Source organism: Bacillus nakamurai (assembly GCF_001584325.1).
GTDB classification, from domain to species: Bacteria; Bacillota; Bacilli; order Bacillales; family Bacillaceae; genus Bacillus; species Bacillus nakamurai.
Genome location: NZ_LSAZ01000041.1, coordinates 114,388 through 172,058 on the forward strand (window position 1 = coordinate 114,388; position 57,671 = coordinate 172,058).

The following is a 57,671-nucleotide window of genomic DNA, read 5'->3' on the forward strand; positions in this document are numbered from 1 at the left end:
AGGGCGAATCAGATACCGAATATATGAAGCGCCAGCTGCAAATGATGAAGAGCTCTCAGGAAAACGCGGTTATTGCCGCCTATCAGAAAGCGGACAAACAGGTAAGCTACTCATTTAACGGCATTTATGCAAGCTCAGTGGTGTCAAACATGCCGGCAAAAGGAAAGATTGAGGTCGGCGATAAAATCATCAGCGCGGACGGGAAAAAGTATGAATCCGCAGAAAAGCTGATTGATTATATCAGCAGCAAAAAAGCCGGTGAAAAAGTGACATTTAAGATTGAACGGGACACAAAAGAAAAGACGGTCACTCTCGTGCTGAAATCATTCCCGGCCGAGCCGTCAAGAGCCGGGATCGGCGTGGCGTTATACACGGACCGGAACGTTAAGGTGAAGCCGGATCTCCATTTTAACATTGAAAACATCGGCGGCCCTTCCGCAGGTCTTATGATGTCATTAGAAATTTATAACCAGCTGACAAAGCCGGACGAAACAAAAGGCTACAATATCGCCGGAACGGGAACGATTGACGTTGACGGCAAGGTTGGACCGATCGGCGGAATCGACCAAAAAGTAGTCGCAGCAGACAAAGCGGGAAAAGACATTTTCTTTGCGCCGAATCAAAACGGAGCAAAAAATTCCGATTATAAAAACGCTGTGAAAACAGCAAAAGCCATCGGCACCCATATGAAGATCGTCCCGGTTGACACCATGCAGGACGCGCTTGATTATTTGGATAAGCTGAAAGTAAAGAGCACCTGACGATTGTCAGGTGCTTTTCTCATGAATTCAAAAAACGTTTTTCATCTTCATCATAGCGGATCGGAGCTTGTGAAAATTCCTGCCTGTCAAACATGGTTCTGAGCGGCTCCTTTATCGGCAGGCTGTAAATCCGGCCCGCCTTTATTTCTAATTCAAGCGCGGGATGGGAAAAAGAAGACAGCTTGCTCACCAGCGGTACGGAAAGCTCTTTTTTCTTGCCGGCCAGATAAGCCTGTCCTTTTTTTGTCATTCCGAGCAGTCTGATATAAGGGGCGGCAGAAGGTTTCAGCAGCTTGTGCATATCTTCTTTTTTGGTTCGTGTCAATATGTGCGTGTTCATGCGCTGGAGCCTCGTCCACGTATACCGTTTTGTTTTCAAAAGCTCCATCATCTCATGGTAAGATCCCGCCTGTCTGATGATCCGCAGTATTCTATGCTCAAGCCCTTCTTCCACTTCATAGATTTGGCTCAGCTCTTGTGCGGAGAGCGTGCTGAGGGTGTATTTTACATATGAAAAATAGTCTTCAGCGGTGTGCCATAATCCATAGGTTTTGTAATATGCCTTCAGCTCCTGTGCAGACGCTTCGGGGAGAAAGCCCTCGACGGCCGCCGTTCCTTTTTCTATCAGCGCCTTGCGGATGCTCGTAGCACTGGCTATCCGGCTTTTTGGGCCAGGCAGCTCGGCATCATGGTACTGTGAGGAAATTCTGGCGGTCGTGTGCGGCTTCATGGAAGAGCCGGCCGCTCGTATCGCGGATACATAGTGGAAACCGAGAATGTTGTTTGGCTTTGACAAGTCGAGCATATGATTATCTTTGAAAATGGCTGAAAATGCTTTTGAGGCTGCGGCGGGATAGCTGACGCCTTTTTTGAGCTCTTCTTTTACTATAATATTATAGTTTTTTTCCTGCCGGCCGAATGACTCGGCCGCCTCAATAAAAGGTTCAATCCGCCCGTTTTCGCTTCCGAAAAACAAGCTGCTGCAGCCTAATTGGTGTAAAAGCGAAACACTTCCCCGCGCAAATATTTCCGCTTTTTGCACGGCATACATATAGGGGAGCTCAATGACAAGGTCCACTCCGTTTTCCAGCGCCATCTTGGTTCGTGCCCATTTTGAGACGGCAGCCGGTTCCCCGCGCTGCAAAAAATGACCGCTCATCACTGCCGCAGCCACGCTGCTTCCAGTGCTGATTTTTGCTTGTTCGGCATGATAGCGGTGTCCGTTATGAAAGGGATTATATTCAACAACCAGTCCGACTGCCTTCATAAATCTTCCGCCTTTCTTGCTATGTTTTGCTTCGTGTGGTACATTTGCAAAAGAAACGCATTTTGCGTCCGTTTCGTTTAGTGTATGCATAGCCCATCCGGCTGTCAACGATTGCATAACGGCGGCATTATGCTGTAAAGAAAAAATATTGACAAAAACATTCTGAAAAGCTATAATCATGTTTGTTGCTTTCCTGAGGTGATACAAATGAAATGGACGATTTATCAGCTTCATCAAATGGCTAAAAAGAGCTTTGAGTTTGATGAAACAGTTGAGTTAAATGAGATGACACAATTGAATTCTGACATCCGCCGCATTTCCCCTGTCAGGGTGAAGGGCCGCGCGGAGATTGAATCCAAGCAGGTTTCGTTTGACTTTACAATTTCAGGCGAAATGATTTTGCCATGCTCAAGAACTTTAGTTGATGTGCCGTATCCATTTACAATCGCGACAAAAGAACTGTTTAGATTTCATAAGACGGATGATATAGAAGATGAGGACGTTCATATTGCAGAAGACGATACTGTCGACTTAACTCCGATCGTAAAAGAAGAGATTCTTTTAGAAATTCCTATGCAAATCTTTTGTGAAACTGAACAAAAAGAAGGAGCCGCTCCCCAAGTGGGGAAAGATTGGCAAGTGATTTCTGAGGAAGACAAGCAAAATCAAATCGACCCCAGACTTGCGGATCTGAAAAAGCTCTTAACACAAGATGATGAATCTTAACTCTTTAAGGAGGTGGGAATAATGGCTGTACCTTTTAGAAGAACTTCTAAAATGAAAAAAAGATTGCGCCGTACACATTTCAAACTAAATGTACCTGGTATGACAGAATGCCCGTCATGCGGAGAGATGAAATTGTCTCACCGTGTATGTAAAGCATGCGGATCATACAACGGCAAAGACATAAATGTTAAAAGCAATTAATGTATGAAGAAAAGCGCGGGAATTTGATTCCTGCGCTTTTCTTTTTTTCTCCCTCCGTTTGGCTGCGCGAAAAAATTGTGAGCGGCAATAGTCTATCTAATCTATCAGCGGCATATGTATGAGGTAAACGAGCAAATATGGAGGGGGATACGATTGACCATAACGAGACAAGATGCCTGGACACAAGATGAAGATTTGCTGCTGGCCGAAGTGGTGCTGCGGCACATTCGGGAAGGAGGGACGCAGCTTTCCGCTTTTGAGGAAGTCGGCAGAGCTTTGACGAGAACTGCTGCCGCCTGCGGGTTCAGGTGGAATTCTTATGTTAGAAAGCAATACCAGCCAGGCATAGAGCTTGCCAAAAAGCAGCGCAAAGAATTAAGAAAACAAATCGGCGTGCACTCCGCCAATCTGCCGGGCGCCGTTAAACAATCTCCGGTCCGCCGGGCGGAAGGAGAAAGAGAGTTATCCATTGATGATGTCATTGCGTTTCTTCAGCAATTTAAAGAGTCACCGGCTGCCGAGGATGTCCATCATGAAAAAGAAAAGCTCTCGGCGCAGCTGAGCGCGCTGCAAAAAGAGGTAGAGGATTTGCGCGAGGAAAATGAAACCTTGAGAAACAGGCTGGAGATGACGGAAGAGGATTATAAAGCTTTGATTGACATTATGGACAGAGCGAGGAGAATGGTGGATTCAAAAGAGGATGAAAGACATAAAAAATCGGCGCAGGGCATATAAAGTGAACCGGCCTGAGGGCAGTGTCCCGGCCGGTTTTTTATTATGCTGATTCCCCTGATGTCATTTCGCCGTCCATATCAGGATGCCAAATGTAAGGATTTTCTCCTTTGTCTCGCGCCATATCATATTTGACAGGCTCGAAATTCATTTTATCCCAGAAATCCGCCGATTTCATACGCGAATTTGTTCTGATCGGCATTCTGAATGATTTGGCGAAGTCAACGAGCGCCGTGCCGTAGCCGTTTTTTTGGTAGCCCGGAAGAACTTCAAGCTTCCAAAGCTCTAAAAAGTCCTGACGCTGGTCAAAATACGGATTCGTGCTGCCGTTTACCTGATATAAACTCATTCGCGCCACTAGTTTATCCCCGAAGTAAATCCCGTAAAATGGCGAGGTGCTGTCATTTTCAATGATGTTCTCCTGAAGCTCCTCAAGCATCGACAGCTCCTGCATCCCGTATTCCTTGAACCTTTTAAATTCTTCAAGTGTTTTAAAGTTGATGAGCAATCGCTCTATTTTCAACACAAGCTCCCCCTTTGTTGTGTTCTACCATTATTGTAAACGCTTTAATTGAAAATTCCAACTATAAGATGCTTATCATACTTGCGCTGAAACGAAATTGAAGTAATTTGCCCCGGGTTCTGCTATGATAATATGGAAAAATGCAGATATAGGGTGTGAAAGTGTGAAAATCGGAATTATCGGCGGCGGAGCGGTGGGCCTGCTGTGTGCTTATTACTTATCGTTAAGACATCATGTAACGGTCTTCACGAGGCGTCAGGAGCAGACGGACGCCATAAATGCCCGCGGCATCCGCTTGGTGAAAGACGGAAAAGAGTTCAATGCCGAGTGCGGAGCTGCGGCAGGCGTTGCTTCCGGATATGATCTTCTGATCGTAACCGTTAAACAGCATCAGCTCAGCGGCGTTTTACCGAGCCTAATGAACATAAAAGCGACAAATGTTTTGTTTTTGCAAAACGGCATGGGGCATATACACGATATAGAACATTGGCACACGGACCATTCGCTTTATGTCGGCACGGTGGAACACGGAGCTGTAAGAAAATCAGATACAGCCGTTGAACATACCGGAATCGGTGCGGTAAAATGGAGCACGTTCCGCGGCTCGCGGCCGGAAGCCCTCGAAAACATCTTTTGCGGCATGCATTCGGATTTTCCCGTTTATTATGAAACCGACTGGTATCGGCTGTTAACGGGAAAACTGATCATTAATGTATGCATCAACCCGTTAACCGCATTATTGCGCGTGAAAAATGGAGAGCTGTTATCGTGTGCTGCTTACAAAGAATATATGAGAAAGGTATTTGAAGAAGCGGAGGCGATTTTACGCCTTGACGACAGTGACGAAGCGTGGAATCGGGTATGCGGGGTTTGCAGGCAAACGAAAAATAATCACTCTTCCATGCTTGTCGATGTGATGGCGGGAAGGCAGACAGAGGCCGATGCCATTATCGGTTATCTTGTAAAAGAAGCCGGGAACCGCGGGTTGAAAGCTGTTCATTTGCCGTTTTTATACGGCAGCATAAAAGCGTTAGAAGGAAACTGAAACAAAGTCTTTTGAGGTTTCCGGGTAACATGCTATACTCATTTCGGAAACCTAACTATTTATTGGAGAAAGGAAGTTCCAGACAGATGCAGCTAACTGAACTTTCCATCAAAAGTCAAAACAAGTTTGTACAGCATTATATAGATGGAGAAAACATGTCTTCATTTTTTGATTATGATATTCATTCTGAGGGCGTATGGCAAAAGAGGCTTCAGGATCTGTCCGCACGGTCGTTTGCCAGAGAGGAATTAGCGGATTATCTATCCTCATATCACGAAAAATTTCACTCCGAAGCCATGCAGGCATCCATCGAAAAATTAAGAGATCCGTCAAGCGCCGCTGTAGTAGGCGGACAGCAGGCCGGTCTTTTAACAGGGCCTCTTTACACCATACATAAAATTATCTCCATTATCGTACTTGCCAAACAGCAGGAAGAAGCTTTGCAAGTTCCTGTCGCCCCGATTTTCTGGGTGGCGGGTGAAGATCACGATCTGGAAGAAATCAATTATGTTCATACTTCATCAGACGAAAAGGGCCCCGTTAAATGTAAGCTGCCGCAATCCTACTGGAAAAAAACGTCGGCGGCTAAAACCGTGCTCGATCAAGAAAAATGCGCGGCGTGGATCGATGACGTGTTCGCCTCGTTTGAAGAAACAGATCACACAAACGCTCTCCTTGAGCACGTGAACCGATGTTTACGCTTATCAGAGACCTTCACGGACTTTTTTGAGCTCTTAATTGCCGATCTTTTTCAAGAAGAAGGGCTTATTCTTGTCAATTCAGGAGATCCGGGCATTAAAAAGCTGGAAACGGCGATGTTTCAGCACATATTAAAGCACAATGATGAATTGGCGGACGCAGTATCAAACCAGCAGCAAATCATGCGCGGGGCTGGCTACAATCCGATTATTGAATCGGGAAAAGAACAGGCGAATCTGTTTTACGAGTACGAAGGCGAACGCTTTTTAGTTGAAAAAGAAAACGGCGTTTTTGTCATTAAAGAGCTTGACCTGAAGTGGACAAAAGATGAGCTCCATACCCATATGGAAGAGAAACCGGAATGCTTCAGCAATAATGTCGTGACAAGACCGCTCATGCAGGAGTTTCTCATCCCGACCCTCGCGTTTATCGCAGGTCCCGGTGAAGTCAATTATTGGGGCGAGCTGAAACAGGCATTTTCATTGATGGGCTTAAAGATGACTCCGGTTGTGCCGAGGCTCAATATTACGATTCTTGAACGCCATATTGAAAAGAAGCTGGAAGAACGGAATATTCCGCTTAAGGAAGCAATCGAAGGCGGGACTGATCGTTTTAAGGATACTTATTTTGAGGCGCAAATCCCGGAAGAGTTTACGGCTGTGATGGAGCAAGCCAAGGCGCAGATCGAAGCCATCCACAAGTCTGCCAGACAACAAGCGCTTAAAGTCGATTCAAGCCTGGAGCCGCTTTTAGAGAAAAATGCCGCTTTCATTCAAGATCAGCTCACGTTTTTAGAACGGACGGTGACAAAACGAATTGAAGAAAAAGAAGGATTCGTGCTGCGTGACTATGAAAGAATACAAAATAGCATCAAACCGCTGGGTGCGCCGCAGGAGCGGATTTGGAATTTGATGTATTATCTTAACCGGTACGGTCCAAAATTCTTCACAACCTTCAAGCATCTGCCATTTTCTTTTCAAAACCAACATCAAATTGTCAAACTTTGAAACAAAGTTTTAATGAACCCTGAATAGTTCAGGGTTTTTTTTTATGTGTAAACAGTGTAAAATGAGGGTGTGGAGAGAAGTGGCGGATAGTGGTGAGCTGAGGGGAGAAAGTGGGGGTCCTTATCATGTTTATGGGTGAATACCAGCATACAATCGATGCAAAGGGCCGCATGATCGTTCCCGCAAAATTCAGAGAAGGCCTGGGTGAGCAGTTTGTGCTGACCAGAGGGCTTGACCAATGCCTTTTCGGCTATCCCATGCATGAATGGAAGCTGATAGAAGAAAAACTGAAGGCTCTTCCTCTCACCAAAAAAGACGCCCGCGCATTTACCCGTTTCTTTTTTTCCGGGGCGACCGAATGCGACCTGGACAAGCAAGGAAGGATTAATATTGCGTCATCTCTTCTGAACTATGCAAAACTGGAAAAAGAATGTGTTGTCATCGGGGTTTCCAATCGAATTGAATTGTGGAGTAAGGTAATATGGGAACAATACACAGAAGAGCAAGAAGATTCATTCGCTGAAATTGCTGAAAACATGATTGGATTTGATATATAATGGATCTTCGTGCATCACACACTAACAACTGACAATTCAATTCATCCTGATAAAAGGTGGGACCGACACAAATGTTTCAGCATAAAACAGTACTTCTTCGAGAAACCGTCGACGGTTTAAATATCAAACCGGACGGAACCTATGTAGACTGCACCCTTGGAGGCGCCGGGCACAGTACATATTTATTACAGCAGTTATCGGAAAAAGGGCGGTTAGTCGCTTTTGACCAAGATGACACGGCGCTGGAGAACGCAAAGGAAACATTGTCCGATTATAAAGGACAGCTTATTCTTGTGAAAAGCAACTTTCGTTATTTAAAAGAATGTTTACATGAACACGGCATTACGAGCGTCGACGGAATTTTATTTGATTTAGGAGTTTCCTCTCCGCAGCTTGATACGCCGGAACGGGGATTCAGCTATCATCATGACGCACCGCTGGACATGAGGATGGACCAGTCGGCCGCCCTTACGGCAAAAGAGGTCGTAAACGAATGGCGGTATGAGGACCTTGTGCGGATTTTCTTTAAATACGGAGAAGAAAAGTTCAGCAAGCAAATCGCCAGAAAAATTGAAGAGGCAAGATTAAAATCGCCTATTCAAACAACCGGCCAACTGGTCGATCTAATAAAGGACGCGATACCGGCTCCGGCAAGAAGAAGCGGGGGACATCCGGCGAAACGCGTATTTCAAGCGATTCGAATCGCCGTAAACGATGAGCTTAAAGTATTTGAAGAGGCCCTCTTGCAAGCGATAGAGGTGCTGAAGCCGGGCGGAAGGGTATCTGTAATCACCTTTCACTCGCTGGAGGACAGAATGTGCAAGACGACATTTAAGGAGAAATCATCACTTCCTGAACTGCCGCCGGGCCTTCCTGTTATACCGGAAGAATTTGAGCCTGAATTAAAACTCATTACGAGAAAGCCCATTACGGCGTCAAAAGAGGAACTTAAGGAAAATAACCGCGCCCGATCAGCTAAACTCCGTATTGCTGAAAAACGGAAATAACGGGCAGCAAATGACAACATTAAAGGAGGTCATCAGCCTATGAGCAATTTAGCTTACCAGCAAGAAAAACAACAGCGGCAAGTGATAAGTCCCGAAAAAAAGGTGATTGTCAAAAAGAGGGCTTCCATTACACTCGGAGAAAAGGTGCTGCTCGTCCTGTTTGCGATTGCCGTGCTGAGCACATCAATTTTTATCGTGTCCAAAGCATACGCGGCATATCAATCAAATATTGAAGTGCAAAAACTGGAGGAGCAAATTTCTGAGCAAAAAAAGCAGATCGGTGACCTCGAAAAAACGGCAGGTGACCTAAGCAAGCCTCAGCGAATGATGGATATCGCAAAAAAACACGGCTTGAATTTGAAAGACAAAAAAGTGAAAAACATACAGGAATGATAACCCATGCCGAAAAAAAATAAGTTTATGAACAGAGGAGCAGCGATACTCAGTATTTGTTTCGCTCTCTTTTTCTTTGTCATTCTCGGAAGAATGGCGTACATTCAAATAACTGGAAAAGCGAACGGAGAGGCACTTGCGACAAAAGCGACCGAGCAGCATGAAAAGAAACGGACGATTGAAGCGAGCCGCGGCTCTATTCTCGACCGGAAAGGCAAAGTGCTGGCTGAAGATACGGCCACTTATAAGCTCATTGCCGTACTTGATAAAAAGATGAAGCCTCAGTATGTCAAGGATAAAGAGAAAACAGCGGAAGAACTGTCCACGGTCATTGACATGGACAAAAGCGAGATTCTTGATATTTTAAACAGGGATGGCGCGAAACAGGTAGAATTCGGATCAGCCGGCCGGGACATCTCGTATGCGAAAAAACAAAAGATCGAAAAAATGAATCTCCCGGGCATTTCTTTCTTGAGAGATACGAAACGCTACTACCCGAACGGCGTATTTTTGTCAAATGTTCTCGGCTATGCCGATGTCGACCAGAAAACAAACCAAATTCAAGGTTCATTAGGGCTTGAAAAAATACTTAACAACTTTTTAACGGAGCACGACGGTTCTGTCACATATGAAAGTGATAAATCCGGCTGGAGGCTTCCGAACAGCAAAGAGAAAATCACTGCACCTAAAAATGGTGACAATGTATATTTAACCATTGATCAGAAAATTCAAACCTTTTTAGAAGACAGTATGACAAAAGCGGCGGAAAAATATAAACCGAAAAAAATCATGGCTGCTGTCGTAGAACCGAAAACCGGAAAGGTGCTCGCGATGGGGCAGCGCCCGAGTTTTGATCCGAATATAAGAAATGTCACCAATTATTACAACGACCTAGTCTCTTACTCGTATGAACCGGGTTCGACGATGAAAATCTTTACGCTCGCTGCAGCGATTCAGGAAAACGTATTTAATGCAAATGAGGAATATAAATCAGGAACGTATAAGGTTGGCGGCGGTACAGTAAGAGATTGGAATAATGGGGCTGGCTGGGGCATGACAAGTTTCCATGACGGGCTCATGAGATCGTCAAATGTTGCCTTCGCCAAGCTGGCAAATGAAAAGCTCGGCTTTGACCGATTTAATGAGTATTTGCATAAGTTCGGATTCTATCAAAAAACTGGCGTTGATCTGCCGGGAGAAGGGTCAAGTAAAATTAATTTTAAATATGATTTTGACAAGGCGTCTACGGCATACGGCCAAGCATCCGCAATAACGCCGATTCAGCAGCTTCAAGCGGTGACGGCGATTGCAAATAACGGCAAAATGATGAAGCCTTACGTCATTGATCATATTGTGGACCCGGATACGAAAAAAGTTGTCAAGCAGACTAAGCCTGAACAAGTAGGTACGCCGATTTCAGCCGAGACGGCCAAAAAGGTCCGGAATCTGCTGGGGGAGGTCGTCACTTCAGATATCGGAACCGGGAAGCCTTATAAAATTGAAGGTTTTGATGTGGCAGGAAAAACCGGAACTGCGCAAATTGCCGGAACGGGCGGATACTTAAAAGGAACGAGCAATTATGTGTTTTCGTTCATGGGCATGGCCCCGAAAAAAGATCCTAAGCTTGTCATCTATGTAGCCGTGCAGCAGCCGCAATTAAAGGCGGGACAAAGCAGCTCGGATCCTGTTGCAGAGATCTTTAACCCGACGATGAAAAACAGCCTGCACTACTTGAATATCGACCCGACTGACTCGTCTGATTCGAATAAAGAAGAAACGAAAACTCAGAAGATGCCTGATCTGACAGACCAAACGCTAACAAGTGCGGAGAAGGAAGCCAAAAGCGAAAACCTTACGCCGATTGTCATCGGCAGCGATGTTGCCGTTAAAGAGCAATATCCTGAAGCCGGGGAAGACATCATCACAAAACAGAAGATCTTCTTAAAAACAGACGGAAAGATAATCATGCCGGATATGTCCGGCTGGTCGAGGCGGGAAGTGCTCCAGTTCAGTAAAATATCAGGCATTCATATTGATGTGAGCGGTGAGGGGTACGCTGTAAGCCAGAGTGTGAAAAAAGGAAAAGAATTAAAAGAAAACACCGTAATTAAGGTGAAATTCAAAAATCCTGATTAAAGAGAAAGAAAGTCCGCAGATGCTGCGGGCTTCTTTTTTGATACGCCGTTCTAAGTGACCAAGCTCAGGCATAAATTGTAAACAAGCCTAAATAAGGAGTGAACGGTCCCTTGCGCGTCTCAAATGTAACGGTTCGGAAACGTTTATTATTTGTTTTGCTTTTTGGCGTGATCATTTTTCTGATCATTGATACTAGATTAGGCTATGTCCAATTTATTATGGGAGAAAAGCTTACCTCGCTTGCTAAAGATTCCTGGAGCCGGAATTTGCCCTTTGAACCGGAGCGGGGGGAAATTCTTGACCGGAACGGCGTCAAACTGGCCACAAATAAAAGTGCGCCGACTGTATTTGTCGTGCCGCGTCAAATCCAAAATCCAATCAAAACGGGCAAGCTGCTCGCATCAGTCTTAAATATGTCGGAAGAAAAAGTCTATAAGCACATTACAAAGAAAACTTCCATTGAAAAAATTTCACCCGAAGGCCGGAAGATTTCAAATAAAAAAGCAAAAGAAATCAAAGCGCTTGATTTAAAGGGGGTCTATGTGGCAGAAGACAGTATCCGCCACTATCCGTACGGCAGCTTTTTATCACATGTTCTCGGCTTTGCCGGTATTGATAACCAGGGCCTTCTCGGGCTGGAAGCCTATTATGACGATGATTTAAAAGGCGTAAAAGGATCGGTGAAGTTTTACACAGATGCCAAAGGGAAAAAAATGCCGGACGAAGCTGATGACTATACACCGCCGAAGGATGGCCTCGATATGAAACTGACAATTGACGCCAAGGTTCAAACTATTATAGAAAGAGAGCTCGACAATGCGGCGGCGAAGTACAATCCGGACGGAATGATTGCGGTCGCCATGAACCCGAAAAACGGAGAAGTTCTCGGAATGTCAAGCAGACCTGATTTTGATCCCGCTGACTATCAATCAGTGGAACCGTCCGTGTACAACCGAAACTTGCCGGTATGGAGCACGTATGAACCGGGTTCAACCTTTAAAATTATTACATTGGCAGCCGCCCTTGAAGAGCACAAAGTGAATTTGCAAAGAGATCAGTTTTATGACAAGGGGTTTGCCGAGGTGGACGGCGCCCGCCTCAGATGCTGGAAAAAAGGCGGCCACGGCTCGCAGTCCTTTCTCGAAGTCGTCCAAAATTCCTGTAACCCGGGGTTCGTACAGCTTGGGGAGCGGCTTGGAAAGGAAAAGCTGTTTAAATATATAAAGGACTTCGGCTTTGGGAAAAAAACCGGCATTGATCTGCAAGGGGAAGGAACGGGGATTTTGTTCCCGCTTGACAGAGTCGGACCGGTCGAGCAGGCAACAACCGCCTTCGGACAGGGGGTATCCGTCACGCCGATTCAGCAGGTAGCTGCTGTATCTGCAGCGATAAACGGCGGGACGCTTTACACGCCGTTTATCGCGAAAGAATGGGTTGACCCCGTCACGAAAAAAACGGTTAAAAAACAATCACCGATTGCGAAAAGGCAAGTTATTTCCCAGGAAACGTCAAAACAGATCAGATTCGCTTTAGAAAGCGTCGTCGCCCAAGGAACGGGGCGGAATGCCTTTGTGGAAGGATATCGTGTCGGCGGCAAAACAGGTACGGCACAAAAGGTAAAAGACGGAAAATATCTTGAGAACAACCACATTGTGTCGTTTATCGGCTTTGCGCCGGCTGACGACCCGAGCCTTGTCGTTTACGTTGCAGTTGATAACCCGAAAGGCACGATTCAATTCGGCGGAACCGTCGCCGCGCCGATCGTCGGAAACATTATGAGAGACAGCCTGCCGGAGCTCGGCATTAAACCGAGAAAAAATCAAATCGAGAAAAAATATCAATGGCCCGACACAAAAACAATAGAGGTTCCGAATGTTGTAGGGATGTCTGTCTCTGATCTTGAGTCGCTGCTTGTCAATTTGAATATAGACTCCTCAGGAAAAGGAAGCAAAATTGTCAAACAATCACCTGCAGCCGGAACGAAAGTAAAAGAAGGCTCAAAGATCCGGGTTTATTTGAGTGAAGATTGAGTCTGATGAGGCAGCCGATTGTTTTCGGCTGCCTTTTATCATAAAGAGAAAAAAAGAAGATAACTTTTAAGATTAACTGGATGTATCCTTTTTTTTACGCTAAAATATGAACTGTATGTTTAAAAACCGTTCTGACTTTCATAAACGGTTATCATGATAAAAGAATGAATAGAATTTCTGAGAGGTTTGATACAATGAAACTTACAAAGCTGCTTACATATTTAATGACCGAACCTGTTCAAAATGACTTTCATGACCCTGATATAACTTCAATCGAGATGGACTCCAGGGAAGTGAGAAAAGGGAGTCTTTTTGTATGTATAAAAGGGTACACGGTAGACGGGCATGATTTTGCGCAAAAAGCTGAAGAAAACGGAGCAGCTGCCATTGTCGCTGAAAGAGAGCTTGACGTCAGTGTCCCAGTTATTATTGTCCGCCGCTCACAGCGCGCGCTCAGTGTCCTGTCAGACGCCTTTTACGGTCAGCCGACGAAACAGCTTCAGCTCATCGGCATCACGGGCACAAACGGCAAAACATCGACGACACATATGGTGGATGAGGTGTTCAAAAAAGCAGGGAGACAGACAGGCTTAATCGGCACCATGTACATTAAAATCGGCGATGAGACATTCCCGGTAAAAAACACAACGCCGGAAAGCGTCACGCTTCAAAAGACATTCAAAAAAATGAATGATGAGCATGTCGACACAGCCATTATGGAAGTATCGTCGCACGCTCTTTCATTGGGAAGGGTGCACGGCTGCGATTATGATATCGCCGTGTTTACGAATCTGACCCAAGACCATCTGGACTATCACAAAACGATGGATGAATACAGGCAGGCAAAAAGCCTTCTGTTCTCCCAGCTGGGCGGCGCCTTTAACCATGAGAAGCCGAAGCGCGCCGTTTTAAACGCTGATGATGAGGCGAGTGCATATTTTGAAAAAGCAACGGCGGCGCATATCCTTACATACGGAATTAAAAACGATGCCGATGTGATGGCGAAACATATTGAAATTTCCGCGCAAGGCACAAGCTTTGAGCTTATAACGCCAAAAGGAACGAAACATATTACGGTTTCTCTCGTCGGTCAGTTCAACGTGTATAATGTGCTGGCAGCAGCTGCGACGGCGATTGCCGCAGACCTTCCTTTTGAAACGATCACAAGCGCGCTTGAAGAATTACAAGGCGTCAGAGGGCGTTTCGAATTGGTGAATAAGGATCAGCCGTTTCCTGTTGTTGTCGATTACGCGCACACGCCTGACAGTCTTGAAAACGTTCTGAATACCTGTAAAGACATGACCGAGGGCAAGCTATTCGTCGTCGTCGGCTGCGGCGGTGACAGAGACAAAACGAAACGCCCGAAAATGGCGGAAATCGCGGTGCGTATCGCCGATGAACCGATTTTCACCTCAGATAACCCGAGAAGCGAGGACCCGCTGGCTATATTAAGAGATATGGAAAGAGGAGTCGAAGGCTGCTACTATCACAGTATCGCAAACCGAGAGCAGGCAATCTTTTTCGCCATTGCCAATGCGAAAAAGGGAGATGTCGTGCTGATCGCCGGCAAAGGGCATGAAACCTATCAGCAAATCGGCACTGAAACATTTGACTTTGATGATGCCGAAGTAGCGGGGAAAGCTATCGTGGAGCTGAATAAAAAGTAAAACAGGAAAGAGTGTTATGAATGAGGGAATTGAAAAGAATTTCACATACGGGGAAACAATGCGAATATGATAAATACGTATGTCGTTTGAACGAAACGGGAGGAGAAAAGAGCAATGCTTGAGCAAGTGATTTTATTTACAATTATAATGGGATTTTTAATCAGTGTTCTGATATCTCCGATTCTTATCCCGTTTTTAAGACGGTTAAAATTCGGCCAGAGTATTAGAGAAGAAGGGCCGAAATCACATATGAAAAAATCAGGGACGCCGACGATGGGCGGGGTCATGATCATTGTATCAATCGCCATTACGGCTATTGTTATGACGCAGAAATTTTCGGAATTAAGCCCGGAAATGTTTCTTCTGCTGTTTGTCACAATCGGCTACGGGCTTCTCGGCTTTTTAGATGACTATATTAAAGTTGTCATGAAACGGAATCTGGGATTAACGTCCAAGCAGAAACTGATCGGTCAGATCATTATCGCTATCATATTTTATGGAGTATATCATTATTGCCATTTTGCAACCGACATCCGGGTGCCGGGCACTCATCTATCAATCGATCTCGGCTGGGGATACTTTATTCTCGTACTCTTTATGCTTGTCGGAGGCTCGAATGCCGTCAACCTGACGGACGGTCTTGACGGCTTGCTGTCTGGAACTGCGGCTATCGCGTTTGGCGCTTTTGCTATTTTGGCGTGGAACCAATCACAATATGATGTTGCGATTTTCTCAGTTGCCGTTGTCGGCGCTGTTCTCGGTTTCCTTGTATTTAACGCGCATCCCGCCAAAGTATTCATGGGGGATACCGGCTCGCTTGCGCTTGGCGGAGCGATCGTGACGGTTGCCATTTTGACAAAACTTGAAATTCTGCTTGTCATTATCGGCGGAGTATTTGTGATTGAGACCTTATCTGTTATCTTACAAGTTATCAGCTTTAAAACGACAGGAAAACGAATCTTTAAAATGAGTCCGCTTCATCACCATTACGAACTGGTCGGGTGGTCTGAATGGAGAGTCGTCGTGACATTTTGGACTGCGGGACTGTTGCTTGCCGTTTTAGGAATTTACATCGAGGTGTGGTTATAAGTGGAAAAAGAACTTTTTTTGCAAAAACAAAACTTTCTAGTCCTCGGACTGGCAAAAAGCGGGTATGCGGCAGCGTCAATTCTTCAAGAAAAAGGCATTAACGTCGTCGTTAACGATCAGAAAGCCTTTGAAGAAAACGAACCCGCCCAAAAGCTTTCTGCCAGAGGGATCGAAGTCATCTGCGGAGAGCACCCGACGTCACTTTTTGATCAGCATGACATTACTATTTTGATCAAAAACCCGGGGATTCCTTATGAAAATATTATGGTGCAGGAAGCGCAAAAAAGAGGCATCCCGGTCTGGACGGAAATTGAGCTTGCATATTATATAACAAACGCAAAATTCATCGGCATCACAGGCTCGAACGGCAAAACAACAACAACAACGCTCATTTATGAAATGCTGAAGGCTGATTCTCAAAAAGCGCTGATTGCAGGCAATATCGGCACCGTCGCCAGTGAGGTGGCATATCACGCTGACGGAGATGAATGGATCGTCACGGAGCTTTCTTCCTTTCAGCTTATGGGGACGCATGCGTTCAGACCTGAAATCAGCCTGATTTTAAACATATTTGACGCCCATTTAGATTATCACCACAGCCGTGAAAATTACGAGAAGGCCAAGCAGAAGGTGTATCTTCACCAGCTTGAAAGCGATACGGCCATCGTCAATCAAAACGATGAAACAGTGGTGCGGCTTGCGGAATCGGGCAAAGCCGGCAAGGTTCCGTTTTCAGTTCATCATCCGCTCTCAAGCGGCGCATTCATAAAAGACGGAATGCTGATGTTTAACGATGAAGCGATTCTTCCTATAGATGACATCGTCCTGCCCGGCGCGCATAATTTAGAAAATATTCTGGCCGCCGTCGCCGCCGCGAAAACGGCGGGCGCATCAAATGAAGCGATTCAAAAGGTGTTGACAAGCTTTACGGGAGTGAAGCACCGTCTTCAATATGTGACAACGATTCAAGAACGTAAATTTTATAACGACAGCAAAGCGACGAATATTTTAGCAACGAGCAAAGCGCTTTCTGCGTTTAAAGGTCCGGTAATTCTGCTTGCCGGCGGACTTGACCGCGGCAACGGCTTTGATGAACTAAAACCGTATATGGAACATGTCAAAGCGATCCTTACGTTCGGACAGACAGCGCCAAAGCTTGTAAAACTGGGCACCGAGCTGGGAATACAACATGTCAAACGTGTCGATAATGTTGAACAAGCAGTATCTGCGGCGTTTGCGCTCTCAAATGAAGGTGACGTCATCCTCTTGTCACCTGCGTGTGCAAGCTGGGATCAGTTTAAAACATTTGAAGAACGCGGTGACATGTTTATAGATGCCGTGCATATGCTTAAGTAAGGGCTTGTCTAAAGAATTTCGGCAGCCCTAATGAACTTATGCTTGGGGTGTCGATTGCTTTGACTACTAAAAAAACAGCGCCTGATTTGTTATTAGTCATTATTACGTTATTGCTTTTAACAATAGGATTAATTATGGTCTACAGTGCAAGTGCGGTATGGGCGGATTATAAATTTGAAGACTCGTTTTTCTTTGCGAAACGGCAGCTGCTGTTTGCGGGGATCGGCGTCATTGCCATGTTTTTTATAATGAACGTAGATTATTGGACATGGCGGACTTGGTCGAAACTGCTTCTGATTATCTGTTTTTTTCTGCTCGTGCTCGTTTTGATTCCGGGAGTCGGAATGGTGCGGAACGGTTCAAGAAGCTGGATCGGTGTGGGAGCGTTCAGCATTCAGCCTTCGGAGTTTATGAAACTCGCGATGATTGCGTTTCTGGCTAAATTTCTTTCTGAAAAACAGAAGAACATTACGTCATTCAGGCGCGGATTCATTCCCGCCCTCGGAATCGTATTTTCTGCCTTTATTATCATTATGTGCCAGCCCGACCTCGGAACGGGGACGGTTATGGTGGGCACGTGTATCGTAATGATCTTCGTATCCGGTGCGCGCATCGCTCATTTTGCGTTTCTCGGGCTGATCGGACTAAGCGGGTTTGCGGCCCTCGTCCTGTCCGCTCCATATCGGATTAAGCGGATCACCTCTTACTTAAATCCGTGGGAGGACCCGCTTGGAAGCGGCTTTCAGATCATTCAGTCGCTGTACGCCGTAGGTCCCGGCGGGCTGTTCGGGATGGGGCTCGGCCAAAGCCGGCAAAAGTTTTTTTATCTGCCGGAGCCGCAAACCGATTTCATTTTCGCTATTTTATCAGAAGAGCTTGGCTTCATCGGCGGTACGCTCATATTGCTGCTGTTTAGTATTTTATTATGGCGGGGCGTCAGAATCGCACTCGGCGCTCCGGATTTATACGGAAGCTTCGTCGCCATCGGTATTATTTCGATGATTGCCATTCAAGTCATGATTAATATCGGTGTTGTGACGGGCCTCATTCCGGTGACAGGGATTACGCTGCCGTTTTTAAGCTACGGAGGCTCATCTTTGACACTGATGCTTATGGCCGTCGGCGTACTCTTAAATGTCAGCCGGTATTCGAGGTATTGATCTGTATCTTACCTCAAAATTCATGATATATTCGTAATATAAAAAAACAGACAACATCAATAACCCTGTCCTAAAAAACAGGGTTATCGCTATGTGATTAAGGGGGACATACGAATGCGTATTGCAGTAAGCGGAGGAGGTACGGGAGGACATATCTACCCGGCCCTGGCTTTTATTAAAGAAGTGCAGCGCCGTCATCCGGATGTGGAATTTTTGTATATCGGAACGGAGAACGGCCTTGAGAAAAAAATCGTCGAACGGGAAAACATTCCGTTTCGTTCAATTGAAATTACGGGCTTTAAACGAAAACTTTCTTTTGAAAATGTAAAAACCGTCATGCGTTTCTTAAAAGGCGTGAAGACGAGCAAATCGTATTTAAAAGAATTTAAACCGGATGCTGTCATCGGGACGGGCGGCTATGTATGCGGACCTGTCGTATACGCGGCTGCGAAAATGGGGATCCCGACGATTATTCATGAGCAAAACAGCCTTCCGGGCATCACAAATAAGTTTCTCTCGAAATATGTTAATAAGGTAGCGATTTGCTTTGAAGAAGCAAAATCGCATTTCCCTGCTGAAAAAGTTGTTTTTACGGGAAACCCCAGAGCATCTGAAGTCGTCTCAATTAAGACAGGCCGCTCATTAACCGAATTCGGACTGAAAGAAAATCAAAAAACGGTTCTGATTTTTGGCGGAAGCAGAGGCGCAGCCCCTATTAACCGCGCCGTTATTGACATGCAGGAAGAATTAAAAACGAGGCCTTATCAAGTGCTGTATATTACCGGAGAAGTGCATTATGAAAAGGTAACGGCGGAGCTGAAAGGCAAAGCCGCGGATAATATGGTGACAAAACCGTTTTTGCACCAAATGCCGGAGTACTTAAAATCAATTGATGTGATTGTGGCAAGAGCCGGTGCGACAACAATCGCCGAGATTACCGCACTCGGAATTCCGAGCGTGCTCATTCCGAGCCCGTACGTTACAGCCAATCATCAGGAGGTCAATGCGAAGGCGCTCAGCCAGCATGACGCTGCAATTGTGCTGAAAGAAACCGAGCTTAGCGGAGAAAAGCTGATTGCCGCTCTTGACCGGATCGTAATGAATGAAGAAACACTAAAGGACATGAGTGAGCGGACAAAGTCACTCGGTGTTCCAGATGCGGCAGCCAGACTGTACAGTATTATGGAAGATATTAAAAAATAAGAGAAGTGCAATTGGAATGCGGAGGTTTACGATGAAGAACGTGATACAGGAATTAAAAGACCGCGAAGTCGGCAAAGTGTTAGAACAAGAACCGCTCGCGAATCATACAACGATGAAAATTGGCGGACCGGCCGATATTTTGATTATTCCCAATCGGGTGGAAGCGGTCAAAGATATTATGGATATTGTGAAAAAATATGATTTGCCATGGACCGTCATCGGACGCGGATCAAATCTGCTCGTGCTTGATGAAGGCATCAGGGGAGTTGTCATAAAACTCGGACCCGGTCTTGACCATTTAGAGCTTGACGGTGATCAAGTAACGGTCGGAGGAGGCTATTCAGTTGTCCGCCTGGCTACATCCATGAGTAAAAAGGGGCTGTCCGGCCTTGAATTTGCGGCCGGAATTCCCGGATCAATCGGCGGAGCCGTCTATATGAACGCCGGCGCGCACGGCTCGGATATGAGTGAAATCCTTGTAAAAGCCCGTATTTTATTTGAAGACGGCTCCATCGAATGGCTCACGAATGAAGAAATGGATTTCAGCTACAGAACGTCTATTTTGCAAAAGAAACGGCCCGGCGTCTGCCTTGAGGCAGTACTTAAGCTTGAGCAAAAGGAACGTGAAGCGATTACAGCGCAAATGCAAAATAACAAAGACTACAGAAAAAATACACAGCCGTACTCAAGCCCGTGCGCGGGAAGCATATTCAGAAATCCGCTGCCGAACCATGCGGGAAGCCTCGTTGAAAAAGCGGGATTAAAAGGATATCAGATCGGCGGCGCCAAAGTGTCCGAAATGCACGGGAATTTTATCGTCAATGCCGGCGGAGCGACTGCCAAGGACGTCCTGGACTTGATTGATTACGTGAAAAAGACAATCCGTGAGCAATATGACGTGGAAATGCACACAGAAGTTGAAATCATCGGCAATCGCTAAATGGTTCTCTGATTTACACGAGCTCATGTGATATACTTTGAACAAATGGCAAACGGCATCACGGCATGCCGTTTGTTTTTCAATCAGACGAATGTAAAGCTGTTTCATTCTTAGTGAGGTGGACAGGCAGTGAACCCGAATCATGAAAGAGAAAAAATCGTAAATATTGAAGAACGGATTCCGAAAATTAAAGAGCAGCGAAAACAAAAAGCAAACCGCCGTCTCATTTCATTTATTCTGCTCTTTTTTATGATGGTGCTGATTATCGTATACTTGCAGATGCCGATCAGTAAAGTATCTTCTGTTTCCGTTTCCGGAAACGAAAACGTATCTGCAAAAGAGGTTGCCGCGCTTTCTGATATTCATAACGGCCAAACCGAATTCTGGAGTCTGAATAAGAAAAAAACAGAAGAAAAGATCGAGCAAAACAAGCTGGTGAAAAAGGCGGCGATAACAAAAGCCTTTCCTAACAAAGTCAACATCAGCATCGAAGAGTATAAGACCATCGCGTATTTACAAAAAAACGACGTGTATTATGAAGTGCTGGAAAACGGCACCGTACTGCCGAGCGAAGTCACTCCGGATGACGCCGGGCCGATTTTAGTAAACTGGACAAACGGGAAAAAACGGATCAGGATGGCGAAGGAGCTTGAAAAGCTGTCAGGTTCTTTAAAACAGTCGATTTCTGAAATTTATTACACGCCGGCAAAAATGGACAATGACCGGATCAAGCTGTATATGAACGACGGATATGTGGTTACGGCTTCTATTAAGACGTTTGCAAGCAAAATGAAAACCTATCCTTCTATTATTTCGCAGCTGGATGGAAAAAAGGGAATTATCCATTTAGAAGTCGCTACATATTTTGAAGAATTTAACAAGGGTAACGCTGATAAGAAGAAAGGGAATTGATGAAATAAGTCTAAAGACCTATTTTTGTGACCCTTCAAAACAATCTATTAAAATCAGCACAGGCAGCCGATATAACCGATAGCGGGATAATTATGACTATGTCTGTTTTTTGCTGAAGATATGGCTGATAGACAAGCGGAAAATTCTCAGTGCAATGAATACGGGTCATGAGATTAGCATTGCATTTGGAATTTTCCTCCTGTTTCTTCTTTTTTTGTATGATTCTGGCAATATCTATAGCTTTTCTGAAGGTTCATCTTAGTGTAGACTTGTATAAAGCGGGTATATTTGCATCAAGTGATTGCACAATATGACGCCATCAAAAGAAAACTTCTGATAAGGTGGGCCGTCTTCAAAAAAAATAAAAAAAATGTGATATAAAAGAGGATATACATAGAATATAACGAATAGTTTCAATAAACATAAATTGTGAGAAATCAGATTAAGAATATGTTGTTGCTGTTGTTTTTGTTACACACTTGTAAAGCCACATTCATTGTATTGTTGTTCCGCAAATAATAGAATAGAATTGATCGAAATGTGAGGAGGTGCCATAGAATGAACAACAATGAACTTTACGTCAGTCTTGACATCGGTACGTCCAATACAAAAGTGATCGTCGGAGAAATGACAGATGATTCCCTTAACATTATCGGAGTGGGAAATGTACCGTCTGAAGGGTTGAAAAAAGGCTCAATCGTTGATATAGATGAAACCGTTCATTCTATAAGAAAAGCGTTTGACCAAGCTGAAAGAATGGTAGGTTTTCCGCTGAGAAAAGCCATTGTCGGCGTTAATGGAAATTATATTAATATTCAAGATACGAACGGCGTTGTCGCTGTTTCAAGTGAAAACAAAGAGATCCACGTAGAAGACGTCCGCAGGGTGATGGAGGCGGCACAGGTCGTTTCGATCCCGCATGAGCAGCTGATCGTTGACGTCGTTCCGAAACAGTTTATCGTTGACGGAAGAGATGAAATTACAGATCCGAAAAAAATGCTTGGTGTCCGCTTGGAAGTGGAAGGTACGCTGATTACCGGCTCAAAAACGATCTTACATAACTTACTTCGCTGTGTGGAGAGAGCAGGGGTCGAAATTACGGATATCTGCCTGCAGCCGCTTGCGGCCGGTTCGGCGGCTTTATCAAAAGACGAAAAGAACCTCGGCGTCGCAATGATTGACATCGGCGGCGGCTCAACGACGGTTGCGGTTTTTGAACAGGGGCACCTTAAAGCGACCACCGTGATTCCGCTCGGGGGCGAAAACATCACAAAAGATGTGTCGATCGGTTTACGGACGTCCACCGAAGAGGCGGAAAGAGTAAAAAAACAATTCGGACATGCTTTTTATGATGAGGCTTCAGAAGATGAAGTATTTGAAGTCACCATCATAGGAACGAATCAAAAGCAATCTTTTACGCAGCAGGAAATCGCCAATATCATCGAAGCAAGAGTGGAAGAGATTCTTGAGATTGCTGCAGCCGAAATCGAACATATGGGGATTACCGACTTGCCTGGCGGCTTTGTGCTGACCGGAGGACAGGCCGCAATGCCCGGGGTTCTTTCATTGGCTCAGGACGTGCTGCGGCACAATGTAAGAGTCGCAAGCCCGAACTATATCGGCGTGAGAGACCCTCAGTATATGACGGGTGTCGGCTTGATACAATTCGCCTGCCGAAACGCAAGAATCCAAGGAAGAAAAATAGGCTTTCATATGCCGGAGGAAGCCGTGCAGGAAATTGCGGTTTCACACGAAGAACAGCATCATCAGCGGCAAGAGGCACAGCAGCGGCCTAAAGCAAAACAAAAAACACAAGCCGAACAGAACAAACCGAGCAAAATGAAAAAACTATTAAGCATGTTTTGGGAATAGATAGATAGTCATTCGGCAGATTAGGAGGATTTAGCATGTTGGATTTCGAAACAAACATAGACGGCTTAGCATCAATTAAAGTAATCGGAGTAGGAGGCGGCGGAAATAACGCGGTCAACCGAATGATTGAAAACGAAGTGCAGGGTGTAGAGTACATCGCGGTGAACACGGATGCACAAGCTCTTAACCTGTCAAAAGCGGAAGTGAAAATGCAGATCGGTGAAAAACTGACGCGGGGTCTTGGAGCTGGTGCAAACCCTGAAGTCGGCAAAAAAGCCGCTGAAGAAAGCAAAGAACAGATCGAAGAAGCGTTAAAAGGCGCTGACATGGTTTTCGTTACAGCCGGAATGGGAGGCGGAACCGGAACGGGAGCCGCGCCGGTTATTGCCCAAATCGCAAAGGATTTAGGCGCTCTGACTGTCGGAGTCGTGACAAGACCGTTTACATTTGAAGGACGGAAGCGCCAGCTGCAGGCGGCAGGCGGAATTACAGCAATGAAAGAAGCGGTGGATACGCTGATCGTTATTCCGAATGACCGTATTCTTGAAATTGTTGACAAAAACACGCCGATGCTTGAAGCATTCCGTGAAGCTGATAACGTGCTTCGCCAAGGGGTTCAAGGTATTTCAGACCTTATCGCGACACCTGGATTGATCAACCTGGATTTCGCCGATGTCAAAACCATCATGTCCAATAAAGGTTCCGCATTGATGGGAATCGGAATTGCAACCGGAGAAAGCCGTGCGGCAGAAGCTGCGAAAAAAGCCATTTCCAGCCCGTTATTAGAAGCGGCAATTGACGGAGCGCAAGGTGTTCTGATGAACATCACAGGCGGCACGAACTTGAGCCTTTACGAAGTGCAGGAAGCTGCGGATATCGTCGCATCTGCATCTGACCCTGACGTGAATATGATTTTCGGTTCAGTAATCAATGAAAACCTGAAAGATGAAATTGTCGTCACCGTCATTGCAACAGGGTTTATTGAACAGGAAAAGGACGATTCAAAACCGCAGCGCCCGACATTAAACCAGGGATTAAAATCGCAAAACCAAAATGCTGCTAAGCGTGAGCCAAAGCGTGAAGAAACGCAGCATCATCAAAATACGGCAAACCGCCATACATCACAGCCGGCGGATGATGCCTTGGATATTCCGACATTTTTAAGAAACCGCAACAAACGCGGCTGATGTAAAAGGACAAAACCACATGGTTTTGTCCTTTTTTCTTTCCTCTATCGGCAGTCTTTTTCCCCATGTCCTCCGATTCAAAAAACAAAAAAGATTCTTTATCCCTATGCATGAAACATGACCATTGAAGCGTTTTTAGTTTCATATGGCTTTCTGACAGAATACGACAATATCTGAATAGGAGATTGTCTACATTTAACGTACAACATCGAAATGACAAACGATTCCAATTTTAAAGGAGGGGCGACAAAATTTCATTCTTTTTCCAAATAAGGGGGGGATACGATTGAGGAAAAAAACGAGCAACAAGTGGACGGGCTCCGTTTTAAGCGCCATTGTCGTTAGCTCACTGCTTTTTCCGGGCGCGGCCGGAGCGAACAGCACGCAAGCAGCGGCTTCTTTAAAAAAAGAACTCTCTTCATCGAAGGCCATCCAGCATAAGATTTCTGATTCTGTAAAGAAACGTTTTGAAAAGAATGATAAAGTCACATTTCTCATTAAATTCAAAGAGCGGGCTGATACGAAAAAAGCTGCCAAGGCGGCCGAAAAGAAAGCCAAGTCACATTCGCTTTCAGCCGCGAAAACAGAATATCAAAAACGTTCGGCCGTTGTCTCTTCTTTAAAGGTGACAGCTGATGATGCGCAGCAAAACATAAAAACTTACTTGGAAAAACAAAAAAAGAATGGCAAGGCAGACCATATTCATTCTTATTATATTGTTAACGGAATGGCTGTCCGTGCTTCGAAAGAGGTAATGGAAAAAGTCGCTTCATTTCCTGAAGTAGAAAAAGTGCTCCCGAATGAAAAGCGTCAGCTGACAAAATCATCCGTACCTTTTCAAATGAAGAAAAAACAAAAAGTGATCAAAGCAAAAGACGGTATCGAATGGAATATCAGCCAAATCGATGCGCCTAAAGCCTGGGCTTTAGGCTATGACGGCACTGGTACGGTTGTTGCGTCCATTGATACCGGAGTTGAGTGGGATCATCCGGCATTAAAGGAGAAATACCGCGGCTACAACCCTAACAATCCCGCTCAGCCGAACCATGAAATGAACTGGTATGATGCCGTGTCCCAAAAAGATGCTCCCTATGACGACCTTGACCACGGCACTCATGTGACCGGAACAATGACGGGTTCTGAACCTGACGGCTCAAATCAAATCGGCGTTGCTCCCGGCGCAAAATGGATTGCGGTAAAAGCTTTCTCGGATGACGGAGGGACTGATGCCGACATTTTGGATGCCGGTGAATGGGTGTTGGCGCCAAAAGATAAAGACGGAAAGCCGCACCCTGAAATGGCGCCGGACGTTGTGAATAATTCTTGGGCCGGCGGCTCAGGAATTGACGAGTGGTACAGGGATATGGTTAAAGCGTGGAGAGCGGCTGACATTTTTCCGGAATTCTCTGCGGGAAATGAAGACCTGTTTACACCCGGAGGACCGGGATCGATTGCCAATCCCGCCAATTATCCGGAAGCATTTGCGACAGGTGCTACCGACAGCCAAAAGAAACTCGCTGATTTCTCACTTCAAGGCCCTTCACCGTATAATGAGACAAAGCCGGATATCTCGGCTCCGGGAGTCAATATCCGTTCATCAGTGCCGGGGGGAATATATGAAGGCGGCTGGAACGGAACTTCTATGGCCGGCCCGCATGTGGCGGCAACAGCGGCACTGTTGAGGCAGGCGAATGCCTCTATTACGGTCGATGAAATGGAAGACGTCTTGACGCGCACAGCAGAAAAGCTGACCGATTCCGTCTTTCCGGATTCACCGAATAACGGTTACGGCCACGGTCTGGTCAATGCATTTGACGCCGTTTCGGCTGTAACTGACGGAATCGGGAAAATAGAAGGGCAGGTGTCGACAGCAGGTGAAGATAACGAACCGCCCGTATATCAGCATGAGCCTGTTTCAGAAGCTTATCAAGGCGCGAGTCTTCCGTTAACTGTCACAGCCGAAGACAATGTGGGCGTTACAGAGGTCACACTTTCCTATCAGTTTGATGAAGGAGAGTGGAAAACGATCACCGCGGTACAAAAAAGCGGAGATCAAAAAAAGGGAACATATCAAGCGGAAATCCCGAACATAACCGCCAACTCTGTAAGCTACAAATGGACGATAAAGGACTTTGGCGGCCATTCGACGGAATCTGACACGTACCGGGTTTCCATTAAACCGAGCATTACCGCGGGGTACAAAGAGGATTTTGAATCGCAGCCCGCCGGTTGGTCAAGTTACGGAACACACGATCAATGGGAATGGGGCGTTCCGATTTCAGGTCCCGGCGCAGCAGTTTCCGGAGAAAAAGTATATGCGACGAATCTGTCAGGCCCTTACGCCGATTCAGCCAACATGAATTTGGTGATGCCTCCGATTCAAGTGCCGGATACAGGGCACCTGTTCCTGCAGTTTAAAAGCTGGCACAAGCTCGAAGAATTTTTTGATTACGGGTATGTGTTTGTGCTGCCAGAAGGGAAAACGAATTGGGAGCAGGCCGGTATTTACAATGGAGCCTCGGCAGGCTGGGCTGATGAAGAAATTGATTTATCGGCATATAAAGGCCAAAACATTAAAGTTATGTTTAATGTGCAGTCCGATGAAGTGGTAAATGAAGATGGATGGTATATCGATGATGTCAGCCTCTCAGCCAGCTCTCTCGGCAAGATGAAAAAAAATAAACTCGGTATACAAAAGCCGTCCGGCAAACTAAAGAAAAAAGCTGTTAATCCTAAACAAGCGAAACCGGCGGCAACATCAGCAGAAAAAGATGTGAAACGCGGAACAAACCTGCTTCCGCTCAGAGCGCAAGTCAGTGTTGCTGAGACGGGAAAATCCGTTTATTCAGACCCGGCAAGCGGCAAATACATCCTTTCTCATAAAGCGGGCAGCTATACGCTGAAAGCGGAGGCTTACGGGTATCAGCCAAAAACAGAAAGCGTCTCCATTCAATCAGATCAAACGGCACAGGCAGACTTTATGCTGGAAAAAATGCCATCCGGCACGTTAAAAGGCACAATCATCAATCAGTCAACGGGAGAACCGGTGAAAGGCGCCACGCTGTATGTCATCGAGGATGCTGCGATTGAACCGGCGGTTACGAATGACAAAGGGGAATATTCGCTTCAGGCGTACGAAGGCTCCTATACCATCAAAATAGCCGCGAAAGGGTATTACAACAACGAATTTTCTGTTGATGTAAAAGGGAATGTCACCCAAAACGCCGAATTGAAGCCGTATATCGGCTATGAAGGCGAAATTGCTTATGATAACGGTGTGGAAGAAGCCGCAATGTCGTACTTTGAGGCAGGCAGCAAATCTGCGGTCAAGATGACGCTCGCTGACGGAAAAGAACACGGCATGCTGACAGGTGGGCTGTTTAAATTTTGGGGTGAAGACTGGCCTGCTCCTGGCGGCACGGAATTTCAAATAGAAGTATACGACGCGTCGGAAAAAGACGGTTCGCCCGGTAAAAAAATCGCCGGTCCTTTCAAGGCTGAAGCGCTCCGAAACGGTGAATGGACAAAAGTCGATCTCAGCTCAAAAGGAGTTGCGGTCGGTAAGGATTTTTATCTCGTCTTCGTACAGACGAAACCCGATCCTTATTCACCGGGATTGTCAGCTGATGACGGAAGCACGTATTCAAACAGAAACTGGCAGTACATCGGCGGCAGCTGGTCAAAAGCGGATAAATCAGACGGAAATTATATGATCCGCGCTTTGGTAGACTATGAAGCATCTGTGCCTGAGATTACTTCTCCGCAGGACAAATCATTTACAAATAAGGAGAAACTTACGGTAAAAGGGATCGCTTCTCCGGAGACGGCTGTCCGTCTTTACAACGATGAAAAAGAAGCCGCTCAAACAAAAGCCGGAGCTGACGGCACCTTCCAGACTGATGTATTACTTCGTAAAGGGGCCAATCGACTGACGGCATCATCGTCAACCGACAGGGGATCAACTGACGCTTCCAGCCCTGTCACGGTGATACTTGATCAGGACAAACCGGATTTGACGATTGATAATCCAAAAAACGGAGATAAAACAAATAAAGAAACCGTGACCGTAAAAGGAAAAGCTGCCGACGATTACTTGAAATGGGTGAAAGTGAACGGCCAAAAAGCGGAGGTGAAAGACGGCTCATACCAAGCCCGAATTCTTCTGGAAAACGGCAGTAATGAAATCAAAGTCACGGCTGCGGATGAAGCGGGAAACAAAACGACGAAAAAGACGGTTATCGATGCAAATTTCACCGCCCCCGTTATTTCTGGGTTAGTTCCCGGAGAGGATAAAATATTAAAAGCCGGAGAATCAGTGAAAATCGCTTTCTCCAGCGGAAAGAAATTAGACGCAGCGTTTGTCATCCGTCTGCCGCTGACAAATGCGCGCGCGAGTACCCAAAACGCAACGGAGCTTCCGCTGAGAGAAATTTCTCCGGGAAGATATGAAGGATACTGGACGGCCACCTCTTCCATTAAAGCGAACGGAGCAAAAATTGACGTTATCGTAAGAGATGACTACGGGAATGAAACGAGACAAACAGCGAAAGGAAAACTTTATATTAACGAATAAAAAAGAGCGCTGCCATTAAACGGGCAGCGCTTTTTCGGATGATACACCTAGCAAAATGACCAAACCGGCATCCTCGACAAATAAAACGATTATCCCTTAAAAATTGTACTTTCCCCTCAACATTAATTGACAGACTTTCCCACAGAGCTTGCTTTATACTTATGAAACAAGAGAGAGAAACAGGTATGTAAGACAAAAGAGGAGAGGGGTCAGATGTGAAAATCTATCTGGATGTCATTTGGCTGTTGAACTTTTGTTTTGATTCTCTTTTGCTGTTATTGACGGCCTTTATTTTAAAACGCCAGGTGAAAAAAAGAAGAGTGGCGGCTGGCGGTTTCATCGGTTCAACGATTGTGCTTTTGATGTTCACCCCGGTTTCGCCGCTTGTGGAGCACCCGGCGGGGAAAATGGCATTTTCAGTTGTCATCGTGCTTACGGCTTTCGGATTTAAACGGTTTCGGTATTTTTTTCAAAATTTGTTTGCCTTTTATTTCGCAACGTTCCTCGTCGGCGGGGGAATGATCGGTGTTCATTCCTTATTGCAGACAAAATCAATCGTACAGCATGGCGTAATGGTGACAAGCCAGACCGGATTCGGTGATCCGATCAGCTGGATGTTTGTTGTTATCGGATTTCCCGCTGTGTGGTTTTTTTCGAAAAAAAGAATTGAAGAGATCGAAACAAAATCCATTCAGTATGATGAACTCGTCAGGGTGCAGGCTGAATTCGGCGGACAGACGATCCACGCGAAAGGATTGGTGGATTCGGGGAACCAGCTGTACGATCCGCTGACGAAAACGCCGGTCATGATTCTTCATATTGATAAGTTTGCCCCGCTTCTCGGGGAAAAGGAAATGGACATTATCAAAACCGCCAGTCCGCTTGAGGTGATCGAAAAGCTTGATGATTCGTTCCGGCACGCAGAAAAACTCAGGCTGATCCCGTACAGGGGCGTCGGCCAGGACCATCAATTTTTACTCTGCTTGAAGCCGGATTACGTCACGATTTTAACAAAAGATGAAATGATCGCATGTGAGAAATGCCTGATCGGAATCAGCACGAGACAATTATCAGCAGACGGTGAATTTGACGCGATCGTTCATCCGAAAATGCTGATGGGAAAAGCGGTGAAACATGTATCCTGACGTAAAAGTCTGTTACTAATCATACTCAATCCGCATGGTATTTAGAAGGGGGAGGAAGATGAAAAAACTCAAGCTGCGTTTGACATATCTTTGGTATAAATGGCTGATGAAACTCGGACTGAAAAGTGATGAAGTTTATTACATAGGAGGAAGCGAAGCACTGCCGCCGCCTCTGTCAAAAGAAGAAGAACAGGTGCTGCTTGTAAAGCTGCCGAGCGGGGATCAGGCGGCGCGCGCCATTTTAATTGAAAGGAATTTACGCCTTGTCGTGTACATCGCCCGCAAATTTGAAAATACGGGCATCAATATCGAGGATTTGATCAGCATCGGTACAATCGGTTTAATCAAGGCGGTAAACACCTTTAACCCGGAAAAGAAAATAAAGCTTGCCACCTATGCGTCACGCTGCATTGAAAACGAGATTTTAATGTACCTGCGCAGAAACAATAAAATCCGTTCAGAGGTTTCCTTTGATGAGCCGCTTAATATTGATTGGGACGGAAATGAACTGCTGCTTTCAGATGTGCTCGGAACAGATGATGATATTATTACAAAAGACATTGAAGCAAATGTTGATAAAAAGCTTCTCAAAAAAGCGCTAGAGCAATTAAACGAGAGAGAAAAGCAGATCATGGAATTGCGTTTCGGTCTTGTAGGAGAAGAAGAAAAGACACAAAAAGATGTAGCTGATATGATGGGAATCTCCCAATCCTATATTTCACGGCTTGAAAAACGAATTATAAAAAGGCTTAGAAAAGAGTTTAACAAAATGGTGTAAAAAATTTCCTTCAGCCAACCCTTACTGCTGCAAGGATTACCTTGGACAGATGTTTTTTTCTGTAAAATGAAGGTGCATATTTTTCCCACCCGAGGAGATACTTAACGTTGTACAGCAGCTCCTGTTGGGAGGGAAAAACGTGTCAAGAAATAAAGTCGAAATTTGCGGGGTGGATACCTCCAAATTACCGGTGCTCAAGAATGAAGAGATGAGAAAGCTATTTAAGCAATTGCAGGATGAAGGCGATGATTCAGCAAGAGAAAAGCTGGTAAACGGCAACCTGCGCCTTGTCTTAAGCGTCATTCAAAGGTTTAACAATAGAGGAGAGTATGTTGATGACTTATTTCAGGTCGGCTGCATCGGACTAATGAAATCCATTGATAATTTTGACCTAAGCCATAATGTTAAGTTTTCAACATACGCTGTACCGATGATCATCGGAGAAATCCGCAGATATTTGCGGGATAACAATCCGATCCGCGTCTCAAGATCGCTGCGTGATATCGCATATAAAGCGCTTCAAGTAAGAGAGCGGTTAATCAGTGAGACAAGCAAGGAGCCGACAGCAGAGGAAATCGCCAAAGTTCTTGAAGTGCCCCATGAAGAAATTGTGTTTGCCCTTGATGCCATTCAAGATCCGGTGTCGCTGTTTGAGCCGATTTATAACGACGGCGGTGATCCGATTTACGTAATGGACCAGATCAGCGATGAGCGAAACAAGGATACACAATGGATTGAGGAGCTGGCCTTAAAAGAAGGCATGAGAAGGCTGAACGAACGGGAAAAAATGATTTTGCGCAAACGCTTCTTCCAGGGAAAAACCCAAATGGAAGTGGCTGAAGAAATCGGTATATCCCAAGCTCAGGTTTCGAGGCTCGAAAAGGCAGCCATTAAACAAATGAATAAGAACATCCATCAATAACGGGAAAAGCCTTTAAAACCTTTGTTTTAAAGGCTTTTTTCATGTCTCCGGTTTACGTATGCTAAAAAGTCATGTATTCTAATCAATAAAAGTTTTAAGAAAATTGAAATAAATATACAGGGGGGACCATAATGATTTTACAGCTGGACCGCGTGTCATTAAAAAGAAACGGCAAATGGATTCTGAAAAATATAAACTGGCATGTTGAAAAAAATGAAAACTGGGTGCTGTACGGATTAAACGGTGCCGGAAAAACAGCTTTGTTAAATATGTTATGCTCATATTACTTTCCAACTTCAGGAGAGATGCAGGTGCTCGGCCATCCATTCGGAAAAACAGAGCTCGGTGATAAGCTCAGAAGAAAAATAGGCCTTGTGTCAGCCGGGCTTCAGCACAAATTATATCCTGCGGATTCCGCATTTGAAATCGCGCTCAGCGGTGCGTACGCCTCTATCGGTTTATACGAAACGCCGAGTGAACAAGTAAGGGAAAAAGCGATCGGGCTTTTGGAGGATATGGGCGCGATCGGTTACGCGGACAGGCGCTATGAGACCTTATCCCAAGGAGAAAGACAAAGGGCGCTGATTGCGAGGGCCTTAATGGCTGACCCTGAGCTTTTAATTTTGGATGAGCCGGTGACCGGTCTTGACTTTATGGCGAGGGAGAAGCTGTTAGACACAATTACATATATCGCCGGAAAAGAACATGCGCCGTCAATCCTTTATGTCACCCACCTTGCTGAAGAAATTTTACCGGTATTTGATAAAGCGCTGCTTTTAAAACAAGGCGAAGTTTTCGCCTCAGGCGGGATAAGGGACATGCTTTCTGATGAACGGCTTTCTGCCTTTTTTGATATGCCGGTCAGCGTGATGTGGAACAATGACCGGCCGTTTTTAACACGGGCGAAAGAAACGTCAACCGTGTAAAAAGTGAATACATTTCATCCTGGGGGTGCTGTTTGGCAGCTGAGAGAGGCGTGTGTCTCAACCCTTAACGGACCTGATCTGGATTATGCCAGCGGAGGGAAGCGGTGAAAAAAAGCGGAAGAAGCGGCGGTTTATACATTGCCGCGCCTCTTCGCTTTTGTAAAACCGTTTCATTCATTGAAATGGTTTTTTTCTATACAGCAAGAAGGAGAGATTTCCAATGAACCAACTTGATATGATGTTACAAAAAGCAGATGAACAGCAGGCTGATTTAATCAGCATCGCCAAAACCTTAATATCCTTTCCGACCCCCGCGCCGCCCGCAAGAAATACGAAATCCGCGCAGAAATGGGTTGCCGGGTTTTTAAAAGAAATGGGCTGTTCTGTCGATATATGGGATGTCTACCCTGAAGATCCGAACGTAGTCGGCGTGTTAAAAGGGACCGATTCCGAATATTATCAAAGCCTTATTCTAAACGGACACATTGACGTAGCCGAAGAAAACGGGGAAGACTGGGATTCTGACCCTTTTCAGCCGCTTATAAAAGATGGCATGTTAATCGGACGAGGCGCTTCTGATATGAAAGGCGGGCTCGCATGCGTGCTTTTCTGCCTGAAGCTGATTCATGAAGCCGGTTTACAACTGCCGGGCGATCTCATTGTGCAGTCCGTCATTGGCGAAGAGGTCGGTGAAGCGGGAACGCTTGAATGCTGCAAACGCGGTTATCATGCGGACTTTGCGGTTATTGCGGATACAAGCAGCCTGCATATTCAAGGCCAGGGCGGAGTGATTACCGGCTGGATAGAAATCAAAAGCGCAAAAACGTTTCACGACGGAATGAGGCGCAATATGATTCACGCGGGCGGCGGCACATTCGGGGCAAGCGCGATTGAAAAAATGGCGAAGATCATCAGCGCCCTCGGAGAGCTGGAGCGCCACTGGTCGGTAATGAAAAGCTATCCCGGCTTTGCCCCCGGCACAAATACGATCAACCCCGCTGTCATAGAAGGGGGAAGGCACGCTGCCTTTGTTGCGGATGAGTGCCGCTTATGGATTACCGTCCACTTTTATCCGAACGAAACACATGAACAAGTGGCGGCGGAAATTGAAGACTATGTGAACCGAATCAGCGACAGTGATGTGTGGCTGAGGGAAAACAGACCGGTTTTCAAATGGGGAGGCTCTTCAATGATTGAGGACAGGGGCGAAATTTTTCCGGCGCTGGAAATAGATCCTGATCATCCGGCGGTTTCTGTTTTGGCTGCTTCGCACCGCGCCGTCAAAGAAGAGGAGCCCGTTACAGATGTATCACAAACCGTAACAGACGGCGGCTGGCTTTACGATGCCGGGATTCCGAGCGTTATATACGGGCCGGGTGACCTGAAGAACGCCCATTCCGTAAACGAGGAAGTGTCCGTTGAGGAGCTTATTGACTATACGAAAATCATGCTGAGATTTATCATCACCTGGTGCAGCCGCAAAAAAGATTGCCCTGCTTGACAAGGTTCGGCCCGGCCGCTCATATAATAAGAAAAAGAACGGTAAAGGACGTGATGCGGATGATCAGCATTTCAGAATTTCAAATAAAAGATGTGGTGAACGTTTCAAACGGAAAAAAACTCGGAAGCATCGGTGACATCGACATTAATGTCACAACGGGTAAAATTCAGGCGATCATTTTAGGGGGCAGCGGAAAAGTTCTCGGTTTTTTCGGAAAAGAAGAGGAAATGGTCATTCCTTGGCGAAATATAGTTAAAATCGGAGAAGATGTCATCTTAGTGCGTGTAAACGAACCAAAGGGCTCAGCATGATCGGCCCTTTACTTGTAAAATGCCGGAAATCTCAATGTTTCCGGCACATTTATTTCATTCATTTTAAAGTCAGCCGCTAAACGAATGCTTTAAATTGTGGTAAAATGAGTGGGAAATTACGCTTTTTTAATGATTGTCGAAAGGTTGGATCTTCATGAATACATATCACCCGTTTAGTTTTACCACCCCCTCGGCACTCATGATACAAGACTGGAACCGTGCGAATCAGCATAACACAAAGGTCATCGCCGGATTTACAACGAAAAACGGCGGTGTCAGCAATCCGCCGTATGAATCGTTAAATACAGGGTTGCATGTCCGTGATGAAGCTTGTGATGTCGTTAAAAATCGTGAAATCGTCGCGTCTTTATGCGGCTCTGAGCTGGATTCCTGGGTATTTGCCGATCAGACACATGAAAACCGCATTCAAAAAGTGACAGCCGGGGACAGAGGAAAAGGAGCGAGGGACTACTCCGCTGCATTTCGCAGGACGGACGGGCTCTACACAAAAGATAAAGACGTCTTTTTGGCTCTGTGTTTTGCCGACTGTGTGCCTTTGTATTTTTATGACCCTGTGAATTCCCTTATCGGCTCTGCCCATGCCGGATGGAAGGGAACCGTCAAACAAATTGGGCGCATCATGACAGAACGCTGGACAGACGAGGAAGGCTCCCGCGTATCTGATATTCAGGCTGTCATCGGCCCGTCCATCAGCGGCGGGTGCTACACCGTAGATGACCGTGTCATAAATGAAGTCCGGGCGCTGCCTTTTTCGGCTGAATCAGCCGTATGTGAAACGGGCGCAGGCCAATATAAGCTCGACTTAAAAGAGGTCAACCGTCTACTTCTGACACATTGCGGCATTCCGGAAGAAAACATTTCTGTCAGCGGTTTATGCACGGAAACAGAGCGTGATCTTTTCTTTTCACACCGCCGCGACAAAGGAAAAACGGGACGCATGATGTCCTTTATCGGAATGAAGGAGGCATAAGTAATCTTGCGTGTTGCTGATCAATTACGACATATAAACGAAAGAATAAACGAAGCATGTAACAGATCGGGCCGAAGCCCTGAGGATGTGACCATCATCGCTGTTACAAAATATGTATCAACAGAAAGGGCTCAGGAGGCCGTTGATGCAGGAATTACAAGCCTGGGAGAAAATCGGGATGCTGAGCTTGCCCGCAAGCAGGATGTCATCACGGGGAATCCGGATTGGCATTTTATCGGCAGTCTTCAGTCAAGAAAAGTGAAGTCTGTCGTTGACCGCGTATCTTATATTCATTCCTTAGACAGACTGTCCTTGGCAAAAGAGATTGAAAAACGCGCTTCAGATAAGGTACGCTGCTTTGTGCAGGTGAATACATCGCTTGAACCGTCTAAACACGGTATGAAAACAGAAGAGGTCATCCCCTTTATCAGGGAGCTTTCAGGGTTTACAAACATCTCTGTAGAGGGCCTGATGACAATGGCTCCGCTGACAGACGATAAAGAATTGATCAGAGCCTGTTTTCGGGAATTACGGGACCTCCGCGGCCGTGTGCAGGGGCTGAACCAGGCGAACGCACCGTGCCGGGAGCTGTCAATGGGCATGTCAAATGATTATGAAATTGCTGTTGAAGAGGGCGCTACATTTATCAGAATCGGCTCCTTATTAGTCGGAAATGAAACAGGGGGTGTAAACAAGTGAGCATGAAAAATAAACTGAAAAACTTTTTCTCAATGGATGAGGAGGAGTACGAGTACGAATATATCGAAACCGAGCAGGATCATCCGGAAGAGCATGATCAGCAAAAAGAAAAACAGCCTGCCTACGCTCAAAAGACGGCCGGCAAGCAAAACGTGGTAAGCTTGCAAAGTGTTCAGAAATCCTCTAAAGTGGTGTTGAGTGAGCCGCGCGTATATGCGGAAGCGCAGGAAATCGCCGATCATTTAAAGAACAGGCGGGCAGTTGTCGTCAATCTTCAGCGCATTCAGCATGATCAGGCGAAAAGAATCGTCGACTTTTTAAGCGGGACTGTCTACGCCATCGGCGGCGACATTCAAAGAATCGGTTCAGATATCTTTCTGTGCACGCCTGATAATGTTGACGTATCCGGCACGATTTCGGAGCTCATATCTGAAGACGAACATCAGAGGTGGTAAAGCAGGATGATTCTTTATCAAATTTTTTCCGTTCTGAGCTATTTAATTTACATCTACTCGTTTGCCCTGATTATTTATATTTTTATGTCATGGGTGCCGAGTACGAGGGAAACGGCAGTCGGTCGGTTTCTCGCAGCAATTTGCGAGCCGTATTTAGAGCCGTTCAGAAGGATCATTCCGCCGATTGCCATGCTGGATATATCCCCGATTGTTGCCATCATCGTGCTTCGGTTTGCCACGACAGGACTTTGGGGCCTATACCGCATGATCGCAATGTATACGTAATGACAGTTTGATACAGGCTTGGCACCGGCCAAGCCTCTTTACATAGAAAGGAAAGAACATGAGCGATATTTACCAGCACTTCAGAAAGGACGAGCGGCCTTTTATCGATCAGGCGCTTGAATGGAAACAGATAGTCCTGGAGCAGTATCGGCTGAAACTGACTGATTTTTTAGATCCGCGGGAACAGGTGATTGTAAAAGCTGTTATCGGTGAAGCCTGCGGACTCGCGTTTTTCGGGGGATATGACCGGGCCGAGCGCAAACGGGCGATATTATACCCTGATTATATTGAGCCGGAACTGGATGATTTTGAGCTCCAGGCTTTCGAGGTTCAATACGCTGAAAAATTCGTCAGCATCGACCACCGCTCTCTTCTCGGATCTTTAATGGGGATCGGATTAAAGCGGCAGAAATTCGGCGATTTAGTATTTTCGGAAAAAGCGGTGCAGCTTATCGTCTCCGGGGAAATTGCCGATTTTGTCAGCGTCCAGCTCACCAAAGCGGGCAAAGCCCCGGTAAAGCTTGAGAAAATTGCGCTCGCCGATCTTCACATTCCCGCTTCGGATGTCGAAATAAGAGATGACACGGTTTCTTCATTGCGCCTCGACGCCGTTTGCGCCTCAATGAGCCGGCAATCCCGGCAAAAGGCGCAGGCGCTTGTGAAAAACGGACTCGTCAAGGTCAATTGGAAAGCCGTTGAGGACCCGTCCTACCAGGTTGCTGAAGGGGACATGCTTTCCATTCGGGGCTTCGGCCGATGCAGTTTGACAAAAATTGAGGGAAAAACGAAAAAAGACAAGTGGAAAGTCACTTTTGAACGGCAAAAATGAGTCGTTTTTTCAGTTTTTTTCTCCATCTGTGCCGTATTTGTTTTATAATGTGAACTAGATAATCGTACTGAAATGTAAAAATGGAGGTGGCAATATGCCATTAACGCCAAATGATATCCATAACAAAACGTTTACAAAAGGTTTTCGCGGATATGATGAAGATGAAGTCAATGAATTTTTAATGCAAGTCAGAAAAGATTATGAAATCGCACTCCGGAAAAAAGCGGAGCTTGAAGCGAAAGTGAATGAGCTTGACGAAAGAATCGGACACTTTGCCAATATTGAAGAAACACTGAATAAATCAATCCTCGTGGCGCAAGAGGCCGCAGAAGACGTCAAACGCAACTCGCAGAAAGAGGCGAAGCTGATTGTCCGTGAAGCGGAAAAAAATGCTGACCGCATCATTAACGAATCGCTGTCCAAATCAAGAAAAATCGCAATGGAAATTGAAGAGCTGAAAAAACAGTCAAAAGTGTTCAGAACCCGTTTCCAAATGCTGATTGAAGCGCAGCTCGACCTTTTGAAAAATGATGATTGGGATCATCTGCTTGAATACGAAGTCGATGCGGTATTTGAGGAAAAAGAATAATTTTCTGATTTTCTTGACATTCTCAGGGCCATTCGAATATAATACGTTCATAAATTCAGATGAAAAGACGATTGAAAGGGACCGTCATGACTCAAAAAGGCTATAAAGCGAACCGGGGAAGGTGGAAGCCCGGGATGGCCGGAATCATGTGGATCAGCCCTTTAGTTTCCTTTCTGAACTTACAGTAGGAAAGGACGTTCCATCACGTTACGATGCTCGAGAGGAAAAGGCGGGATATGCCGCTTTTTCTAAAAGGGTGGTACCGCGAGATAAGCTTTCTCGTCCCTTATGGGATGAGAGGGCTTTTTTTATTTTCTGAAAAATGTTGTGGAGGAATGAAGATGGATTACAAAGATACGCTGCTGATGCCGAAAACAGATTTTCCGATGAGAGGAAATCTGCCGAATCGTGAACCGGACATGCAAAAACAATGGGAAGAACAGGACATTTACCGCCTTGTTCAAGAACGGACGAAAGACCGCCCGAAATTTGTGCTGCATGACGGACCTCCGTATGCAAACGGAGACATCCATATGGGCCATGCCCTGAACAAAATCCTGAAAGACTTTATCGTCCGCTATAAATCAATGAGCGGCTACAATGCCCCGTACGTGCCGGGCTGGGATACACACGGGCTGCCGATTGAAACGGCGCTGACGAAAAACAAAAAAGTAAACCGGAAAGAAATGTCCGTTGCTGATTTCCGCAAGCTTTGTGAAGAATATGCATGGCAGCAGATCGAAGGACAGCGCGAACAGTTCAAGCGCCTCGGCGTCAGAGGAGACTGGGAAAACCCTTATGTCACGCTGCAGCCTGAATTTGAAGCGCAGCAAATCCGCGTTTTCGGTGAGATGGCAAAAAGAGGCTACATTTATAAAGGCCTGAAGCCTGTTAACTGGTCTCCTTCAAGTGAATCCGCTCTGGCAGAAGCGGAAATTGAATATCAGGACAAACGCTCTCCATCTATTTATGTGGCGTTTAACGTGAAAGACGGAAAAGGCGTTCTTGAAAACGGAGAACGCTTCATCATCTGGACGACAACGCCATGGACGATGCCTGCCAACCTCGGAATTTCCGTTCATCCGGAGTTAGAATACAGCGTCATCAAAGCCGGAGACAAACGTTATGTCGTCGCAACTGATTTAATCGAAAACGTGGCCCAAGCATGCGGTTTTGAGAACCCGGAAGTTATCGCCTCATACAAAGGAAGAGAATTGGAACATATTATTGCGGAACATCCGCTGTACGGCAGAGATTCACTCGTCATGCTCGGTGAGCACGTGACAACAGATGCCGGAACGGGCTGTGTCCATACTGCTCCGGGCCACGGGGAAGATGACTTTATCGTCGGCCAAAAATACGGCTTAGAGGTTCTTTGCCCTGTTGATGAAAAAGGGAACATGACTGACGAAGCACCTGGTTTTGAAGGCATGTTTTATGATAAAGCAAACAAGCCGATCACTGAGAAGCTTGAAGAAAATGGCGCGCTGTTGAAGCTCGAATTCATTACGCACTCCTATCCGCACGACTGGAGAACAAAAAAACCGACCATTTTCAGAGCGACTGCCCAATGGTTCGCGTCTATTAAAGATTTCAGATCTGACCTGCTTGATGCCATCAAAAAAACAAAATGGGTGCCTGAGTGGGGCGAACAGCGTCTTTACAACATGGTGCGCGACCGCGGCGACTGGTGTATTTCAAGACAGCGTGTCTGGGGTGTGCCGATTCCGGTATTTTATGCTGAAAATGGCGAGCCTGTTATCACTGACGAAACAATTGAACACGTTTCAGAGCTGTTCAAAAAACATGGCTCAAACATCTGGTTTGAAAAAGAAGCAAAAGACTTGCTGCCGGAAGGATTTACACATCCGGGAAGCCCGAACGGCATCTTCACGAAAGAACAAGACATCATGGATGTATGGTTTGATTCCGGTTCTTCGCATCAGGCTGTGCTTGAAGAACGCGATGATCTCGTCCGTCCGGCTGATTTATACCTTGAAGGGTCAGACCAATACCGCGGCTGGTTTAACTCATCCCTTTCTACCGCAGTTGCCGTCACAGGCCATGCACCTTATAAAGGTGTCTTAAGCCACGGCTTCACACTTGATGCAAACGGCAGAAAAATGAGTAAATCACTCGGCAACACCATTGATCCGACAAAGATCGCTAGACAGCTTGGAGCGGAGATTTTACGCTTATGGGTATCATCAGTAAACTATCAGGCCGATCACCCGGTTTCTGAGGATATTTTGAAACAAGTCGCAGAAGTATACCGTAAAATCCGCAACACGTTCCGTTTCCTTCACGGCAACCTGTTTGACTTCAATCCGAGCGTCAACGCCGTTGATGTAAAAGACCTTCGGGAAGTGGATCAGTATATGCTGATCAAACTGAACAAGCTGATTGACAAAGTGAAAAAAGCATATGATGAATATGAATTTGCGGTTGTATATCACAGCATTCATAACTTCTGCACGATCGAGCTCAGCTCTTTCTATCTTGACTTTGCAAAAGATGTGGTGTACATCGAGCATGCGGATCATCCGGACCGCCGCAGCATGCAGACGGTTTTTTATGAAACTCTGCTTGCGTTAGTGAAGCTGACGGCGCCGATTCTGCCGCATACGGCTGACGAAATGTGGTCTCATTTATCATTTGTCGAAGAACCGAGCGTTCAGCTGACAGATATGCCGGAAACGATCTCTGTTCCTGACAGTGAAGCGACTGAGGATAAATTTGACCGTTTCATGGAGCTGCGCAATGACGTGTTAAAAGCGTTAGAAACAGCCCGTAACGAAAAAATTATCGGAAAATCATTGGAAGCGAGCCTGACGTTATATCCGAACAAAGAAAATCGTGACCTGCTGTCATCCATTAAAGAAAATACAGCACAGCTGTTTATCGTTTCTGAACTGACGGTGAAAGATGAAAATGAAGCGCCGGATGAAGCGCAAAGCTTTGATACAGGGAAAATAACTGTAAAAAAAGCGGAGGGCCAAATGTGTGAACGGTCCCGTGTGATTTCCAAAGATGTCGGGGCCAATCCGAAGTATCCGACATTGTCGCTCCGAAATGCGGAAATCGTGGAAAAATATTATCAAAAATAATGGTTTTGTAAGCGCCCGGTGTGAACCGGGCGTTTTTTTCATGCCAGCAATGTCATCGATTAGAACGATAGGAAAAATCTTATGGGCTTCAGATGAGGCGGCGGGGGCAACAATAGAGGTATAACCTCAAAGAGCAGGAGTTGTGATGAATGAATGATCAACTGACCGCAATCCATACGGAGCTTCTCATGATGAAAGAAGAACTCCAGTCAAGATTATTTGAGTATTCTTGCTTTCAAATGTCAGCATCTGTTGAACCTTCAATAAACAATCAAAAAGCAACTCTGATCTTTCATATTAAAGAAGAACTGCAGGACGTTCTTCTTGCGCTGTCTAAATTTGAAAACAATACATTCGGTTATTGTGAAAAAACCGGCGCCCCCATTCCGATTGAAAAGCTTGCGGTTTTGCCGACGGCGCGGACCGCTGATGATTTTTATTATCCCGCCCAATTTGAAAAGAAAACCCTTCCTTACTGGGAGCCCGAGATGTATGCATATGATCAGGCGCTGTATGAATGACAGCGTCTGTTTCCGTGCGTTTTCCCGGAGCCTGATGATCTGCCTTTACTCCTGCATCTTTTATTGATAAAATTCATAAAGGATAAAAGTAACTGTATAATGGAGGAACGTGTGTGCTTTATTATCTTATCGCTCTTTTAATTATCATAGCCGATCAATTGACGAAATGGCTTGTCGTAAACCATATGGAATTGGGACAAAGCATACCTGTCATCGATCAGGTGCTGTATATCACCTCGCATCGGAACACAGGGGCGGCATGGGGCATTTTAGCCGGCCAGATGTGGTTTTTCTACTTGATTACTGTCGCCGTGATCATCGGTATCGTTTATTACATACAGCGTTATGCAAAAGGGCAGATTTTACTCGGGATTTCTCTCGGTTTAATGCTGGGAGGCGCTGTCGGAAACTTTATTGACCGGGCGGCGCGTCAGGAAGTAGTGGATTTTATCCATGTCATCATCGTTAATTATCATTACCCGATTTTTAATATCGCGGACTCTTCATTGTGTGTCGGCGTGATACTTTTATTTATTCATATGCTGTTTGACAGCGGGAAAAAGAAGGAGCAATAACATGAATCAATTTGACATAACCGCTCAGCCTGAACAAAAAAGCGAGCGGATTGATAAATTTTTGGCTTCATCCGGTGAAAACTGGTCACGCACCCAGGTGCAGCAATGGGTAAAGGAAGGCCTTGTGTCCGTTAACGGAAAGTCAGTGAAAGCAAACTATAAAATGCAGCCCGGCGACCAAGTGACGGTGACCGTCCCTGAACCCGAAGAGCTGGACGTGCTTGCCGAGCCTATGGACTTGGATATTTATTATGAGGACCAAGACGTGTTGGTCGTGAATAAACCGCGGGGCATGGTCGTTCACCCGGCACCCGGCCATGTGACGGGGACGCTTGTAAATGGCCTGATGGCGCACTGCAATGACCTTTCCGGCATAAACGGCGTCATGAGGCCCGGAATCGTTCACCGCATTGACAAAGACACCTCAGGCCTGTTAATGGTCGCAAAAAATGATATGGCGCATGAATCACTTGTCAATCAGCTCGTCAATAAAACTGTTACCCGGAAATACATAGCGGTTGTCCACGGAATCATTTCTCATGATGACGGGACCATTGACGCACCGATCGGAAGAGATAAAAAAGACCGCCAAAGCATGACCGTTACGAGAGAAGGCAGCAAAAATGCCGTCACGCATTTCCACGTGCTGGAGCGATTTGATGACTTCACGCTTGTAGAGTGCCGCCTTGAGACAGGAAGAACGCATCAGATCCGGGTTCATATGAAGTATATCGGCTTCCCTTTAGCGGGAGATCCGAAATACGGGCCGAGAAAAACCATTGATTTTAACGGCCAGGCGCTCCATGCGGGAGTATTGGGCTTTCAGCATCCGCGGACAGACGAATATATGGAATTCGAAGCGCCGTTGCCGGAAGATATGCAAAAACTCATCGAAAATTTGAGAAATAGCCGTTGACAGCAAGTTTCTTTTCTGAAATAATAAAACAAAGCTGAATAGATTCTTTAACACAGTCCAGAGAGGCTGAGAAGGATAACGGATAGGACGGAAGATATATATGTGTTTCGTCCTGAAAGGAACCCCTCTATGCTCTGGCAGGAGGGGTTTTTCTTCTTATATACGAATGGAGAGGTGTCACGCGTGAATCAAAAAGCTGTTATTCTTGACGAGCAGGCGATCAGAAGGGCATTAACAAGGATTGCCCATGAAATGATCGAGCGGAATAAAGGAATGAATGACTGTATTCTTGTCGGAATTAAAACTAGAGGCATTTATTTAGCGAAACGGCTTGCTGAACGGATTGAGCAGATTGAAGGAAATCCCGTGACCGTCGGGGAAATTGACATTACCCTGTACCGTGACGATCTTTCGAAAAAAACGAGCAATGAAGAGCCGCTTGTGAAAGGAGCCGACATTCCGACCGACATTACCGACCAAAAGGTCATTGTGGTCGATGACGTGCTTTATACGGGACGGACAGTAAGAGCGGCGATGGATGCTCTCGTTGATGTAGGGCGCCCGTCATCCATACAGCTTGCCGTGCTTGTTGACAGAGGACACCGGGAGCTGCCGATCAGAGCGGATTATATCGGAAAAAATATTCCGACCTCAAAAGCTGAAAAAGTGATGGTTCAGCTGAGCGAAGTCGATCAAACTGATATGGTCGCCATATATGAAAATGAATAAAGCACCTTTTTAAATGCATTCCAGAGAGTTTGCAAAGAGGATTTCTAACGCACAAAAGCCGGGCGTAATGACGCGGCCGGACTGTGTATGCCTCTTTGCGCAAAAAGCAAAGAGGTTTTTTTATACCATTTGAGAGTCATTTTAAAGAGACGTCAATCAGGAGGAAACGCCATGAGTAAAAAAAAAGTAAATCTGGGAGTCAGGGATGTCCCAAACCCATTGTCCTGGCTGTCATTCAGCCTGCAGCATTTATTCGCCATGTTCGGCTCAACGATCCTCGTTCCGAAACTGGTCGGAATGAGTCCGGCAGTGGCGCTTGTCACGAGCGGAATCGGGACACTCGCTTATCTCTTGATTACAAAAGGCCAGATTCCTGCTTATCTAGGATCATCATTTGCCTTTATTTCTCCGATTATATTGGTGAAAGCAACGGGAGGGCCGGGGGCGGCCATGGTCGGCGCTTTCCTGGCGGGAATCGTGTACGGCTTGATCGCGCTGCTTATCAGGCAGCTTGGAACGGGGTGGCTGATGAAGCTGCTGCCGCCGGTCGTCGTCGGACCCGTCATTATCGTCATCGGTCTCGGGCTGGCAAGTACGGCCGTTAACATGGCGATGTACGCGGACCCGAATGCGAAGGAGCTCGTCTACAGCTTAAAGCACTTCAGTGTAGCCGGCGTCACCTTGGCGATTACCATCATCTGCGCCATCTTTTTACGGGGATTTTTAAGCCTGATACCGGTGCTGATCGGCATCATAGGCGGGTATCTGTTCGCTCTTACACAAGGCATTGTCGATTTCCAGCCCGTCATTGATGCCAAATGGTTTGCCGCCCCCGAGTTCATCATTCCGTTTAAGGACTATACGCCGTCTGTGACACTCGGGATTGCTGCGGCGATGGTGCCGGTTGCTTTCGTAACGATGTCAGAGCATATCGGCCACCAAATGGTGCTCAGTAAAGTTGTCGGACAAGATTTCATTAAGAAACCGGGGCTGCACCGCTCAATTATGGGGGACAGTGCAGCGACGATTATGGCTTCATTAATCGGGGGCCCGCCGACAACGACATACGGCGAAAACATCGGTGTACTGGCTATAACGAGAGTTTTCAGCGTCTTTGTCATCGGAGGCGCGGGTGTCATCGCAGTCTGCTTCGGGTTTGTCGGCAAAGTATCTGCGCTGATCAGCTCAGTTCCGTCCGCGGTCATGGGAGGCGTTTCCTTCCTGCTCTTCGGAATTATCGCGTCCAGCGGTTTGAGAATGCTGATTGACAACAAAATTGACTATGAAAACAACAGAAATTTAATTATTACATCCGTCATCCTCGTTATCGGCGTAGGCGGTGCTTTCATTCAAGTATCTAAAGGCGGCTTTCAAGTATCGGGCATGGCGCTGGCGGCAATCGTCGGAGTCATCCTCAACCTGATTCTGCCGCACGCAAAGGAAGAAGAGGCTGACGTCTCAGAACAGGATCATATTTAAACCTTTTAAAGAAAGTCCAGAGAGGCTTGGAAGGGTTATGACGGGAAGAAGCTGTACGCTGCTTCTCTCTTTAACCGCACCCCGAGTCCAGAGACCGGGGTGTTTTTTACGGCCTTCAAGTTGAAACGGAAGGGGAAAAAACATGAATCATTTAACGACGATGAGCGAACTTAGCACTGCTGAGATCGAAGAACTGCTGCGTGAAGCAAAAGCGATCAAAGAGGGAACAGCACGCGCGGATCTGGCAGGTAAATTCATTGCGAATTTGTTTTTCGAACCAAGTACGAGAACACGGTTCAGCTTTGAGGTTGCGGAAAAAAAACTCGGCATGAACGTTCTGAATTTAGATGGAACGAGCACAAGCGTTCAAAAAGGCGAGACCTTATACGATACAATCAGAACGCTTGAATCTATCGGTGTCGACGCCTGCGTTATCAGGCACAGAGAAGATGAATACTACAAGGATTTGGCAGACAAAGTCAATATTCCGATCTTAAATGCGGGAGACGGCTGCGGCCAGCATCCGACCCAATCATTGCTCGATTTAATGACGATACAAGAGGAATTCCAGAGCTTTAAGGGCCTGACGGTTTCCATTCACGGCGATATTAAACACAGCAGGGTGGCCAGGTCTAATGCCGAGGTGCTGTCAAGACTGGGCGCGCACGTTCTGTTTTCAGGGCCTCCGGAATGGCAAGATGCAGAAAACACGTTCGGCACCTGCGTCCAAACGGATGAAGCAATTGCCGCATCAGATGTCGTCATGCTGCTCCGCATTCAAAATGAAAGGCACCAAATGGAATCCGATCAACAAGGATACTTGGAAAAATTCGGGCTGACGGTAAAGCGGGCTGAAAACATGAAGCCGCATGCGATCATCATGCATCCCGCGCCGGTGAACAGAGGAGTTGAAATTGACACAACATTAGTGGAATGCGGAAAATCAAGAATTTTTAAACAAATGGAAAACGGTGTGTTTATCAGAATGGCTGTATTAAAGAGAGCACTGAAAACAAATGTGAAAAGGGGAGAAGCGTCGTATGTCTTATCTCATTAAAAACGGCTGGATGTTAAACGAAAATGGTGAAAGAATCGAGCAGGATATCCGTGTGGCTGGGGAGGTCATTACTGAAATCGGCAGTCTGACAGCAAAAGACGGGGAAACGGTGATCGACGCTGAAGGGCTGTTCGTATCTCCGGGGCTTGTCGATCTCCACGTGCACTTCAGAGAGCCGGGCGGGGAGAAAAAAGAAACCATTGAAACAGGCTCGAAGGCTGCGGCGCGGGGCGGATTTACAACAGTCGCCGCCATGCCGAATACAAGACCCGTGCCGGACACGAAAGAGCAAATGGAATGGCTCCAAAACCGCATTCAAGAAACCGCATCTGTCAGGGTGCTTCCGTACGCATCCATCACGATCAGACAAATTGGCGAAGAAATGACAAATTTTGAGGCGCTGAAAGAAGCAGGCGCGTTTGCCTTCACAGATGACGGTGTCGGTGTCCAGACTGCGGGAATGATGTATGAAGCAATGAAGCGGGCTGCAGCTGCGGATAAAGCGATTGTCGCCCATTGTGAAGACAACTCCCTTATTTACGGGGGAAGCGTGCACGAAGGTGTTTTCTCAAAAGCAAAAGGTCTGAACGGGATTCCTTCTATATGTGAATCCGTCCACATCGCCCGTGATGTGCTGCTTGCAGAAGCTGCGGGCTGCCACTACCATGTGTGCCATATCAGCACGAAAGAATCCGTCAGAGTCGTAAGAGACGCTAAAAAGGCTGGGATCCGCGTTACGGCCGAAGTGTCGCCGCACCATCTGCTTCTTTGTGACGAGGATATTCCGGGGCTTGATACCAACTATAAAATGAATCCGCCGCTTCGAGGCAAAGAAGACAAAGAAGCACTGATTGAAGGGCTGACAGACGGCACAATTGATTTCATCGCGACTGACCATGCGCCGCATACAGAAGAAGAGAAAAACACGGACATGAAGCTTGCGCCGTTCGGAATCGTCGGCTTAGAAACGGCCTTCCCGCTTTTATACACACACTTCGTAAAAAACGGATCTTGGTCGCTGAAGCAGCTCACAGACTATATGACGAAAAAACCTTGCGAAGCGTTTAACCTTCCGTACGGGACACTGAAACCGGGTGCGGCAGCGGATATTACCCTCATTGACCTGGACAAAGAAGCTGCTATAGACAAAGATACATTTTTATCAAAAGGGAAAAACACGCCATTCAACAAGATTAAATGTTTCGGCTGGCCTGTCACGACAATTGCAGCCGGGAAGCTTGCATATGAAGAAGGGAGACTCGTCAAATGAAAAGAAGACTAGTACTGGAAAATGGAGCGGTATTTGAGGGGAAAGCATTCGGAAGCCTGGAACATACCGCGGGTGAAGTCGTATTCAACACCGGAATGACCGGTTATCAGGAAATTTTGTCAGACCCTTCTTACTGCGGACAGATCGTTACGCTGACGTATCCCCTAATCGGCAACTACGGCATTAACCGGGATGACTTTGAATCCATTACACCGTTTGTAAAAGGGCTCATTGTAAAAGAGTTATGCGAACTGCCTTCCAACTGGAGATCAGCTTATACACTTGATGAATATTTAAAAATGAAAAATATCCCGGGTTTACAAGGGATTGATACAAGAAAGCTCACAAGAATGATCCGTACAGCCGGTGCATTAAAAGGAACGTTTGCTTCATGTGATGAGGATGTGGAAGCGGTTCTGACACGGCTGAAAGAAACCAAACTTCCGAGAAACCAAGTCGCGCAAGTGTCAGCAAAAACGGCTTATCCGAGCCCGGGCCGAGGCAAACGCATCGTGTTAGTTGATTTCGGCATGAAGCACGGCATTTTAAGAGAATTAAACAAACGGAAATGCGACGTCATCGTTGTGCCTTACAATGTAACGGCAGAGGAAGTGCTTCAATTAAAGCCGGACGGCGTCATGCTTTCTAACGGACCCGGAGATCCGAAAGATGTCCCGGAAGCGATTGAAATGATAAAAGGAATACTCAGAAAAGTGCCTTTATTCGGAATCTGTCTCGGCCACCAATTATTTGCACTGGCATCCGGAGCGGATACAGAAAAAATGAAATTCGGACACAGGGGCTCCAACCATCCGGTAAAAGAGCTTGCGACAGGAAAAGTTGCTTTGACTGCCCAAAACCACGGCTACACGGTCTCTTCCATTGATGAGACAGAGCTTGAAGTGACACATGTCGCGATAAATGATGACACAATCGAAGGGCTGAAGCATAAAACATTGCCGGCATTTACGGTTCAATACCATCCCGAAGCTTCACCAGGCCCGGAAGATGCCAATCACTTGTTTGACAGATTCATCGACATGATCGAAACAACAGAGAAAGAAGGGGAAGCGGTATGCCAAAACGCGTAGATATTAAGAAGATATTAGTGATCGGATCTGGCCCGATTGTTATCGGCCAGGCGGCAGAATTTGATTATGCGGGCACGCAGGCGTGTCTTGCATTAAAAGAAGAAGGCTATGAAGTTATTCTCGTCAATTCAAACCCAGCCACTATCATGACCGATACAGAAATGGCCGATCGGGTATACATCGAGCCGCTGACGCCTGAATTTCTCACCCGTATTATCAGAAAAGAACGTCCTGATGCCATCCTGCCGACATTGGGCGGCCAGACCGGCCTGAACCTTGCCGTGGAGCTATTTGAACTCGGCGTCCTTGAAGAATGCGGTGTGGAAGTGCTCGGCACGAAGCTGTCAGCCATCCAGCAGGCAGAAGACAGGGATTTGTTCCGCACGCTGATGAATGAGCTGAATGAACCCGTGCCGGAAAGTGATATTATTCACTCTTTACAAGAAGCTGAGGATTTTGTCAGCCGCATCGGGTTCCCTGTCATCGTGCGTCCGGCTTATACATTGGGCGGAACGGGCGGCGGTATCTGCTCGAACGAAACGGAACTGAAGGAAATCGTAGAAAACGGATTAAAACTGAGCCCGGTTCACCAATGCCTGCTTGAAAAAAGCATCGCCGGCTTCAAAGAAATCGAATATGAAGTGATGAGAGACAACAGAGATCATGCGATCGTTGTCTGCAACATGGAAAATATCGATCCGGTCGGCATCCATACGGGAGACAGCATCGTTGTCGCTCCGAGCCAGACTTTGAGCGATCGGGAGTACCAGCTGCTGCGAAACGTCTCATTAAAGCTCATCCGCGCGCTCGGCATCGAAGGCGGCTGTAACGTTCAGCTGGCGTTAGATCCTGACAGCTTCCAATATTACATTATAGAAGTAAACCCGCGGGTCAGCCGGTCATCTGCCCTCGCCTCAAAAGCAACGGGTTATCCGATCGCAAAATTGGCAGCTAAAATCGCAGTCGGCCTTTCTCTCGATGAAATGATGAACCCTGTAACAGGTAAAACATACGCGGCATTTGAACCTGCGCTTGACTATGTCGTCTCCAAAATCCCGCGCTGGCCGTTTGATAAATTCGAATCGGCAAACCGCAGACTCGGCACACAAATGAAAGCGACGGGAGAAGTAATGGCCATCGGCCGCACGCTTGAGGAATCGCTTTTAAAAGCCGTCCGCTCACTGGAAGCTGACGTCTACCATCTGGAATTGAAAGATGCGGAGGAGATTTCTGACGGGCTTTTGGAAAAACGGATCAGAAAGGCGGGAGATGAGCGGCTGTTTTATCTCGCTGAGGCTTTCAGAAGAGGCTACACAGTTGAACAGCTTCATGAGTTTTCTGCCATCGACGTATTCTTTTTGCACAAGCTGCACAAGCTGGCCGTGTTTGAAAACGAGCTGAAAGCAAATAAAGGCAGCCTTACAGTCTTACAGACAGCAAAAGAACTCGGTTTCTCCGACAAATATATCAGCCGGGAATGGAACATGCCGGAATCAGAGCTGTACAATCTGAGAAAACAGTCATCAATCCTGCCGGTATTTAAAATGGTAGATACATGTGCGGCGGAATTTGAATCTGAAACCCCGTACTTCTACAGCACGTATGAGGAAGAAAATGAGTCGGCCGTTACTTCAAGAAAAAGCGTCGTCGTCCTCGGATCAGGACCGATTCGCATCGGACAGGGCGTTGAATTCGATTATGCGACTGTTCATTCTGTGTGGGCGATTAAACAAGCCGGTTATGAAGCAATTATCATCAATAACAACCCTGAGACGGTGTCAACTGATTTCAGCATTTCAGATAAGCTGTATTTTGAACCGCTGACGGTTGAAGATGTCATGCACATCATCGATTTGGAACAGCCGGAAGGCGTTGTCGTCCAATTCGGAGGCCAGACGGCCATCAACCTTGCTGAGGAGCTTAGCGCCCGCGGCGTCAAAATCCTCGGCACATCACTTGAGGATTTAGACCGTGCGGAAGACCGCGATAAGTTCGAGCAGGCGCTTGAGGCGCTGAACGTGCCGCAGCCGCTCGGAAAAACAGCTGTGTCAGTTAACGAAGCGGTCAAAATTGCCGCGGCCATCGGCTATCCGGTTCTTGTCCGTCCTTCATATGTACTTGGCGGCCGGGCGATGGAGATCGTCTATCACGAAGACGAACTTCTTCACTATATGGAAAACGCGGTGAAAATCAACCCGCAGCATCCGGTCTTAATCGACCGCTATTTGACGGGTAAAGAAATCGAAGTGGATGCCGTATCAGACGGCGAAACAGTCGTCATCCCGGGAATTATGGAACATATCGAGCGGGCCGGCGTCCATTCAGGGGATTCGATTGCCGTCTATCCGCCGCAGTCTTTAAGCGAAGAAATTAAACAAAAAATTGAACAGTACACGGTGGCTTTGGCGAAAGGACTCAACATCGTCGGCTTGCTGAACATCCAATTCGTACTGTCACAAGGTGAAGTGTATGTGCTTGAGGTGAATCCGAGATCAAGCAGAACCGTGCCGTTTTTAAGCAAAATCACAAAGATTCCGATGGCAAACCTTGCGACAAAGGTCATTCTCGGCCAAAAGCTTGCAGACTTTGGCTATCAAGAAGGATTGCAGCCTGAACAGCAGGGAGTATTCGTCAAAGTGCCTGTCTTCTCATTCGCGAAGCTGAGAAGAGTTGATATTACGTTAGGACCTGAAATGAAGTCGACCGGAGAAGTGATGGGCAAGGATTCAACAGTCGAAAAGGCGCTTTATAAAGGGCTGATTGCCTCAGGCATTCAAATCCCGAATTACGGATCTGTTTTGCTGACGGTTGCTGATAAAGATAAGGAAGAAGGACTTTTGATCGCCAAACGCTTCCATGCGATCGGATATAAGATTTTGGCGACGGAAGGAACGGCTGCATATTTGAAAGTCGCTGCCATTCCGGCTCAGGTTGTCGGGAAAATCGGTGAAAAAGGCCAGAACCTGCTTGACGTCATCAGAAACGGGGAAGCGCAATTTGTCATCAATACGCTGACAAAGGGCAAACAGCCGGCAAGGGACGGCTTCAGAATCCGCCGTGAATCTGTGGAAAACGGTGTGGCCTGCCTGACGTCGTTAGACACGGCCGAAGCGATTTTGCGAGTATTGGAAAGCATGACATTCAGAGCGGACCATATGCCGGCAGCGGAAACGAATCAGAAGGCAGCTGTTACGATATGAAAAAAGCGCATTTGACTGTTCGATCCAACCGCCAGATTGCCGACCGAATCTACCAAATGGTGCTGAAAGGAGAGCATGTTCAGCACTTTACGGAGCCGGGACAATTTCTTCATCTAAAGGTAAGTGACGGGGTCACGCCGCTTTTAAGAAGGCCGATCAGCATCGCAGACGTCAATTTTGCAGCGAATGAAGTAACAATTATTTACCGGGCAGACGGTGAGGGAACGCGCCTTTTGTCTCAGAAGCAAGAAGGCAGCAGGATTGATGTGCTCGGCCCTCTCGGGAACGGATTCCCCGTTCGACAGATTGAATCCGGAAAAACCGCCCTGTTAGTCGGGGGCGGGGTCGGGGTTCCGCCTTTGCAGGAACTGTCAAAGCGTCTTACGGAAAAAGGAGTAAACGTTATCCATGTGTTAGGATTCCAGTCGGCAAAGGATGTCTTTTACGAACAAGAATGCCTCAGATACGGAGACACCTATGTGGCGACGGCTGACGGGACACATGGGGAAAAAGGGTTTGTGACGGATGTCATTAACCAAAAGCAGCTCGAATTTGACGTCCTTCTCAGCTGCGGGCCGACCCCGATGCTGAAGGCATTAAAGCAGCAGTACGCCCATAAAGAGGTTTATCTTTCAATGGAGGAGCGGATGGGCTGCGGCATCGGAGCGTGCTTCGCCTGTGTGTGCCGCACTGACGAAAGCGATACATCATATGTCAAAGTATGTCTCGACGGGCCGGTATTTAAAGCTGAGGAGGTGGCGCTGTAATGTTAGAAGTGAATTTGCCGGGTCTTCATTTAAAGAATCCGATCATTCCCGCTTCCGGCTGTTTCGGCTTCGGAAAAGAATATGCACGGTTTTACGATTTGTCATGCCTAGGTGCGATCATGATTAAAGCGACCACGAAAGAAGCGCGCTTCGGGAATCCGACGCCGAGAGTGGCGGAGACCGGCGCAGGAATGCTGAACGCGATCGGACTGCAAAATCCCGGTCTTCAGCACGTGCTGGAGCATGAGCTGCCTTGGCTGGAGCAATTTGATACGCCGATCATCGCAAATGTGGCCGGCTCTCAGGTTGAAGACTATAGGGAAGTGGCAGAGCATATCAGCAACGCGCCGAATGTGCACGCGCTTGAGCTCAACATCTCATGCCCGAACGTCAAAACAGGCGGAATCGCTTTTGGCACAGATCCTCTGATGGCTGCCGAGCTGACAAAAGCGGTGAAAGAGGTTTCCGCAGTGCCTGTGTATGTCAAGCTGTCCCCGAACGTCGCAAACATCACTGAAATTGCAAAGGCGATTGAAGCGGCCGGAGCTGACGGATTGACGATGATCAATACACTTGTCGGGATGAGGCTTGATTTAAAAACCGGCAGGCCGATTTTAGCAAATAAAACGGGCGGGCTGTCTGGCCCGGCAATCAAACCGGTCGCCATTCGGATGGTTTATGAAGTCAGTCAGGCTGTAAACATTCCGATCATTGGGATGGGCGGCATCCAGACGGAAGAAGACGCATTGGAATTTCTTCTGGCGGGGGCGAGTGCGGTTGCCGTCGGCACGGCTAACTTTGTCAATCCTTTTGTCTGCCCTGAGATCATTGAACAGCTCCCACGTGTGCTGCGCCAATACGGCTTTCAATCTGTAACTGAATGCATCGGAAGGAGCTGGAAACATGAAAAACAACCTGCCTATCATCGCGCTTGATTTTGCATCAGCTGACGAGACGCTTGCTTTTTTAGATCTATTTCAAAAAGAGAGGCTGTTTGTCAAAGTGGGGATGGAGCTTTTTTATCAAGAAGGGCCCGCCATCATTCAGCAATTAAAAGAACGGAATTGTGAATTGTTTTTAGATTTAAAGCTCCACGACATTCCGACAACCGTAAACAAGGCGATGAAACGGCTTGCGAGCCTCGGCGTTGATCTTGTGAACGTGCATGCCGCAGGCGGCGCGCAAATGATGCGGGCCGCTCTCGAGGGACTGGAAGAAGGCGCACCGGCCGGCAAAAAAAGGCCGTCTTTGATTGCAGTCACCCAGCTGACAAGCACCTCTGAGCAAATGGCGCAGGAAGAGCTTCTGCTTCAAAAACCGCTTTTAGAAACGGTTGTGCATTACAGCAAGATGGCGGAAGAGAGCGGGCTTGACGGAGTGGTATGCTCGGTTCATGAGGCAAAAGCCATTTATGAAACGGTCCGCCCGTCATTTCTGACCGTCACGCCAGGCATTCGCATGTCGCAAGATGCAGCAGACGACCAAGTCCGTGTGGCGACATCCGCTTTCGCAAGAGAAAACGGATCGTCAGCCATTGTAGTGGGCCGGTCCATTACAAAAGCGGAAAACCCCGTCAAAGCGTATCAATCAATTAAACTGGAATGGGAGGGTGTTTGCCAATGAAACAAACCATCGCAAAACATCTATTAAACATTGAAGCTGTATTTCTGCGCCCGAATGAGCCGTTTACTTGGGCGAGCGGCATATTATCCCCGATCTATTGCGACAACCGTCTGACACTGTCGTTTCCGGAAGTGAGAAATGATGTGGCAGATGGTCTGAGCAAGCTTTTAAAAGAGCATTTTACGGAAGCTGAGATGGTCGCGGGAACAGCGACGGCCGGCATTCCGCATGCCGCGCTTCTGGCAGACCGTTTGAATGTGCCGATGTGCTACGTCAGAAGCAAGCCGAAAGCGCACGGCAAGGGAAATCAAATCGAAGGCGCCCTCAAAAAAGGGCAAAAAACAGTTGTGATCGAAGACTTAATTTCCACGGGAGGCAGCGTGCTTGAGGCAGCGGCGGCTCTTCAAAGAGAGGGCGCGGACGTTCTCGGCGTCATCTCCATTTTCACATACGGGCTTCCGAAAGCGAGGGAAGCATTTGAGAAAGCGCGGCTGCCGTATTATTCATTAACGGACTATGACACGCTGACGGAAGTGGCGCTTGAAAACGGAACGATTCATTCAGATGACCTCGAAAAGCTGAAAGCGTGGAAAAAGAATCCCGAGTCAAAAGATTGGTTTAAAAATAATTGAGCGAAAACAGGCCGCAGGGCCTGTTTTTATTATTCCTATCAAAAAACTCGGGTTGACTTTTGTTAGAATTGTGCTAAAATTTAGAGCAAATCTAAAAAAACTTATCAAGAGCGGCTGAGGGACTGGACCGATGACGCCCGGCAACCTGCATATGATGCAAGGTGCCGCATCCAGAAAAATGCATGTCATTTTGAAGATAAGGGCTATATCGGGTCACTGTCTTTCATTCCGCTGGATTGAAAGTTTTTTATATGATGAGAATACCAGATTGAGGAAAAGACAACCGGCAGAAAGCAACAGCTGTTTGATTGTCTCCGAGAGGAGGAAAGAAAAAATGTTAACGTATGACACATGGGAAGAGCCCGCGATTACATTTCCGGAAGATGATTCTTATAAGGGTGCGCTGTCAGTCCTGAAATGGGCGTACGGACACTACGGAGATCAGCTCGTATATGCGTGCAGCTTCGGAATTGAGGGGATCGTTCTCATCGACTTAATTTATAAAGTGAAAAAAGACGCAGAAATCGTGTTTCTTGACACGGGTCTTCATTTTAAGGAAACGTACGAAACGATTGAAAAAGTCAAAGAGCGGTATCCCGGCCTTAACATCATTTTGAAAAAACCAAACCTTTCTCTTGAGGAACAGGCTGAGGCTCACGGGGATAAACTGTGGGAAAGAGACCCTAACCAGTGCTGTTTTATCAGAAAGATTCTGCCGTTAAGAGAAGCGCTGTCGGGGCATCCTGCGTGGCTTTCCGGCCTTCGCCGCGATCAAGGCCCGAGCCGGGCAAATACGAATTTCCTGAATAAAGACGATAAGTTTCAATCAATTAAAGTGTGTCCGCTGATTCATTGGACATGGAAAGATATCTGGAGATATTCATCCAAGCATGAGCTGGATTATAATCCCCTTCATGACCAGGGCTATCCGAGCATAGGCTGCAAACCGTGCACCTCGCCTGCGTTTACTGCGGAAGATTTGCGCAGCGGCAGATGGAACGGCATGGCTAAAACGGAATGCGGCTTGCATGAATAAGGGAGCTGCGAAATGGAAATAGCCGCTATTTTATTCAGCCTGTTTTTTGCCATGAATATCGGAGCCAGCGGCGCTGCGGCTTCGATGGGAGTCGCTTACGGGTCTGGTGCCGTAAAAAAGAAAACCTATGCGCTGTTCATTTGCGCAGCCGGCGTCCTGTCCGGTGCGGTCATCGGCGGAGGAGAAGTCGTCAAGACAATCAGCTCCGGAATCATTCCGGAACAGACGATTACGCTCTCTATTGTCTGCATCATTATCGGAGCGGCGGCGCTGTCGCTATTTACGGCAAATGTGCTCGGCATTCCGTTATCGACAAGCGAAGTGACCGTCGGTGCGATTGTCGGAGTAGGCGTAGCGTACAAAGTATTATTTTTACAGCATCTTTTCGTGATCGTCATATTTTGGGTGCTGGTTCCGTTTGTCGCTTTCTGCTTTACGTATCTCGTTTCGAAGCTGTTTAGTTCTCTGAATATTCGTATCATTTCAACCCGAAAACAGCGGATATTGGGAATTGTGCTGCTTATCGCGGGGTTTGGAGAAGCTTTTTCAGCCGGAATGAACAACGTGGCAAACGCCGTAGGCCCTTTAGTGGCGGCCGGTGTGCTCAGCGTTTCTAAAGGGACGCTGTACGGAGGTGTCTTCGTTGCCCTCGGGGCTTTGCTCTTAGGACGCAAGGTGCTTGAAACAAACGGCAAAAAAATTACGAGATTTTCAGCCGGAGAAGGCATTCTGCTTTCGGGAACCGGAGCGGGTCTTGTCATTATCAGCTCTGTATTCGGATTGCCGGTTCCTTTGGCGCAAGTGACTTCATCGTCAATTATCGGCATCGGAATGGCCAAAAACGGGCCTAACGTTTTTCATAAACAAGTCGTGAAAACGATGCTGAAAGTATGGATCGTTTCGCCGTTTTTATCACTGTCTATTTCTTACCTGCTTGTTTCCTTATTATTAAAAGGAGATTACTATTCCATCTTTATGATGGCAAGCGTGCTTTTAGCAGCCGGCGGAGCAGCCAGCCTGATGAAAGCGATCCGTAAAGAGAAACGCTCTGTCCATGAACAAGGCGGGGGCATTTAACTATTAATCTGAGTTTATTTATCTGTTAACTGGGAGGAACAAATTGTTATGAGTTTAGCACCGCACGGAGGAACATTAATTAATCGAGTCAACGAACAATACGACGTTACATCCATT

Annotated in this window: 51 protein-coding genes, 1 pseudogene and 2 riboswitches (2 of these 54 only partly in view); of the genes and pseudogenes, 50 read left to right on the top strand and 2 right to left on the bottom strand. The window is 46.6% G+C overall.

Going from position 1 to position 57,671, the window contains the following annotated elements:
* On the top strand, positions 1 to 761 hold the 3' portion of the coding sequence (locus AXI59_RS15770; RefSeq protein WP_061528687.1) for a SepM family pheromone-processing serine protease. Its footprint begins 262 nt before the window's first position; the window shows 761 of its 1,023 coding nt (coding positions 263-1,023); its start codon lies off the left edge, out of view; its stop codon occupies positions 759 to 761.
* 19 nt (positions 762 to 780) lie between these two features.
* Here the strand turns inward: AXI59_RS15770 and AXI59_RS15775 are convergent, their stop codons facing one another.
* Positions 781 to 2,028 carry a nucleotidyltransferase gene (locus tag AXI59_RS15775; protein ID WP_061528861.1) on the bottom strand — a complete coding sequence of 416 codons (1,248 nt, stop codon included), beginning with the start codon at positions 2,026 to 2,028 and terminating at the stop codon, positions 781 to 783.
* 207 nt (positions 2,029 to 2,235) lie between these two features.
* On the opposite strand from AXI59_RS15775, the gene AXI59_RS15780 reads away from it, so the two are divergent.
* From AXI59_RS15780 to gerR, 3 genes are all read left to right on the top strand, one after another.
* Positions 2,236 to 2,754 carry a YceD family protein gene (locus AXI59_RS15780; RefSeq protein ID WP_061520418.1) on the top strand — a complete coding sequence of 173 codons (519 nt, stop codon included), beginning with the start codon at positions 2,236 to 2,238 and terminating at the stop codon, positions 2,752 to 2,754.
* A 21-nt stretch (positions 2,755 to 2,775) separates the two neighbouring features.
* Positions 2,776 to 2,955, top strand: coding sequence for a 50S ribosomal protein L32 (rpmF, locus tag AXI59_RS19515; RefSeq protein WP_003154457.1), 180 nt, complete (start codon positions 2,776 to 2,778; stop codon positions 2,953 to 2,955).
* A gap of 153 nt (positions 2,956 to 3,108) precedes the next feature.
* Entirely contained in the window at positions 3,109 to 3,690 is a 582-nt protein-coding gene (gene gerR / locus AXI59_RS15785; protein ID WP_061528688.1) for a sporulation-specific transcriptional regulator GerR, read from the top strand.
* Between the two features lie 40 nt (positions 3,691 to 3,730).
* Here the strand turns inward: gerR and AXI59_RS15790 are convergent, their stop codons facing one another.
* A complete protein-coding gene (locus tag AXI59_RS15790; protein ID WP_061528689.1) occupies positions 3,731 to 4,213 on the bottom strand; it encodes an N-acetyltransferase in 483 nt (160 codons plus the stop codon).
* A 160-nt stretch (positions 4,214 to 4,373) separates the two neighbouring features.
* Here AXI59_RS15790 and AXI59_RS15795 point away from each other — a divergent pair, with 160 nt between their 5' ends.
* The 46 genes and pseudogenes from AXI59_RS15795 to sat all read left to right on the top strand — a co-directional run.
* Positions 4,374 to 5,255, top strand: a complete 882-nt coding sequence (locus AXI59_RS15795) for a 2-dehydropantoate 2-reductase (RefSeq protein ID WP_061528690.1) — start codon at positions 4,374 to 4,376, stop codon at positions 5,253 to 5,255.
* A gap of 86 nt (positions 5,256 to 5,341) precedes the next feature.
* Positions 5,342 to 6,961: a bacillithiol biosynthesis cysteine-adding enzyme BshC gene (gene bshC / locus AXI59_RS15800; protein WP_061528691.1), complete on the top strand. Its 1,620-nt coding sequence runs from the start codon at positions 5,342 to 5,344 to the stop codon at positions 6,959 to 6,961.
* A gap of 125 nt (positions 6,962 to 7,086) precedes the next feature.
* Complete coding sequence (gene mraZ, locus AXI59_RS15805) at positions 7,087 to 7,518, top strand: division/cell wall cluster transcriptional repressor MraZ (RefSeq protein ID WP_061520423.1); 432 nt, start codon at positions 7,087 to 7,089, stop codon at positions 7,516 to 7,518.
* A gap of 71 nt (positions 7,519 to 7,589) precedes the next feature.
* Positions 7,590 to 8,525 (top strand): 16S rRNA (cytosine(1402)-N(4))-methyltransferase RsmH, encoded by a 936-nt coding sequence (gene rsmH / locus AXI59_RS15810; RefSeq protein WP_061520424.1) that lies wholly within the window; start codon positions 7,590 to 7,592, stop codon positions 8,523 to 8,525.
* A 39-nt stretch (positions 8,526 to 8,564) separates the two neighbouring features.
* Positions 8,565 to 8,918, top strand: a complete 354-nt coding sequence (gene ftsL / locus AXI59_RS15815; protein ID WP_061528692.1) for a cell division protein FtsL — start codon at positions 8,565 to 8,567, stop codon at positions 8,916 to 8,918.
* 6 nt (positions 8,919 to 8,924) lie between these two features.
* A complete protein-coding gene (gene pbpB, locus AXI59_RS15820) occupies positions 8,925 to 11,054 on the top strand; it encodes a penicillin-binding protein 2B (protein WP_061528693.1) in 2,130 nt (709 codons plus the stop codon).
* A 110-nt stretch (positions 11,055 to 11,164) separates the two neighbouring features.
* A pseudogene (locus tag AXI59_RS15825) lies at positions 11,165 to 13,154 on the top strand (stage V sporulation protein D).
* Positions 13,155 to 13,278: 124 nt separating this feature from the next.
* Entirely contained in the window at positions 13,279 to 14,751 is a 1,473-nt protein-coding gene (locus AXI59_RS15830; protein WP_061520428.1) for a UDP-N-acetylmuramoyl-L-alanyl-D-glutamate--2,6-diaminopimelate ligase, read from the top strand.
* Positions 14,752 to 14,865: 114 nt separating this feature from the next.
* Positions 14,866 to 15,840: a phospho-N-acetylmuramoyl-pentapeptide-transferase gene (gene mraY / locus AXI59_RS15835; protein WP_061520429.1), complete on the top strand. Its 975-nt coding sequence runs from the start codon at positions 14,866 to 14,868 to the stop codon at positions 15,838 to 15,840.
* Positions 15,841 to 17,196 (top strand): UDP-N-acetylmuramoyl-L-alanine--D-glutamate ligase, encoded by a 1,356-nt coding sequence (gene murD, locus AXI59_RS15840; RefSeq protein WP_061528695.1) that lies wholly within the window; start codon positions 15,841 to 15,843, stop codon positions 17,194 to 17,196. It begins immediately after the preceding gene.
* Between the two features lie 59 nt (positions 17,197 to 17,255).
* Positions 17,256 to 18,356: a stage V sporulation protein E gene (spoVE, locus tag AXI59_RS15845; protein ID WP_061528696.1), complete on the top strand. Its 1,101-nt coding sequence runs from the start codon at positions 17,256 to 17,258 to the stop codon at positions 18,354 to 18,356.
* 114 nt (positions 18,357 to 18,470) lie between these two features.
* Positions 18,471 to 19,559 (top strand): undecaprenyldiphospho-muramoylpentapeptide beta-N-acetylglucosaminyltransferase, encoded by a 1,089-nt coding sequence (murG, locus tag AXI59_RS15850; protein ID WP_061520432.1) that lies wholly within the window; start codon positions 18,471 to 18,473, stop codon positions 19,557 to 19,559.
* A gap of 31 nt (positions 19,560 to 19,590) precedes the next feature.
* The gene (gene murB / locus AXI59_RS15855; protein ID WP_061520433.1) at positions 19,591 to 20,499 is read left to right on the top strand and encodes a UDP-N-acetylmuramate dehydrogenase; all 909 of its coding nucleotides are present in this window, start codon (positions 19,591 to 19,593) and stop codon (positions 20,497 to 20,499) included.
* A 129-nt stretch (positions 20,500 to 20,628) separates the two neighbouring features.
* A complete protein-coding gene (locus tag AXI59_RS15860) occupies positions 20,629 to 21,411 on the top strand; it encodes a cell division protein FtsQ/DivIB (protein WP_061520434.1) in 783 nt (260 codons plus the stop codon).
* A 558-nt stretch (positions 21,412 to 21,969) separates the two neighbouring features.
* Entirely contained in the window at positions 21,970 to 23,283 is a 1,314-nt protein-coding gene (gene ftsA, locus AXI59_RS15865; protein WP_061528697.1) for a cell division protein FtsA, read from the top strand.
* A 35-nt stretch (positions 23,284 to 23,318) separates the two neighbouring features.
* Complete coding sequence (gene ftsZ / locus AXI59_RS15870) at positions 23,319 to 24,470, top strand: cell division protein FtsZ (RefSeq protein WP_061520436.1); 1,152 nt, start codon at positions 23,319 to 23,321, stop codon at positions 24,468 to 24,470.
* 286 nt (positions 24,471 to 24,756) lie between these two features.
* Positions 24,757 to 29,043, top strand: a complete 4,287-nt coding sequence (locus tag AXI59_RS15875; protein ID WP_061528698.1) for a S8 family peptidase — start codon at positions 24,757 to 24,759, stop codon at positions 29,041 to 29,043.
* 215 nt (positions 29,044 to 29,258) lie between these two features.
* Complete coding sequence (gene spoIIGA / locus AXI59_RS15880; RefSeq protein WP_061520438.1) at positions 29,259 to 30,188, top strand: sigma-E processing peptidase SpoIIGA; 930 nt, start codon at positions 29,259 to 29,261, stop codon at positions 30,186 to 30,188.
* A gap of 58 nt (positions 30,189 to 30,246) precedes the next feature.
* The gene (gene sigE, locus AXI59_RS15885; RefSeq protein ID WP_061520439.1) at positions 30,247 to 30,966 is read left to right on the top strand and encodes an RNA polymerase sporulation sigma factor SigE; all 720 of its coding nucleotides are present in this window, start codon (positions 30,247 to 30,249) and stop codon (positions 30,964 to 30,966) included.
* Between the two features lie 139 nt (positions 30,967 to 31,105).
* A complete protein-coding gene (sigG, locus tag AXI59_RS15890) occupies positions 31,106 to 31,888 on the top strand; it encodes an RNA polymerase sporulation sigma factor SigG (RefSeq protein ID WP_061520440.1) in 783 nt (260 codons plus the stop codon).
* Positions 31,889 to 32,019: 131 nt separating this feature from the next.
* Complete coding sequence (locus tag AXI59_RS15895) at positions 32,020 to 32,814, top strand: ABC transporter ATP-binding protein (protein ID WP_061528699.1); 795 nt, start codon at positions 32,020 to 32,022, stop codon at positions 32,812 to 32,814.
* An 11-nt stretch (positions 32,815 to 32,825) separates the two neighbouring features.
* Positions 32,826 to 32,931: riboswitch (TPP riboswitch) on the top strand.
* Between the two features lie 103 nt (positions 32,932 to 33,034).
* On the top strand, positions 33,035 to 34,315 hold the full coding sequence (locus tag AXI59_RS15900; RefSeq protein ID WP_061528700.1) for an acetylornithine deacetylase: 1,281 nt from the start codon (positions 33,035 to 33,037) through the stop codon (positions 34,313 to 34,315).
* 59 nt (positions 34,316 to 34,374) lie between these two features.
* Entirely contained in the window at positions 34,375 to 34,626 is a 252-nt protein-coding gene (locus AXI59_RS15905) for a YlmC/YmxH family sporulation protein (RefSeq protein WP_061520809.1), read from the top strand.
* 154 nt (positions 34,627 to 34,780) lie between these two features.
* On the top strand, positions 34,781 to 35,617 hold the full coding sequence (gene pgeF, locus AXI59_RS15910) for a peptidoglycan editing factor PgeF (RefSeq protein ID WP_061528701.1): 837 nt from the start codon (positions 34,781 to 34,783) through the stop codon (positions 35,615 to 35,617).
* A gap of 6 nt (positions 35,618 to 35,623) precedes the next feature.
* Positions 35,624 to 36,316: a YggS family pyridoxal phosphate-dependent enzyme gene (locus AXI59_RS15915; protein ID WP_061528702.1), complete on the top strand. Its 693-nt coding sequence runs from the start codon at positions 35,624 to 35,626 to the stop codon at positions 36,314 to 36,316.
* Positions 36,313 to 36,771: a cell division protein SepF gene (gene sepF, locus AXI59_RS15920; protein WP_061520445.1), complete on the top strand. Its 459-nt coding sequence runs from the start codon at positions 36,313 to 36,315 to the stop codon at positions 36,769 to 36,771. The genes AXI59_RS15915 and sepF overlap by 4 nt, the downstream gene beginning before the upstream one ends.
* Before the next feature lie 6 nt (positions 36,772 to 36,777).
* Entirely contained in the window at positions 36,778 to 37,056 is a 279-nt protein-coding gene (locus tag AXI59_RS15925; RefSeq protein WP_003154408.1) for a YggT family protein, read from the top strand.
* A gap of 58 nt (positions 37,057 to 37,114) precedes the next feature.
* Positions 37,115 to 37,885, top strand: coding sequence for a YlmH family RNA-binding protein (locus tag AXI59_RS15930; protein ID WP_061528703.1), 771 nt, complete (start codon positions 37,115 to 37,117; stop codon positions 37,883 to 37,885).
* Positions 37,886 to 37,979: 94 nt separating this feature from the next.
* Entirely contained in the window at positions 37,980 to 38,474 is a 495-nt protein-coding gene (gene divIVA, locus AXI59_RS15935) for a septum site-determining protein DivIVA (protein WP_061520447.1), read from the top strand.
* A gap of 341 nt (positions 38,475 to 38,815) precedes the next feature.
* Positions 38,816 to 41,581 (top strand): isoleucine--tRNA ligase, encoded by a 2,766-nt coding sequence (gene ileS / locus AXI59_RS15940; RefSeq protein ID WP_061528704.1) that lies wholly within the window; start codon positions 38,816 to 38,818, stop codon positions 41,579 to 41,581.
* 149 nt (positions 41,582 to 41,730) lie between these two features.
* Entirely contained in the window at positions 41,731 to 42,102 is a 372-nt protein-coding gene (locus tag AXI59_RS15945) for a TraR/DksA family transcriptional regulator (protein ID WP_061520449.1), read from the top strand.
* A 113-nt stretch (positions 42,103 to 42,215) separates the two neighbouring features.
* Positions 42,216 to 42,677 (top strand): signal peptidase II, encoded by a 462-nt coding sequence (gene lspA / locus AXI59_RS15950; RefSeq protein WP_061520450.1) that lies wholly within the window; start codon positions 42,216 to 42,218, stop codon positions 42,675 to 42,677.
* Position 42,678: 1 nt separating this feature from the next.
* Positions 42,679 to 43,593, top strand: a complete 915-nt coding sequence (locus tag AXI59_RS15955) for an RluA family pseudouridine synthase (protein ID WP_061528705.1) — start codon at positions 42,679 to 42,681, stop codon at positions 43,591 to 43,593.
* A gap of 183 nt (positions 43,594 to 43,776) precedes the next feature.
* Positions 43,777 to 44,322 (top strand): bifunctional pyrimidine operon transcriptional regulator/uracil phosphoribosyltransferase, encoded by a 546-nt coding sequence (pyrR, locus tag AXI59_RS15960; protein ID WP_061520810.1) that lies wholly within the window; start codon positions 43,777 to 43,779, stop codon positions 44,320 to 44,322.
* Positions 44,323 to 44,493: 171 nt separating this feature from the next.
* The gene (pyrP, locus tag AXI59_RS15965) at positions 44,494 to 45,801 is read left to right on the top strand and encodes a uracil permease PyrP (RefSeq protein WP_061520452.1); all 1,308 of its coding nucleotides are present in this window, start codon (positions 44,494 to 44,496) and stop codon (positions 45,799 to 45,801) included.
* 142 nt (positions 45,802 to 45,943) lie between these two features.
* Positions 45,944 to 46,858, top strand: a complete 915-nt coding sequence (locus tag AXI59_RS15970; RefSeq protein ID WP_061528706.1) for an aspartate carbamoyltransferase catalytic subunit — start codon at positions 45,944 to 45,946, stop codon at positions 46,856 to 46,858.
* Positions 46,842 to 48,128, top strand: a complete 1,287-nt coding sequence (locus AXI59_RS15975) for a dihydroorotase (RefSeq protein ID WP_061528707.1) — start codon at positions 46,842 to 46,844, stop codon at positions 48,126 to 48,128. Before AXI59_RS15970 ends, AXI59_RS15975 begins: the two co-directional genes overlap by 17 nt.
* Complete coding sequence (locus AXI59_RS15980; RefSeq protein ID WP_061528708.1) at positions 48,125 to 49,219, top strand: carbamoyl phosphate synthase small subunit; 1,095 nt, start codon at positions 48,125 to 48,127, stop codon at positions 49,217 to 49,219. The genes AXI59_RS15975 and AXI59_RS15980 overlap by 4 nt, the downstream gene beginning before the upstream one ends.
* Positions 49,204 to 52,419, top strand: coding sequence for a carbamoyl-phosphate synthase (glutamine-hydrolyzing) large subunit (gene carB, locus AXI59_RS15985; protein WP_061528709.1), 3,216 nt, complete (start codon positions 49,204 to 49,206; stop codon positions 52,417 to 52,419). Before AXI59_RS15980 ends, carB begins: the two co-directional genes overlap by 16 nt.
* Positions 52,416 to 53,186 carry a dihydroorotate dehydrogenase electron transfer subunit gene (locus tag AXI59_RS15990; RefSeq protein WP_061528710.1) on the top strand — a complete coding sequence of 257 codons (771 nt, stop codon included), beginning with the start codon at positions 52,416 to 52,418 and terminating at the stop codon, positions 53,184 to 53,186. The genes carB and AXI59_RS15990 overlap by 4 nt, the downstream gene beginning before the upstream one ends.
* Positions 53,186 to 54,121, top strand: a complete 936-nt coding sequence (locus AXI59_RS15995; protein ID WP_061528711.1) for a dihydroorotate dehydrogenase — start codon at positions 53,186 to 53,188, stop codon at positions 54,119 to 54,121. Before AXI59_RS15990 ends, AXI59_RS15995 begins: the two co-directional genes overlap by 1 nt.
* Positions 54,090 to 54,809: an orotidine-5'-phosphate decarboxylase gene (gene pyrF / locus AXI59_RS16000; RefSeq protein ID WP_061528712.1), complete on the top strand. Its 720-nt coding sequence runs from the start codon at positions 54,090 to 54,092 to the stop codon at positions 54,807 to 54,809. The genes AXI59_RS15995 and pyrF overlap by 32 nt, the downstream gene beginning before the upstream one ends.
* Positions 54,806 to 55,441 (top strand): orotate phosphoribosyltransferase, encoded by a 636-nt coding sequence (gene pyrE, locus AXI59_RS16005; protein ID WP_061528713.1) that lies wholly within the window; start codon positions 54,806 to 54,808, stop codon positions 55,439 to 55,441. The genes pyrF and pyrE overlap by 4 nt, the downstream gene beginning before the upstream one ends.
* A 98-nt stretch (positions 55,442 to 55,539) precedes the next feature.
* Positions 55,540 to 55,644, top strand: a riboswitch (SAM riboswitch).
* 131 nt (positions 55,645 to 55,775) lie between these two features.
* Entirely contained in the window at positions 55,776 to 56,477 is a 702-nt protein-coding gene (locus AXI59_RS16010; protein ID WP_061528714.1) for a phosphoadenylyl-sulfate reductase, read from the top strand.
* A gap of 12 nt (positions 56,478 to 56,489) precedes the next feature.
* Positions 56,490 to 57,554: an inorganic phosphate transporter gene (locus AXI59_RS16015; RefSeq protein ID WP_061520462.1), complete on the top strand. Its 1,065-nt coding sequence runs from the start codon at positions 56,490 to 56,492 to the stop codon at positions 57,552 to 57,554.
* A 48-nt stretch (positions 57,555 to 57,602) separates the two neighbouring features.
* A protein-coding gene (gene sat, locus AXI59_RS16020; protein ID WP_061528715.1) for a sulfate adenylyltransferase crosses the window boundary here: on the top strand, positions 57,603 to 57,671 show its 5' end (the start). Its footprint extends 1,080 nt past the window's final position; only the first 69 of its 1,149 coding nucleotides appear in the window; it begins with the start codon at positions 57,603 to 57,605; its stop codon lies beyond the right edge, outside the window.

Bases quoted from the DNA above. Each gene is read 5' to 3' on its own strand.
- AXI59_RS15775 (WP_061528861.1), bottom strand. From the start codon at position 2,028: ATGAAGGCAGTCGGACTGGTTGTTGAATATAATCCCTTTCATAACGGA.
- AXI59_RS15780 (WP_061520418.1), top strand. From the start codon at position 2,236: ATGAAATGGACGATTTATCAGCTTCATCAAATGGCTAAAAAGAGCTTT.
- rpmF (WP_003154457.1), top strand. From the start codon at position 2,776: ATGGCTGTACCTTTTAGAAGAACTTCTAAAATGAAAAAAAGATTGCGC.
- bshC (WP_061528691.1), top strand. From the start codon at position 5,342: ATGCAGCTAACTGAACTTTCCATCAAAAGTCAAAACAAGTTTGTACAG.
- mraZ (WP_061520423.1), top strand. From the start codon at position 7,087: ATGTTTATGGGTGAATACCAGCATACAATCGATGCAAAGGGCCGCATG.
- rsmH (WP_061520424.1), top strand. From the start codon at position 7,590: ATGTTTCAGCATAAAACAGTACTTCTTCGAGAAACCGTCGACGGTTTA.
- ftsL (WP_061528692.1), top strand. From the start codon at position 8,565: ATGAGCAATTTAGCTTACCAGCAAGAAAAACAACAGCGGCAAGTGATA.
- pbpB (WP_061528693.1), top strand. From the start codon at position 8,925: ATGCCGAAAAAAAATAAGTTTATGAACAGAGGAGCAGCGATACTCAGT.
- AXI59_RS15830 (WP_061520428.1), top strand. From the start codon at position 13,279: ATGAAACTTACAAAGCTGCTTACATATTTAATGACCGAACCTGTTCAA.
- mraY (WP_061520429.1), top strand. From the start codon at position 14,866: ATGCTTGAGCAAGTGATTTTATTTACAATTATAATGGGATTTTTAATC.
- murG (WP_061520432.1), top strand. From the start codon at position 18,471: ATGCGTATTGCAGTAAGCGGAGGAGGTACGGGAGGACATATCTACCCG.
- murB (WP_061520433.1), top strand. From the start codon at position 19,591: ATGAAGAACGTGATACAGGAATTAAAAGACCGCGAAGTCGGCAAAGTG.
- ftsA (WP_061528697.1), top strand. From the start codon at position 21,970: ATGAACAACAATGAACTTTACGTCAGTCTTGACATCGGTACGTCCAAT.
- ftsZ (WP_061520436.1), top strand. From the start codon at position 23,319: ATGTTGGATTTCGAAACAAACATAGACGGCTTAGCATCAATTAAAGTA.
- sigE (WP_061520439.1), top strand. From the start codon at position 30,247: ATGAAAAAACTCAAGCTGCGTTTGACATATCTTTGGTATAAATGGCTG.
- AXI59_RS15895 (WP_061528699.1), top strand. From the start codon at position 32,020: ATGATTTTACAGCTGGACCGCGTGTCATTAAAAAGAAACGGCAAATGG.
- AXI59_RS15900 (WP_061528700.1), top strand. From the start codon at position 33,035: ATGAACCAACTTGATATGATGTTACAAAAAGCAGATGAACAGCAGGCT.
- AXI59_RS15905 (WP_061520809.1), top strand. From the start codon at position 34,375: ATGATCAGCATTTCAGAATTTCAAATAAAAGATGTGGTGAACGTTTCA.
- pgeF (WP_061528701.1), top strand. From the start codon at position 34,781: ATGAATACATATCACCCGTTTAGTTTTACCACCCCCTCGGCACTCATG.
- AXI59_RS15925 (WP_003154408.1), top strand. From the start codon at position 36,778: ATGATTCTTTATCAAATTTTTTCCGTTCTGAGCTATTTAATTTACATC.
- AXI59_RS15930 (WP_061528703.1), top strand. From the start codon at position 37,115: ATGAGCGATATTTACCAGCACTTCAGAAAGGACGAGCGGCCTTTTATC.
- divIVA (WP_061520447.1), top strand. From the start codon at position 37,980: ATGCCATTAACGCCAAATGATATCCATAACAAAACGTTTACAAAAGGT.
- ileS (WP_061528704.1), top strand. From the start codon at position 38,816: ATGGATTACAAAGATACGCTGCTGATGCCGAAAACAGATTTTCCGATG.
- AXI59_RS15945 (WP_061520449.1), top strand. From the start codon at position 41,731: ATGAATGATCAACTGACCGCAATCCATACGGAGCTTCTCATGATGAAA.
- AXI59_RS15955 (WP_061528705.1), top strand. From the start codon at position 42,679: ATGAATCAATTTGACATAACCGCTCAGCCTGAACAAAAAAGCGAGCGG.
- pyrP (WP_061520452.1), top strand. From the start codon at position 44,494: ATGAGTAAAAAAAAAGTAAATCTGGGAGTCAGGGATGTCCCAAACCCA.
- AXI59_RS15970 (WP_061528706.1), top strand. From the start codon at position 45,944: ATGAATCATTTAACGACGATGAGCGAACTTAGCACTGCTGAGATCGAA.
- AXI59_RS15975 (WP_061528707.1), top strand. From the start codon at position 46,842: ATGTCTTATCTCATTAAAAACGGCTGGATGTTAAACGAAAATGGTGAA.
- AXI59_RS15980 (WP_061528708.1), top strand. From the start codon at position 48,125: ATGAAAAGAAGACTAGTACTGGAAAATGGAGCGGTATTTGAGGGGAAA.
- carB (WP_061528709.1), top strand. From the start codon at position 49,204: ATGCCAAAACGCGTAGATATTAAGAAGATATTAGTGATCGGATCTGGC.
- AXI59_RS15990 (WP_061528710.1), top strand. From the start codon at position 52,416: ATGAAAAAAGCGCATTTGACTGTTCGATCCAACCGCCAGATTGCCGAC.
- AXI59_RS15995 (WP_061528711.1), top strand. From the start codon at position 53,186: ATGTTAGAAGTGAATTTGCCGGGTCTTCATTTAAAGAATCCGATCATT.
- pyrF (WP_061528712.1), top strand. From the start codon at position 54,090: ATGAAAAACAACCTGCCTATCATCGCGCTTGATTTTGCATCAGCTGAC.
- pyrE (WP_061528713.1), top strand. From the start codon at position 54,806: ATGAAACAAACCATCGCAAAACATCTATTAAACATTGAAGCTGTATTT.
- AXI59_RS16010 (WP_061528714.1), top strand. From the start codon at position 55,776: ATGTTAACGTATGACACATGGGAAGAGCCCGCGATTACATTTCCGGAA.
- AXI59_RS16015 (WP_061520462.1), top strand. From the start codon at position 56,490: ATGGAAATAGCCGCTATTTTATTCAGCCTGTTTTTTGCCATGAATATC.